Raw genomic sequence first — 52,721 nt, 5'->3', positions numbered from 1 at the left:
GCCGCGCAGTCGGCCTTGCATCCCGTTTACGGCGGGACCGGGTTCAGCTGGTACGAGGGCAGAGGCGGAGAATCCGAGACCTTTGAGTATTCCGAGCAACCCAGCGAACAATGGCAGCAAAGCCCTTTGTTTGCGATCTTGAACAATGAGATAGACGAGATCCGCGAACGCCTGGTCGATCAAAATGAGCCCAGCCGTTTTCCCTTGTTAAACGACCTGCGTCAGATTGGTGCGACCGACTATTACGCCACCGGTGTTAATTTTGACGTTCCCACCCATAACGCTCCGAAAGACGCCAAAAAGGCGGTGGACGGGGTGCTGTTGTCTTGGACATCGAACGCCCCCAAGGGGTTCGAGGACAAAGATCTGGAATTGATCCACACAGCCTTGCCCCATCTGGGGTTGGCGCTGAAATCTGCTGCAAGTGCGCGTGTTTCCAAGGATTTGATGCGGGTCTATCTGGGTCGCGATGCGGGACGGCGGGTGCTGTCTGGTGAAATCCGGCGGGGATCACTGCAGCAGATCGATGCGGTGATGTGGAATTTTGACCTGGAAGGATTCACCAGCCTTTCCGAAGAGCTTCCGGGTGCTGAAATCATCGACATGCTGAATGACTATCTGGCTGTAGCCGTTGGTGTCGTTCACGACAATGACGGCAATATTCTGAAATTCATGGGCGATGGGCTGATGGCGATGTTCGACGTCGGCGAGATCGACGAAGACGCGCGCGCCGCGCTGAAGGCTGTACCGATGTTGCAGCAGCGGATGGAGGCCCTGAACGCCCGCCGTAAGGCAAACGGTTTGCCAGTGGCCAACTTTACTCTGGCCCTGCATGCGGGCGAGATTCTGTATGGCAATATCGGGTCCGAGACCCGGTTGGATTTCACTGTTATCGGGCCAGCAGTAAACCAGACCGCACGGATCGCCGGGATGCACCGGTCGCTGGGGCAGAGAATTCTGATCTCGGATGATGTGGCCCGCGCGGCTCAGCTTTGCGGTCAGGACCTGATCTCAGTTGGGCGTTACATGTTGCGCGGTGTGTCCGAGCCGAAAGAGTTGTTTACGGTCTACAATGCCGCCGAGGCCTAGTCGGGGCATTTAACTGGCTGGATTGATTAGCTCTCTGCCGGTGAAACGGCCCGCTGATACAGGTGCCAGGTGGTGTGGCCAAGGATCGGCAGAGTGAAGATTAAGCCTAGAAAAGCCGGAACCATCGACAACAGCATGGTGACCGAAATGATCGCCGCCCAACTAAGCATGACCACCGGGTTTTCCGTGACGACGCGAATGGACGTTATCATGGCAGAAACGAAATTGGTTTCCCGGTCCAGCAGCATGGGCATGGCGATGACGGTCACCGAGAACAGCACAGCAGACAGAAAGCCGCCTACGCAGGTGCCAACAGCCAGAAAAGTCCAGCCCTGCGGCGTGAAGAAGACTGTGTTCAAGAACCCGTCAAAATCCGAGAAGGATGCATTCTGCAGGATAATCGCCAGCCAAAGCCGCACCTGGTAAACCCACACCCAGAAAATGAACAGAGTGACGAAGGCCATCCAGCCCAGTTCACGCTTGCGTTGATTGGCCATGACGGTGAGGATTTCAGACCAGCCGAAGCTTTCCCCTTTTTGCAACCGACGGGACATTTCATAAAGCCCGGCTGCGGCAAACGGCGCGACCAGTGGAAAGCCTACAATGGCGGGAATGATCATCCAAATCTTGCCGAGCCAGACCAATCCCCAAACAAACAGGATTCCGAAAACGGCATAGAAGAGGCCGAAGAAACCGCTCATTAAGGGACGGGCTAAAAAGTCGGAAAACCCGGCCTTCAGCGACGCAGTGATATCACCGGCGGTTACTTTGTTGACTTTGGGCATAGCCTGCTGCTGCTGCGTCAGTTTGTCAGGTGGCGTGGAACCAGCGGTCTTGGATGTCATGACATGCCTCCTCCGCAAACAAGTTTGCGTCAGGGGCAGCGCAAGAGCAAGGGTGGAGTATGGCTGCTTGGTTATGCAGCCTTGTCAGAACAACTTCTAAAAGTCGATCTCGACCCCAGGCAGGTTCAATTCCTTCATCATGTCGCGCAGTTCCTGCCGGGCTGCGATGTTCGAGATGTTCAGCTGTTTGACCCCGATATCCTTGAGGTCCAACAGTGTCAGGCCACGCGGGAACAACTCGCGAAAGATTACCCGCTCGGAAAAGCCTGATGCGACGCGGAAGCCGATGCGCTGGGACAGCATTTCGATCGCGCGCTGCATCTTTTCCTTGTTGACCATACGCTGTGTACCGACGCGGTTGCGCACGACCACCCAGTCGATAGGCTTGAGCCCGGCCTGCGCCCGCAATTGCCGCGCGTTCCAGACCATTTCGGAATAGACCGAGGGTCCAAGGATTTTCTCGCCCTTTGAATCGATCCGTGCCAACAGGTCAAAGTCGATGAAGCTGTCGTTCAGCGGTGTGATCAGCGTGTCGGCCAGCGAATGCGCAACCTGACTGAGGCGGGTATGCGAGCCGGGGCAGTCGATCAGGATAAAATCGCTGTCGCTTTCCAGTTCAGAAACGGCGGCGGACAGGCGGTGGTCATAGATATTCTCACCGGGTTTCAGCTTGGAGGCGTCGATCTCGGGCAGGTCATGGTGGCGCGGGCTGGGCAAGGGGACCTCGGACCCGTTCATGAATTTGCCGCGATTTTCGAAATACCGCCCCAGGCTGCGCTGTCTCAGATCCAGGTCCAGGGTGCTGACTTTGTGACCCAGCCGTGCCAGTGCGGTGGCCACATGCATCGACACGGTCGATTTGCCTGCGCCGCCCTTCTCGTTTCCGACTACGATGATATGTGCCATGCCTGTATTCCCATGTCCCGCCGTGCTTCGCACACGTTGTTGCGGACCACTATATGTTGTGGAAACCGAGATGGGAAGAACCTCAATCGGTGATTTCAGGCTCTAAATTGGAAAACTATGACGTGGAATAGGGTTAAGCTGTGTGCTTGTCAAAAGCGGTGCCCTGTTTCAGTGTCAGACGCAAAGAATTGCGATAGGGGCGACCGGTGGATCATCTGTTTCTGAACGTTCTGAACGTGGTCCTACCCGTCCTGATCTGCGCCGGAATCGGATATTGTCTGGCCCTGATCAAAGCGCCGTTCGACAATAAGGTGATCGGGGGGATCGTGTCGCGGGTGGGGTATCCGACGCTGATCATCTCGCATCTGTCCGCTACCAGTATCGCTATTGGTACTTTTCTGGATGTAATGGCCGCCGCTGCACTGGCCATCGCCGGATTCGGAGTGCTGGGGTTCGTCGCCCTCAAGGCAATGCGCCTGCCGGTACGCGCATTTCTGACACCGCTGATGCACAGCAATGTGGGCAATATCGGTTTGCCGATCACGCTGCTGGCGTTGGGGGACGCAGGTATGGCCTATGCGATGGGGTGCGTTGTCGTCGTGCTGATCAGTATCTTCACCATCGGCATGTGGATTCCGGCCGGAGAATTCTCGCCCCGTAAAATTGCCACCTCGCCGATCATCTACGCTGTGACCCTTTCGCTGATTTTAATGGCGACCGGGTACAGCCTGCCGCAACCTATCGCCAAGTCCTTCGACATTCTCGGAGGCCTGTCGATTCCGCTGATGTTGCTGACGCTGGGCCATACACTGGCGACTTTGCGGATCAAACGTCTGGGTCTGGCGGTGGTGCTGACCCTGCTGCATCTGGTTATGGCGGTTGCGATCTCAAGCGCGCTGGTCTGGGCGTTTGGCTTTACCGGGGCTGAACGCGGCGCGTTTATCCTGTGTTGTCTGATGCCATCTTCGGTTGCGACCTACCTGTTCATTGATCAGCACATGCCGGAATACGGCCCGGATGTGGCCGGATTCATTTTGGTTTCGACACTGACCACGATTGTTGTTCTACCGGTTGCGCTGTCCTACTGGATCTGACGCGCACCCTATGCGAAGCGAAAAAAACTGCTAAACTGCTGATAAATTGGATTAAAGACCTACAATTTAAGGGGCGTTGATGACTGACAAGACCTCGGAACAAGTCACCCCGCAGGCTCGTGCCCGCGTGGTGCTGGCGATGACGGCGATCTGTATGATGGTCGTGGGGTTTAATACCACCGCCGTGACCACCATCCTGCCCAACCTGAAGGCCGAGTTCGACCTGACCCCGTCCGGGCTGCAATGGGTGATGGCAACTTATTCCGTAGCCAGCGCGACGCTTGTCACCATCGTCAGCCGTCTGGGCGACATTACCGGAAAGATGGGCGTATTTTTCTTTGGTATGATCGTCTTTGCGATCGGGTCGGCCTTGGCGCTGTTTGCTCAGGATGGGGTGATGCTGCTGATTGGTCGTGGTGCGCAGGGGGCAGGGGCAGCAGCGCTGTTCGGCACTTCGTTGTCTTTGTTGACCGCCGCTACGCCCGAAGAACAACGCGCCAGTGTCACCGGGGCCTGGGGCGCGATCGTTGGTCTGGCCATCGGTGTCGGGCCTATCGTCGGCGGGGCCTTTGGCCACTATGTCAGTTGGCGAGCGGTTTTTGCGGCCGACCTGGTGCTGCTGGCGGTGGCTTTCGCCATCGGACTGCTCGTCAGCAGACGGAAATACATACCCGACACCCGCCTTGCCGGGGCGAAATTTGACTATCCGGGTGCAGTTGCCATCCTGTTGTTCCTCGGGCCACTTTCCTTTGCGCTCAGCAATGGGGAAAGCGGTGGATGGGCCACGCCGCTTACGTTGGTGCCGTTGGCCATCGCGGCAATGGCGACCGTCGTACTGGTGATTGTCTCACGCCGCAGCTCAGATCCGCTGGTTGAACTGCGATACTTTCGCCATCCGCGTTACTTTATGGCAGCGGCGGGCATGTTTGTTACCGGTTTCACGCTGTTCTGCTTCTTTGTATATTTCAACACCTTCGTGCAGTCGCCGGACGCCTTCAGATACAGCTCTATCGGGGCAGGGTTAGCGATCATGCCGCTCAGCCTCAGCATGTTCGTCATCTCGGTGACCGCGCCCCGCTTTTTGGCGCCCTACAGTTTCCGGTGGCCCGTTACAATTGGCCTGGGGGCGATGGCCTGCGGGTTCCTGTTGCTGATGACAACCAACAATTCCACCCAATATGCCGAGATTTGGTGGAAGCTTTTGATTGTCGGCGTCGGTATGGGCATCTGTTTTTCCTTGCTGCCGCGCCTCGGCCTGCGTCTTCTACCCGAAGAACATGTTGGCCAGGGGTCAGGCGTGATCAACGCCTGCCTCTATTTCGGAGCCACCCTTGGAGCGGTGGTCGGTGGACTGGCCGAGTCCATCACAATTCGTCGCGGTCTGTCCGAGGTGATCGCTGCGCTGCCCGCTGGGTCAACCCAGCGCGAGGATCTGGCACATGCGCTGACCCACGGCACGCCCAGCCAGATCCAGCAATTGATCGCGGGGATGGACCCGTCGACCAGCTCTGTCTTAGCCAAAGCTTTGCGCGAATTGCAGGACAATGCCTTTGACAGCGCCATGTTGGTCGCCGCGGTTGCCGCGCTTGTCGGCATGGTACTGGCCTTGCTGCTACTGCGCGGGCCGGTGCCGCCGTTGCACAGTGCGGCAGAGCTGACGCGCGCACCCAGGTAAATGCATTAGCGGAAAAGGACGTCGACCGGTCTGGATCAAATGGGTTTAACCTCCAAGGTACACCCCATCTTTGGGTCGATAGAAAACCTTCTGATCGTGCAGCTTGCCAAGAAGATCATGGACGCGGCGCAGGGTGTTTTCGCGATCCACTTTCCCATCATCCGTTTCATCTGGTGTTGCCAGCGAACGGGAGGCAGCCAAGCCGCGCAAGGCTGTTTCGATCAGATCCATATCCTGCACCGAAAGTTCGAACATATCATTGTACTTGGGCATTTCAGGGTCTCCGTCGTATCAGGGCGGTTCTTGGTGCCAAGTGTAGCACCTTTTCAGCATTGTGCGGCGATCACTGCGTGTGACGCGTGAGATCGGCGAGGGTGCCTTCAGGGGCTTCCTTTCTAGCAGGCCATTTGTATCGTCTCACATGCCTGTCCCAAAAAGAAAAAGGCCGCCCCTCGGGACGGCCTTTCGCATTCGAAATGGGGTGGGATTAGAAGCCCAGACCTTCGTATTTCTTCTTGAACTTCGACACGCGGCCGCCGGCGTCCATCAGGCGCGACGAGCCACCGGTCCACGCGGGGTGCGAGGAGGGGTCGATTTCCAATGCCAGCTGGTCGCCTTCGCTGCCCCAGGTGGATTTCATCTGAACCACGGTGCCATCGGTCATTTTGACGTTGATGAAGTGGTAATCGGGATGGATGTCTTTTTTCATCTTTCCGCTCCTTACGCCTCGGCGCCAGCTTTGGGCTTGTAGTTTGTGACTTCTGCGATACGTGCGGATTTACCGCGACGGGTGCGCAGATAGTACAGTTTGGCGCGACGGACGCGGCCACGGCGGACAACGGTGATGCTGTCGATGTTGGTCGAATGCAGTGGGAACACACGCTCCACACCTTCGCCAAACGAGATTTTGCGGACGGTGAACGATCCGGCGATGCCGTCGCCACCTTTGCGCGCGATGCAGACGCCTTCGTAGTTCTGCACACGGGTGCGCGACCCTTCGGTCACTTTAAAGCCGACACGGATGGTGTCACCGGCTTTGAAATCGGGGATGTCTTTCCCCAGGGCGGCAATCTGTTCCGCCTCAAGCTGTGCGATCAAGTCCATCGCAGTTACTCCTATCTGCTCGTGGTTGGTCCACGAAGTTAAGCACGGCCTGAGAGCTCTTGGTCTTCACCGGGTCCTGCGTACAGCCCGCCAGAGGTCAGATCGAATGTTCCTTTGGTCTAGCCTGCCCTGACACGCCGTGGCTGAAGAAAGCTGAGCGATGCGCCATGATGCAAACCAAAACACCGGAGTCGCGTTTCGCGGCACCGGATTGCGCTGCTTTACGGGGTTTGCGGTCAGGGATCAAGATAAAAACACCATATTTTCAACGCAAGGGTGGTGGGTTTTCGCCGTAAGCAAACTGCACCGTTGCCTTATCAGGCCGATCAGGCATTCTGGGGGCAATTATAAGAGCAGTAATTTAAAAACAGGAACCGATCATGCGCATTGCATTGATGCTGGCCGTCATGGCTTTTGCGACCCTGTCCTGCGGTCGCAGCACACCTCCGCCTCAAAAGGTCGAGGCCAAAGCTTTTCTGAGTACAACTTCCCCTTCAGTCATCTACCCGGCCTTTGGCGACGCCGACCCGCATGACTGGGATGGGCGGCATCCTGGCCACTATCCGGTGCATGGGCTGGATGTCTCACGCTGGCAGGGGCCGATCGATTGGCATCAGGCCAAGGCATCAGGCGTCAGTTTTGTGTTCATCAAAGCGACCGAGGGTGGAGATGTCGCCGACCCCTTGTTCGAAGACCATCGCCGTGGCGCGCAAGCTGCGGGCGTGCCGTGGGGGGCGTATCATTATTATTATTTCTGCCGCCCAGCGCATGAGCAGGCCCGGTGGTTCATCAAGAATGTGCCAAAGGGGGCCGACCTGCCGCATGTGCTGGATATGGAGTGGACGCCGCATTCCAGAACCTGCAGGTTGCGCCCCGATGGTGCCACCGTCCGGGCCGAGGCTAAGCGGTTTCTAGATATCTTGGAACGTCACTATGGACGCCGTCCGGTCGTCTATACAACGGTGGATTTTCATGGGGATACAGAAATAGGACGTCTGCGCGGGACCGAATTCTGGCTGCGATCCGTTGCCGGACACCCCCATCAAGTTTATCCGAGATCGTCCTGGCGGTTCTGGCAATATACCGGCACCGGGCTAGTGCCTGGCGTGCAGGGCAAGGTGGATATCAACACGTTCAACGGCCACCCCGAAAGCTGGGCGCGCTGGAAGGCGGGGGGCTAGTCCCGCTCCTTTCGGTAGATCTCCCACAGATCGGGTCGCCGTTCGCGGGTGATCTGTTCTGACATTTCGTGCCGCCAATCGGCAATGCGCCCGTGGTGGCCGGACATCAGAATGTCGGGGATTGGGCGGCCCTTCCATTCGGCGGGGCGCGTGTATTGCGGATGCTCCAGCAAACCAGACGAAAAGCTCTCTTCCTCGGCCGAGGCCTGATTGCCCAATACGCCGGGGATCAATCGCACCGTGGCGTCGATAAGTGCTTGTGCCGCGATCTCACCACCGGTCATAACGAAGTCGCCCAAGCTGACCTCTTGGACGCCATAATGTTCCAGCACCCGCTCATCGACGCCCTCGAAGCGACCACACAGCAGGGTCATGCCTTCGCAGCGCGCGAGGTTTCGCATCATACGTTGATCCATCCGGCGTCCACGCGGGCTGAGATAGATCAGCGGCCAATTGCCCTGAACACCCGCCATCGTGTGTTCGATCGCCTCTCCAAGAACGTCGGCACGCAGCACCATGCCTGCACCACCACCCGCAGGTGTGTCGTCAACGTTGCGATGTTTGCCGATGCCGAACGGGCGCAGATCAACGGTTTCCAGCTGCCACAAACCTTCCTGTAATGCCTTTCCGGTCAGGCTTTCGCCCAGCACCCCAGGAAAGGCTGAAGGAAACAGAGTGATGATCTTGGCCTTCCACACCCCATGCAGATCAGGCGTAGGAGTCAACAGCTCGCGCGGTTTCAAGGTTGGGCGGATCGCCTTGCGACCGTGGGATTTACTGGGTTTGTCTGTCATGTCGTGCCGGTCAGAGCGCCTTTTGCGCGTTCAATTATCGCCGTCTTTTGCGCGATCAAGGCGGCTTCGTCCAGACGCGAGCGATTCAAATCCAGCAATTCCGCCAGAACGTCCTCGGGTAGGCGATTGTTCACCCGGGAAGGCGGCACCAGACGTTTGGTCTTGTCGCGCGACAGGTTCAGAAATTCGGCGAACGGGGTGCCGGGACCAAAGCGTTGCAGTTGCAATTCCTCAAGCCAACCTGTCTTCACCGTGACTGAAGGCAACCGATCGCGGATTTGATCTGCCGTGTCTTGCAAAGATGGCAGATGATTCATGCTCGCCCGGAAGGCTTCGAAGTCATGGACCTGACGCATGCGTTCCAGATCATGCGCCCAGAGGCTGCGCAGCCAGCCGCCGCGCTGGCGTAAGGACAGGTAGATTGTGATCTCGGCCTCTTGCTGGTCAAAGCGGTGCCGGACCGCGTCCACCATACAAGCGGCAAGTTCCGGTGCGGCTGCATAGCCCTGTTCGATGTTGCGGCTAGGGCGTAATCCGGCAAAGTTTTCTTCGCTGACGATCAATCCGCGTCTGGTGCCGAAATCCAGTGTTTCGAGAAAGGCGCGCATCCGGGTTCCGAATTCGGACAACGTACCCACGGTGCCATATATGGAATGTGTGGTTGCCGCGCGGGACAGGCCCGAGTTTCGGGTGCGATAGGGCAAGATCAGCGAGAAATGCGGCCAGATCAATTCGCGGTTGTCATACAGGAAAGATTGGGCCGCGGTGGTGCCGGTTTTGTGCAGCCCTAGATGCAACAAAACCCTCCGCATCAGATCAGCCCTTCGGGCGGATCAGCGACAATGCGGCCCTTGTCCAGATCAACCGTCGGAACAGCCTCGCGCGTAAAGGGCAGCAAGACCGTAGATTTCAGACCCGGACCGTGCAGTTCCAGCAAGTCGGCCGCGCCGTGGTTCTGCACCGATTTCACCCGGCCCAGCAGAGTGCCGCCTGTATCATAAACCTCAAGCCCGATCAGATCGGTATGATAAAATTCGTCGTCGGGCAACGAGGGCAGCTGATCGCGACGGGCATACAGACGCAGGCCATTGATCGCGTCCGCTTGTTCTTTGGTTTCAATCCCGCCCAATCGGGCGGCGAACCCGTTCTTGATGGGGCGGGTCAAAACCAAGGGGTAACGCTCGCCGCCGTTTTCGTCCGTCAGCGGGGAATAGGTCTCGATATCCTCGGGGACCGCGCAAAAGCTTTTCAGGCGCACTTCGCCGCGCACCCCGTACGAGCCCGCAATGCTGCCGACACAGATCAGATCACTCATTTGGCTTGTCCACCGTCACACATAATCCGTCCTGCCAATCGCCGCGTGCCTCACAGGCCTCGCGCTGGTTCGAGCGTTCAAAGAACACGCCCACAATAAATGCGATCATCAGCAGGATGGGAAGTCGAATAAGCCCGAACATTCTTAGCGCACCTCAATCGGCAGCGTGTCGTGGCGGCTTTCCCAGCCAACACGTTCCAATTCAGGGGTGTCGGAAAACTCTTCCGGCTGCCCGACGCAGAAATAGCCGATCAGCCGCCAGTCGTCCGACACGTTCAAGTCACGGGCCAGCCGGTCAGGGTCCAGGATCGACACCCAGCCCAGCCCCAGCCCTTCGGCCCGCAAGGTGAGCCAGAACAGGGTAACGGCCGACACAACAGAATAGCGCCGCATCTCGGGCATGGTTCCGGCACCCAGACCTTGCCCCTTATCGGTGGCATCATCGCAGAACACGGCCAATTGTACCGGGGCTTCTTGCATGCCGGACAGTTTCAACTGGCTGTAAAGTTGCGCTTTTTCGCCGGAGTAACCGTCCAACGCCTGCGCGTTGGCGGTTTGGAAATTCTCAAGCGCCGCGGCACGCGCGGCTTCGCTTTCGACGCGGATCACACGCCAGGGTTCGCTAAGCCCCACCGAAGGGGCCAGTCGAAACGCGTCGAGGCAGCGCGTCAGCACTGCCTCGTCTATCGCATCGGTGCGGAACCGGCGCACATCGCGCCGGAGCCGCATCAACAGATCGAACTGCGTGCGGAAATCGTCAGTGAAAGTCTGATCCTGCACGCGCTCGCCTGCTTATTCTTCTGCTGCTGCTTCTTCAGCCGGTGCAGCAGCTGCTTCCGCAGCTTCAGCAGCCTTTGCAGCTTTCTCTTCCGCGCGTTCCTGAGCTTTCTTGCCCGGGGTCCCCTTGTTGGGGTTGTTACGCTCGGCTTTGTCACGGGTGCCAGCGGCTTCCAGCATGCGCGCGATACGATCGGTGGGCTGTGCGCCCTGATCCAGCCAGTACTGGATGCGCTCCATGTTCATTTTCACGCGCTCTTCGCTGTCTTTCGGCAGCAGTGGGTTGTAGGTGCCCAGTTTCTCGATGAAACGACCGTCGCGAGGCATACGGCTGTCAGCAGCCACGATGCGGTAGAAAGGACGTTTTTTCGAGCCGCCGCGGGCGAGACGAATTTTCATTGCCATGGTGGTATCTCCTTTGGATGGCGTTTACCGGGATCGTTTCCGGTTAATTCTGGTGTTTCTTGTGGTGTCGGATGACTTCCTGAATGATGAAATTCAGGAAAGCCTTGGCGAAGTCGGGGTCTAGATCGGCCTCTTTCGCCAGGTCTTCTAATCGTGCGATCTGCGCAGCCTCGCGCGAGGGATCGGACGGGGGAAGGTCGTGTGCGGCCTTGAGCTTGCCAACAGCCTGCGTGTGCATGAACCGCTCGCCCAGCGTATAGACAAGGATCGCGTCCAGCCGGTCGATGCTTTCGCGATGCTCTTTCAACAGCGCGGCAGCCTGTGTCACGGGGTTGGTCATTGGCCGTTCCTCTTTGCGGGCAAAGCGATGTGGGTCATGCGTAGGCCTCCATGCCGCCATTCACCAGATCGGCGGGGGCAGGGTGGCGCCAGATTTCGGTCGCGCCGAATTTCGGGTGTTCGTAGTGGTAGTCGAGCTTAGCGCCCAGCCGTTTGGCCACGGCCTTGCTGGCGTGGTTTTCCGGGTCGATCAGTGAAATCGCCGTGTCCCAGCCCAATATGTCATAGGCATGGGCGCGCGCGGCCAGAGCGGCCTCGGTCGCATAGCCCTTCCCGGTCGCATGATTCATCAGGGTCCACCCGACCTCGGGCTCGGGCCAACCTTCGGGAAACCAAAGGCCGATCCGCCCGACATAGTTGCCAGTGTCTTTTTCGTCGACGCTCCAATATCCATAACCACGCAGAGCCCAGTGACCAAAATGCATGGCAATGATCCGCCACACTTCATCCCGACGCAGAGGTCCGCCGACATACTTCGCAGCATCGCTGGCAAAGAACGCGGTGTCCGCGTCCAGATCAGTTTCAGATGGTGCGCGCAGGATCAGACGTTCGGTTTCCAGAGTCGGTATGGCCAGAGCAAGTTTCATGCCGGTACCTCGCCATAGCGCCAGACATGCTGGTCTGCATCAAATGCACGTTCGGCAACTGCGTCGCGCGATGCACCCAGACGCTGTGCCAACGCATTCGAACGGGCATTTGAAGCCGATACATAGCTTACGAATTGCCCCGATCCCAACAGGTCAATACCGAAATCGCGAACAGCTGAGCACGCCTCGGTGGCGTAACCCTGCAGTCTGTGATCCGCGCGGAACAGGTAACCAAGCTCGGGCTCCTGATCGTCCCATTCGAGACCCAGAATGACAAAGCCAATGACCTGAGCATCCTCTTTCAGTGTGACGGTGAACAGACCATGTCCGTGCAACAGCCAGCCGGAGGTATAGTAGGAGAACTCGGTCCAGGCGTCCTGATTGGTGTCGCCAAAGCTCTCTTTGCAGATCGACGTCCACACTGGCAGGTCGTCCAAAGTGGGTGCACGCAGAACCAGCCGCCGGGTCTTAAGGACCGGCAGGGCCGCGCGATACTGCGCTGCTGCCATCGCCGCCTTGCCGGACGGGGGCTGGGTGCAGCGTGCTGGGGTCACTTTTTCTTTCCGAACCCGCTGAGACCCGGAGGCAGACCCATGCCGCCACCCATACCGGGCATGCCGGGCATTTTGCCACCCATTGCCTTGGCCGCCTGTTCCAGCGCCTTGGGGTCCATACCTGCGGCCATTTCCTCGGGCGACGGGCCACCTTTGCCGAACATGCCCTTCATGGCTTGTTTCAGCATCTTGCCTTTACCCATCTTGCCCATCTTTTTCATCATGTCCGACATCTGCCGGTGCATCTTGAGCAGTTTGTTCAGGTCGCTGACCTCCATGCCGGAACCGGCGGCAATCCGCTTCTTGCGGCTGGCCTGCAACAGTTGCGGGTTGGCACGTTCGCGTTTGGTCATCGACTGGATCAGGGCGATCTGCTGGCGCAGGATTTTGTCGTCCAGACCGGCCTGATCCATCTGCTTGGCCATCTTGTTCATGCCCGGCATCATGCCCATCATGCCCTGCATGCCACCCATCTGGATCATCTGCTCCAGCTGCATTTTCAGGTCGTTCATGTTGAACTGACCTTTGACCATGCGCTTCATCATGCGCTCGGTCTGTTCCATCTCCATTGTTTCCTGGGCCTTTTCGACCAGAGCAACGATGTCGCCCATACCCAGAATACGACCAGCGATCCGGTCCGGCTCAAAGGTTTCGAGGGCGTCCATCTTCTCGCCCAGGCCGACAAAGCGGATCGGTTTGCCGGTGACTGCTCGCATGGACAGTGCTGCGCCGCCACGTCCGTCACCGTCCATCCGGGTCAGGACCACGCCCGAAATGCCAACCTTGGCATCGAATTCTTCGGCGACCTCAACGGCGACCTGACCGGTCAGCCCGTCGACCACCAGCAGGGTTTCGCGTGGATCAACCGCATTGCGCACCTGCTCGACCTCGTCCATCAGGACTTCGTCGATATGCAGACGGCCCGCGGTGTCGAGCATATAGACGTCATAGCCACCCAGCGTCGCCTGTTGCTTGGCGCGCTTGGCAATGTCGACCGGTTTTTGGCCAGGGACGATCGGCAGGGTATCGACGCCGACCTGTGTGCCCAGAACGGCCAACTGATCCATCGCCGCCGGGCGATAGACGTCCAGCGAGGCCATAAGGACCTTCTTGCCCTCTTTCTCTTTCAGGCGTTTGGCGAGTTTACCGGTGGTGGTCGTCTTACCCGAACCCTGCAGACCAACCATCAGGATCGGGGCAGGCGGGTTGTCGATCTTCAGCGCACCGGGGTCTTCCTCGCCGCGCAGTACATCGACCAGCGCGTCATGCACGATCTTGACGACCTGCTGACCTGGGGTGATCGACTTGGTGACCGCCTGACCGGTGGCCTGGCTTTGAACCTTCTTGACGAATTCACGGGCAACCGGCAGCGAGACGTCAGCCTCAAGCAGTGCAACCCGAACCTCACGTAGGGCGGTCTTGACGTCTTCCTCGGACAGAGCGCCCTGCTTGGTCAGCCGGTCAAAGACGCCGGAAAGGCGTTCGGATAGATTTTCAAACATGCCTTCGGCCTCCTTAGCCGGTTATCTCGTGGCGCCTCTTAGATAAGAAACACCGGTTAAATGCACAATTGCCCCCTCCCACTGAATTAGACGTGGGGGTAATGCCAAATGGCATTGCCCCCACGGGCGAAACTCGCTGGTGGGGGGCGATCCCTGAACGACTCAAGGGACCGGAAGATCAGATGCTTCCGGATGTTGGCCGCGATTTAGGCCGATTGGCTGGCAGAGTCAACCTTGCGTGCCGGAAGCCATTCATTGACGGCATCCACCAGCCGATGCGCACCGCGCCCACTGGAATAGGCCTCAACAATGGGGTGCCGACCCGCGCTCATGCCTTTGTCCAGTATGAGTACGGGGCGATACAGCGTAGATGAGCCCTTGTTGCTGCGCGAAATCGTTGTTTCAATCTCGGCATGGGACAGGTTCGACAGCATGTGCTCGACGGCATCATAGCCAAAAACCGAATGCCTGCGGATCACGATGCTGTCTTTGTCCCGGTCCAGAATGACCTGAACGCGCCGTACAAAGGCGCAGAAGGCCCCAAATCCTAACCCTCCGCCGCCGAGGGCGAATATCAGGCCGAACAGGATGGCCTCGCCCCCCTCGGTCATCAAGAAGAGACCAAGGCCGACAAAGATTAGAATAAATAAGACGAGTGTGATGCCTATGAACCATGGGGTATCGGACAGGATCAGTTGGTTCGGTGTATTGCGCGTGACTTTCATGGCGGCACGCTAGCACTGTGTCGCGGGTCTGTCGTGCCTTGAATCTTGTTCCATGTTGCGCGAAGAGCGCGTTACATAGGAGGTTCCCATGGACGCATCATCTGCCTTTCAAGATACATTGCCGCTCAGCTCTGACGCGCTGCTGACGCAGTTGGGCGATTGGGGGCTGGCCTATCGGTTGCACAGCCATATCCCGCTGCGCACGGTCGAGGATGCGAAAGGGGTTGAGGATCAGTTTCTGGTGCCCGGAGAAAATACGCTGCGGCTCAAGAACCTGTACCTGCGTGACAAGAAAAAGCGGAACTATCTGGTGACGCTGGAACAGAGCCGCGAGATTGACCTTAAAGCCCTGGGTGCGGAGTTGGGTGTCGGGAACCTGTCCTTCGGTTCGGCGGATCGTCTGATGCAGAACCTCGGTATCCGGCCCGGCGCGGTCAGCCCACTGGCGATGATCAATGGGGTTCAGAACGAAGTGCGGTTCTTTATGGATAGTGCGGCGCAGAATTCAGACGTGATCAACATGCACCCGCTGGTGAACGACCGTACCGTAGTAATGACGCGCGCCGATCTGATGGCGTTCTTTGACCGGATCGGCTGTGAAGTGACCTGGTTGCCCTGATCAACCCTCCAGCGCCTCTTTCAAAGCCGCCTCGACATGCGCTGCGGACGGGTTGATGAACAGGTGTCCGTCGGACTTGAAAACCGGATCGTCCAGATGATCAGGAAAGGCCAGGGGTAACTCGGTGCAGGCCAGGAGGATAGCGGTGCCGGGGGTGGCATGTTTGTTGCAAAAGGTCAGTAGTCGTGTGCGGGCCGTGTCCGACGCGCCGCCGTAGAATTCGCTGTCGATCATGGCCTGCATCTCGGCAATCTCGGGTTCCGGCAGGCGGTCGTTGGCCGTGATGCCCTCTTTGGCCAGCCGATCGGCATAGTCAGTCGCCTGCATGGTCACCGCCGTCCCCAGAACCAGAGCGCTTGATGCTCCGGCAGAGGCAGTGGCTTCGGCGGTTGCGTCAAAAATGCTCAGAATCGGCATCGCCAAGCCTTGCCGGATCGCGTGCAGCCTTGCGTGTGGCGTGTTCGAGGCGATGATACCGAAATCGCAGCCTGCGCGTTCCAACGTCAAAAGGGCCTCACGGAAGACGGCGTCGAATTCGGCCCAGCTGGCCTCATCCCCTGCCACACCGCGCAGGGCGCGGGTTTTGGCCTGTGTGACGGATTCAATGGTCATGGGCGGGATGGGTAGTGGCGAGCCGTGACCGAGGTCAGCAAAATACCGGCCCGCGCCCTGGGCAATCGCCCGGTAATAATCCACGGTCGAGGCCCAGCCCACTCCGCCCAGAATTCCGATCTTTTTCATAACTAACGCCCAGTCTGCCAATTCCCGTTCGGGAGGAAGACTGGACGTTTCAGCGTATAAAAACCAGAGGTGATCAGGCCGCCAGTTCAGTTACCGCCTTGTGGGCGTTGTTCAGCGCGGCCTCGGCGTCCAGCGCCATTTTGTCGGCGGCGACCACGTCGACATTGGTGATGCCAATAAAGCCCAGAACGTGACGCACATAGTTGGTGGCAAAATCGATCTCGGACCCAACGGCAGTGCCGCCCGAGGCGATGGCCAGAACCACTCGTTTGTCTGTCAGCAGTCCCACTGGGCCGTGCTCAGTATACGAGAATGTCAGGCCGACGCGGGCAACCAGATCAATCCAGGCTTTGAATGCGGCAGGTACCGAAAAGTTATAGATCGGCAGACCGATGACGATGGTGTCGGCCTGTTGCAACTCACCTACCAGTGAATCCGATAGCGCCAGATGTTCGCGCTGCGCGTCGTTGCGCTGATCGCCGGGGGTGAAGTTGGCGCTGATCCAGTCCTCGGTCAGCAGGGGCAGGGGGGAGGCCAGATCGCGGCGGATAATGCGTGCAGCACCCAGATGGTTGACGATACGGTTGGACAGATCGCGGGTAGCTGAACCTTCACGGCGGGCCGAGGCGTCGATATGCAGGATGGTCTTGGTCATTTCACTTGGTCCTTCTGATAGGATTTTCGTCTGCGGCCAATATGGATATTGCGAGAATGAACAAAACTCGGATATATCAACACTGACTGTTGGATTTTGCACATCTGAGGTAATGCCGTGGACAATTGGGACGAAGTAAGAACCGCTTATCAGGTTGCCCGTATGGGGACCGTCAGCGGCGCGGCCGAGGTTTTGGGCGTGCATCATGCCACCGTGATCCGCCATATCGACGCGATCGAGGCACGGCTGGGTGTCAAACTGTTCCAGCGCCATGCGCGTGGTTACACGCCGACCGAAGCCGGGGATGATCTGTTGCGTGTGGCACAAGCGACCGAGGATCAGTTCAACCAACTGGTCGGGCGAATGAAGGGGCGGGGGGACGATGTCTCGGGGGAGTTGGTTGTAACGTCTCTGTCCTCACTGGCGCCTTTGGTGGTTCCGGTACTTAGTGAATTCCAACGCCTGCACCCGGGCTTGATCGTGCGCTATCTGACTGGGGATCGCCTGTTTCGTCTGGAATATGGCGAAGCGCATGTGGCGATCCGGGCGGGTTCGGCCCCTGATCAACCGGACAATGTGGTGCAGCCGTTTATCGATCAGGAAGTCGGGCTTTATGCCAGTACAGCATATGTGGAGCGTCACGGTCAGCCCAAGAGTGTCGAGGACCTTAGAAACCATTTCTTCGTTGGTGCCGACGATGAAAACAGCCGCGCTCCGTTTTCGCGCTGGTTGCGCAAGACCGTACCGGCCGAAAACATCATATTTCGCTGTACCAATAATTTCTGCAACCGCGAGGCGGTTATGTCCGGGGCTGGGATCGGCTTCATGGCTCGTTGGGAGGCGGGCCGTGACCCCAGTCTGATCGAGGTGATAGAGCCGCTGCCCGAATGGTTCGGGAACCTGTGGCTTGTGACCCATGTGGACCTGCACCGCACCACCAAGGTTCAGAGTTTCCTGACCTATCTGAAAGAGCAATCCAAAGGTTGGTCGGCGTGAGCCCTCAGGCCCAGGGCCATCTGGCCATGCTGGTTTTTTCGGCTCTGGTGGCGGGCAGTTTTTCGCTGGGGTCACTGATCGCCAACCAGATCGCGCCCGAAGCGATCACGGCAGCTCGATTTCTGATCGCATCGGTTGTGATCGGCGTTGCGGCGCTTCTGACGACCGGCTTGTCCCGAAGCGCGGCGCAGGCACCCTGGCGTTATCTGGTCTTGGGCGGATTGTTCGCCAGCTATTTCGTGCTGATGTTCCATGGATTGAAGACCGCGCCCCCGGTCAGCGCAGCGGCAGTGTTCACGCTGACGCCGGTGATGTCAGCGGTTGCAGGGTGGGTGTTGCTGCGGCAGGTCACCACGCCAAGAATGGCTTTTGCCCTGTCAGTTGGGGCAGTGGGCGCGCTTTGGGTCATATTCCGGGCCGACTGGCGGGCCTTTATGGCGTTTGAGATCGGTGGCGGTGAGATCATCTATTTCTGGGGCTGTTTGGCGCATGCGATCTACACGCCCATGGTGCGCAAGCTGAACCGAGGCGAGCCGGCGGTGGTGTTCACCTTTGGTACTCTGGTCGCGGGCTGCGTGTTGCTGACGTTGTATGGTTGGGCCGAGATCCGTGCGACCAACTGGGCCAACCTGCCGCTGATTGTTTGGGTCGGGCTGCTCTATGTCTCGATCTTTGCAACGGCGGCCAGCTTTGTTCTGGTGCAATTCGCAACCCTGCGGCTGCCTTCGGCCAAAGTGATGGCTTACACCTATCTGACGCCCAGCTGGGTGATCCTGTGGGAGGTTGCATTGGGTCAGAAGCCCCCAGGCTTACTGGTGTTTGTGGGTGCAATTCTCACCGTCGTGGCGCTTGTACTCTTGTTAAAGGCCGAGGGCCAGCCGCGCGCATCATCCAAGCCCGTGCCCGAATGACGCTTGTATTCCCGTCAGATTGTGCGAGCGTTGGTTGCAGGCAAACAGGGGCAATAACCAATGAGACCAGCACTTTATCTGATCACGGTGGTGGGGCTGTCGGCCTGTACGCCAACGTCCTCGGGCAATGCGGTTTCAGAAACGGATTTGCAGGGCAGTTGTGAAGCGCTCGTTTCCGCCGAAACGGGGGTCGGCCCCAAGGACGTGAACGCCATTTCCACCCGGTCCGAGCCGACAGGATCGGTGACAACCTTGTCGGTCGCAGGGGCGCAGGCACCATGGTTGTGCATGTCTGATCCGTTCGGTGTCATCACGGGTGTGCAATACAGCCAAGAAGGTTAGTGGCCGTCAGGGTTCAGCACGCCCGTTGAGGCAGATCAATGTCGATACATGCGAATAACCTTATGCTTGGGACCAAGGAGGAATTCGTCATGTATACTCACATTATGTTCCCGGTTGACTTGCATCTTCCCCCCGAGGTTCGCAAAGCCGCCGATGTCGCTGCTGAAGTTGCCAAGTGGCAGGATGCGAAGATAACCGTAGTCAGTGTGACCGGAACTCAACCCGGTGACCCGGTTCAGACGGACGCAGCAGTCAACGAAGAATTGCAGGGTTTCGCCGATGAACTGGCCAAGAGCGGCGGGACAGAAGTCGCATACCGCAATATTCACTCGGTCGATGTTGCAGCTGAAGTTGATGGTGACCTGATGCGCGCCGCCGAGGAAATTGGTGCTGACCTGATTGTTGTAGGAACTCACGCCCCGCGGATCACGGATTATATCTTTTCAAGCCATGCAGGATACCTGGCCAATCACGCCAAGGTTTCGGTTTTCGTCGTGCGCTAAATCTAGGGATCGTCAGCCGCAGGCAGTTCAATTTCCAGAAACCGTTCGAACGCGTCCAGATTGACGGGCTCGAACTGTCCAAAGCCTTGCATCCAGACCGACGCTGTGCGCAGGGCGTCAGGTTCCAGCTTGCACCATTTCACCCGTCCGCGTTTTTCCTGGCTGATCAATCCAGCCTTGGTCAGGATCACCAGATGTTTCGAGATTGCGGCCAGCGACATCTCGAACGGTTCTGCCACATCGGTCACGGCCATATCATCCTCAAGCAGCATCGCCAGAATGGCGCGGCGCGTGGGGTCGGCGAGAGCTGCGAATACGGTGTCGAGATCATTGGACATGCCTTCGCTCAACCACAGCCTTCGAGTTTGGTCAACCATTTGGTTGAATATGCGGATTCAGGGGTTTTGGTTGAAGCCGCTGCGCTTGCGCAGGTTTTGCCTCGGCTGAGGTTGGGTGAAAAACTATTAAAATCAATTATTTAAACTGCGGCAATTCGGTTGCTCAACGCCGTTGACTCTGTGCGCCTTGCCCCTTAGCACCCTACCCAAGACTGTGCGAGGGAAACGCCCGTGACCGATGATGACCAAAAGCAGCGTATGGCGCAGCTGGAGGCGAAGATCGAGGCGGCGAAAAAGGCGAAGCAGCCAAAGCCTCGTGCAGATGCTGACGTGTCCGGGGGCGAGCTTGCCTGGAGGATGGTCATCGAAATGGTATCCGGTCTGGGGATCGGATTTGGCATCGGATACGGGCTGGACAGCCTGCTCGGGACGATCCCGATCTTTCTGGTGCTGTTCACATTGCTGGGCCTCGTCGCCGGAGTGAAAGTTATGCTCCGCAGCGCCAAAGAGGTTCAAGAGAAACAGATGGCGGCCAACGATCAGGCCGACCGAGACGAAAGGGACTGAACGTGGCGACTGAGACCACCGCAGCAGAAGGCAGCAGCCTGGTTTTCCACCCGATGGATCAGTTCATCGTCAAACCGCTTTTCGGTGACGGTGCAATTGCATGGTACACGCCCACCAACGTGACCCTGTGGATGTTCCTGGCGATTGCCGCGATCTTTGCTCTGCTGGTTCTCAGCACTTCGAAACGCGCGATTGTTCCGACCCGGATGCAGTCGGTGGCCGAGCTGGCCTATGGCTTTATCTACAAGATGTTGGAAGACATCTGCGGCAAGGAAGGCGTTAAATACTTCCCCTATGTCATGACCCTGTTCATGTTCATCGTCTGCGCAAACTTCCTGGGCATGATCCCGACGTCCTTTACCACCACATCGCATTTTGCCGTGACCATCCCGCTGGCGTTGGCCGTGTTCCTGACCGTGACTGTTCTGGGTTTCGTCAAGAACGGTGCCGCGTTTCTGGGTCTGTTCTGGGTCTCCAGCGCACCGCTGGCCCTGCGTCCGGTTCTGGCGATCATCGAGCTGATTTCGTACTTCGTACGCCCTGTCAGCCACTCTATTCGTCTTGCCGGCAACGTCATGGCGGGCCACGCGGTTATCAAGGTGTTCGCAGGCTTTGCCGCGATCGCCGTGATCTCGCCCGTGTCTGTTCTGGCGATCACCGCAATGTATGGCCTCGAGGTCCTTGTGTCCTTTATCCAGGCCTACGTTTTCACCATTCTGACCTGTGTCTATCTGAAAGATGCGCTGCATCCGTCGCACTAAGGTCTGATACCCCAACATCGAAACTTCCAATTCGTAAGGAGAAACATCATGGAAGGCGATCTCGCACACATCGGCGCAGGCCTGGCAGCAATCGGTTCCGGCGCAGCCGCAATCGGGGTGGGCAACGTTGCAGGCAACTTCCTGGCCGGCGCCCTGCGCAACCCTTCGGCGGCTGCTTCGCAGACCGCAACCCTGTTCATCGGTATCGCATTCGCAGAAGCCCTGGGGATCTTCGCATTCCTGGTCTCGCTGCTGCTGATGTTCGCCGTATAATCTGCGGAACCTGATCCTTACGCGCAGGTGGGCCCAAGCCATAGCGGCCCGCCTGTTGTAAAGACAACGTTCCGACGGAGGACAACATGGCGACTGAACCTATTGCCGAAGAAGTAGTTGGCAAATGCGTGGACTCTCATGGCTCGGCCATTGGGATGCCGCAGCTCTGCTTTGATTGGTTCCCCAACCAGATTTTCTGGCTGGTCATCACGCTGGTCGTCATCTTTCTGGTTCTGTCCCGCGTGGCCCTGCCGCGCATCGCGGCAATCCTGGCTGAACGCCAGGGGACCATTACAAATGACCTGGCTGCGGCCGAAGACCTGAAGGCCAAAGCGGTCGAGGCCGAAGAAGCCTATAACAAAGCGCTGGCCGATGCCCGTTCTGAGGCGCAGCGTATCGCTGCCGAAGCACGCGCCGAAATTCAGGCTGGCCTGGATGACGCGATCGCCAAGGCGGACGCGGAAATCGCTGCAAAAGCGGCTGAATCGGAAAAGGCGATCGCCGATATCCGTGCCGGTGCGCTGGAAAGCATTCAAGTGGTTGCCAAGGACACGGCGGCTGAACTGGTAACTGCACTGGGCGGCGAGGCGGATGCCAAAGCCATCGACAGTGCAATCGACACGCAGATGAAAGGATAAGCGACATGCGGAACACTCTTGCCCTTATCCTGACCTTTGGCGCTGCCAGCCCCGCGCTGGCCGCAAGCGGCCCGTTCTTCTCGCTTGGCAACACCGACTTTGTGGTCCTGTTGGGCTTTATCGTCTTCATCGCGGTCCTGTTCTATTTCAAGGTGCCGGGTATGATCGGTGGCGCGCTGGACAACCGCGCCGAAGGCATCAAGTCCGAGTTGGATGAAGCCCGTGCCCTGCACGAAGAAGCCCGCACCCTGCTGGCCTCGTACGAGCGCAAGCAACGCGAAGTTCAAACGCAGGCAGACGCGATTGTGGCGGCTGCAAAAGACGACGCCGCGCTGGCGGCCGAACAGGCCAAGGCCGATCTGGAAAAATCCATTGCGCGCCGTCTGGCCGCTGCACAGGATCAGATCGCATCGGCTGAGGCTTCGGCAGTTAAAGAGGTGCGTGATCAGGCGATTACCGTTGCTGTTTCGGCGGCAAATGCGGTTCTCGCCAAGCAGATGACGGCGACGCAGGCGAACAAGCTGATCGACGCTGCAATTGCCGATGTGGGCGAAAAGCTGCACTAAGATCTTCACATGATGAAATTGAAAAACCCGGCCTCAGAGCCGGGTTTTTTCTTTCTTACGATGCGAAGATCAAGCCGCTGAGCGTTGACTTGGCAGCCGGTTCAGAATGTCCGCATATTTGGCTGAGGCGACAAACAGTTCCGGTAGTTCGCTCAGTACAGCGTCGATGGGATCGTAAACCACCGACGCTTGATCTAGAATCTCATCGGGTATGGATTTCTTTGCGCGTTCTATTCTTTCGGGCAGGGAAAAGTTCAACTCCAGAAAATCGGCAACTTCGCTCTGTCTGCGCCAGATGGCATCATAGTTCAGGCACAGGACAGGTACGTTTTCGAACGTGGCCCATTGCCTCATCTGCTCTGCTTGGTTTAGAACGTCATATTTGAATAGATCCTCAAAAGTTCCTTTGGCGTGAAGATGTGCGAAATGCTGACGGATCCAGTCGCGACCATAGCGACCAAGCACGGAATAGACCGAAAGCGCCGAGTCTTTTGTCGGGCCATGGCAGAACAAGACCTTGACGTTGTCACGACCTCTCAGCACGCCGGGAAAATCATGTGTTTTGACAAGGTTTCCCTGATGCAATTCGGCCTGTGCCAGCTCCATTTCAAAGGTCGCTTTGGGCTTGGGCCACACACGCCGCTGCTTTTGCGCCTTCCACAAAGCATCAAACATGAGCGTGCTACCGGATCGACCGTTGCTGGCAACGATCAAGCAGGGGTTCGTTTTCGGGCGTTGCCCGGGTTTGAAAAGGATCATGTCAGACACCAGGGTTTCAGCGACGGTTAAGGTTCGCGACTTGCCTGTTTAATTGGTTTAGCTGCAGGTCAATATCCAGCAGATAACCACCAGAAATTGCGTAATAAATTATGAACTTTTTGTGTTCGGATTTGAGCTGCGACAGTTGGACGGTGCACTGATACCTCGCGCGCCTCTTCAGGTTTGACCGGTCTCATGCTGCAGCCGTTGCTGTGCGATGGCTTCGTTTCGCAGGGCTTTCTGGTGATCTTCCATACAGCTCTGGACATAGTTCAGATGCTGCTGGACTGCATCGCGGGCTGCATCGGGGTCGCGTACCTGCAGGGCCGTGTTGATCGCGCGGTGCTGGTCCAGAATGGCACCACGCGTTGTGCGCTGCTGAAACATCATCTGACGATTGTAGAACACGCCCTGTTGCAGCAGGTCGTACATCGACCGCATCATATGCAGCATAACTACGTTGTGGCTGGCCTCGATGATGGCCATGTGGAATTGCGCATCCAATTGTGCCTCGTCCTGAGGGGCGTTGCGCGCATGCGCAGCCTGCATCTTGTCGAAAATCGCCTGAACCACTTTCAAATCGCTGTCTGATCCCAGCCGTGCGGCACGCTCGGCCGCCAACCCTTCTAGATCGCGGCGGAAAGACAGATAGTCGAACACCGCTTCTTCGTGGCTGCTGAACAGCCGAACCAGCGCCGGGGAAAAGGCAGAGCCCAGAACCTCGGCCACATAGATACCGGACCCGGCCTTGGCGGTCAGCAACCCCTGATCCTGCAATTCCGAGATCGCTTCGCGCAACGAGGGGCGCGATACGCCCAGCCGCTCTGCCAACTCGCGTTCCGCCGGAAGCCGCTCGCCTGGGCGCAGGATGCCACGTAGGATCAGCAATTCGATCTGTTTCACCACTGCGATGGACAGCTTTTCAGTCTGGACTTTTTGAAAGGGCATGTCGGCTTTTCCGGAATTGGTCAATTCATATGACCACGTAATATTGACCGGTTCAAGAACAGGTGAATGTTGGTTCGGAGTATTAGGTCAGAATGATTGACATTAAATAAATCACGCTTAGTCTGCCCTGCAAGGTAGGGGAGGAGACCAATGTCGACCAAAGACCTGTTTGCCACGCGAACAAAGCGGATGAAGGCGTCCGAGATACGCGAATTGCTCAAGCTATTGGACCAGCCGGGCATTATTTCCTTCGCGGGAGGAATTCCGGATCCAGCGTTGTTTCCGGCAGAAGGTTTTGCCGCTGCGTTCCAGAACGCACTGGGCACTGAACTAAAAGATCAGGCGCTGCAATATTCCGTCAGCGAGGGCTATGTCCCGCTGCGGGAATGGCTAGTCGATCACATGCGCCAGATCGGGATCGACTGCAAGCTTGATAACATCCTGATCACGTCGGGTTCGCAGCAGGCACTAGACTACTTGGGCAAGTTGTACCTGTCGCAGGGTGATACAGCACTGGTCGGATGGCCCACCTATCTGGGGGCATTGGCCGCGTTCAATGCCTATGAACCGCGCTTTGACCGGCTTGACATCAACGGCAACCGCAGGGCGGCTGAATACGCTGCCGCAGCGGGTGAGGGGGCTGTAAAATTTGCGTATCTGTCGCCTGACTTTGCCAACCCGACCGGAGAAACTGTAGACCTGCGCGGCCGCGAAACCCTGCTCGATCTGGCGGACGAATTGAACTGCGCTTTGATCGAAGACGGCGCCTATCAGGCCCTGCGCTATGACGGAGAGGTCATTCCCCCGGTTTTGGCGCTGGAGCTGGCGCGCAAGGGGTCGATCGAAAACTGCAGGACGATTTATTGTGGCAGCTTCTCGAAAACTTTGTCTCCGGGTCTGCGGGTGGGATGGGTCGTGGCGGCCAAGCCGGTGATCTCGCAGCTGGTGTTGATGAAACAGGCGGCTGACTTGCATTCCGCGACGATCAACCAAATGGCTATCAACGAAGTGGCGCGTGCCTGCTTTGATACGCATATCCCCATGTTGCGCCGCGTTTACGGTGCACGACGCGATGCGATGCTCAGCGCATTGCGCGAACATATGCCCGATGGGGTGGACTGGACCAAGCCCGAGGGCGGCATGTTCATTTGGGTGACCCTGCCCAAGGGCCTCAGCGGGGCTGACCTGCTGGCCAAAGCGCTTGAGACGGTGAAGGTGGCTTTTGTTCCGGGCCAGGCATTTTTCCCGGACGAAACCGGGGCCAATACTATCCGTTTGAGCTTTTCGAATTCGGATGAGGCAAGAATCCGCGAGGGTATCCGCCGGTTGGGCGACGTCCTGCGAACCTAAATGCAGGAAAGGTTCTGTTAACCATATTGCGGCAATGCTGGTCGCATGATCCGGTATCTGTTCCTCCTATCGGTGCTGGCCGCCTGTTCGGCCGGCACCGCCTATTTCCGGGGTATCCCTGCAACCCGCATCGCCGTGAACGGCAGTGTCTTTGACGTACGCGTGCGCGGGGACCTGGCCGAGGCCGTGCGGATCAACACCCAATACGCCCCGCGTCTGGGGCCGATCAAAGATCGGGCGGGGCTGGCCATGGCGCAGGTTTCGGGCTGTCCAATCCTGGATGTACTGGGCGACGCCGCGGTGACCGTTGGTGTGCTGGGCTGTGACCGCGAAGCGGGGGAACGTCTGTTGCTGACCGCCATCTCGACACCGAATTACGAATGCGTCGATTATGGTGTTTATGAGGATATCGGGAAGGAGTACGGCTTTCAGGTGTTCGAGTGTACGCCGTACTGAGATACGCGTATTCCTGCGCATTTCGGCAAGATATTGTGGATAAGTCGGGGTGATATCCCATATCCTGCGCAACTTCGTTGACTCAGCCCCCATCCGTTGCGCAGACTTCCTCCACATAGGAATCACAGGACTCATTGCCTTTGCGCTTTAGCAAACTCAAACTTACCGGCTTCAAAAGCTTTGTTGATCCGACCGATCTGATCATAGCGGATGGGTTGACCGGTGTGGTGGGCCCGAATGGCTGCGGCAAGTCCAACCTTCTGGAAGCTCTGCGTTGGGTGATGGGGGAAAACCGCCCCAAATCCATGCGTGGCGGCGCGATGGAGGATGTGATTTTTGCAGGCGCCGCGACGCGCCCAGCCCGTAACTTTGCCGAAGTTGTCCTGACCATGGACAACTCGGAACGGCTGGCACCGTCAGGGTTCAACGACGCGGATCAGCTTGAGATCGTGCGTCGCATCACCCGCGACGTGGGCAGCGCCTATAAGACCAATGGCAAGGACGTGCGGGCGAGAGATGTTCAGATGCTGTTCGCCGATGCTTCGACAGGTGCGCATTCACCTGCGCTTGTTGGGCAGAACCGCATTGCCGAACTTATCAACGCCAAACCCCGCGCCCGCCGCCGCATTCTGGAAGAGGCCGCAGGTATTTCGGGTCTTTATCAACGTCGGCACGAAGCCGAATTGAAGTTGAAGGGCACTGAATCCAATCTGACCCGCGTAGACGATGTGCTTGAACAACTGGGCGGTCAGCTTGCGCAACTGGCGCGCCAGGCCCGTCAGGCCGCGCGCTATCGCGAGATTGGCGAGCAACTGCGCCAAGCCGAAGGCATGTTGCTCTATCGTCGCTGGAAAGAGGCAGACATGGCCCGCCAGCAGGCCGAAGAAAAGCTGCGCGAACGGATCACCGAGGCGTCGCGGGCCGAGGCCGAAGCCCGCGCGGCCGCCACCAAACGTGCCGAAATCGAAGAGACCCTGCCACCTCTGCGCGAAGAAGAAGCCATCGCCGCCGCCGTCCTGCAACGCCAGCAGGTACAACGTGATGCCCTGTCGGATCAGGAAACCCGCGCCCGCCAGACCATTGAGACGCTGACCAACCGTATTCAGCAATTGGGCAACGATATAGAACGCGAAACCGGCCTGAATCGCGATGCCGGCCAGATGATCGAACGTCTGGAATGGGAAGCGCGCGAATTGGCCAAGGCCGCCGAAGGGCACGAGGATAAGGTGGCCGAGGCTGCCGAAATCGCGCGTGAAGCGGCGTCAGTGTTGCAGGACCGCGAAGATCATCTGTCGCAGGAAACCGAGGATATGGCGCGCTTGGTCGCCCGCCACCAATCGGCGCAGCGTCTGGTTGAAGACAGCCGCAAGACGTTGAATCGATCCGAAGCCGAAGAGGAAAAGGCCCGCAGCGCCGTGGATGAGGCGCGCGAAGCTTTGACCAACGCAAGCGACGCGTTTGAGACTGCGCAAGAGGGCGAGGAAGAAGCCCGCGAGGCGGCTGAGGCCGCCGAGGAAGCGCTGGCCGCAGCGGATGAGCTGCGCAATGATACGCAAGCGCGTGAGGCTGAGGCCCGCGCACAACGGTCTGAGGCCGAGGGCGAACTGGGCGCGATCCGTGCCGAAACCTCAGCGCTGGCAAAGCTGGTGGAACGCGACACAGCCGAAGGCGGTCAGGTTCTTGACCTGCTGCGCGTCGAACCCGGTTACGAAAAGGCACTCGGAGCTGCACTGGCCGATGATCTGCGTGCCCCACTGGTCGAAGGGGACGGTCCATCGGGTTGGGTGCAGGTAGCGGGCTATGATTCTGATCAGCCATTGCCGGATGGGGTTGAACCGCTGGCGCTGCATGTGTCTGGCCCGGATCGCCTGAGCCGTCGGATCGCGCAGATTGGTCTGGTTGATGCGGATCAGGGTGCGCGTTTGCAGGCTTCGCTGAAGCCGGGGCAGCGTCTGGTGTCCCGGTCCGGCGATTTGTGGCGGTGGGACGGGTTCCGCGCCTGGGCTGAGGATGCACCAAGCGCCGCTGCCCTGCGGCTGGAGCAGCTCAATAAGCTGGAGGCGCTGAAACAGGAGCTGACCCGCACTGAAGCACAGGCCGAAGGTGCCCGCGCCGCGCATGAGGCGTTGTCGCAGCAACTGGCTGATGTCACCGAAGCGGACCGCCGCGCCCGCGATGCCCGCCGCGCCGCCGATCAGCGTATGGCCGAAACCGCTCGCGCGCTCAGCCGCGCCGAAGCTGACCGCAATCTGGCGCAAGGCAAGCTTGAGACCCTGTCGCTGGCCGTGGATCGCCACAAAGAGGACGCCATGTCCGCCCGCGCGCAGCTGCGCGAGGCCGAGGGGGCGTTGACCGGTCTGGGCGATCTCGACACCGCCCGCGCGCAGGTCGAAGATATCAAACAGACGGTCGAGGCTGCGCGGATCACTATGCTGACCCATCGCTCGTCCCATGATGAATTGCGCCGCGAAGGCGAGGCCCGCACGCGACGTTCGCAAGAGGTCACAAAAGACCTCAGCGGTTGGAAGCATCGTCTGGAAACGGCGGAAAAACGGATATCAGAACTGGCCGAACGCAAGGAAAGTTCGGAAGAAGAGCTGTCCGAAGCGATGGCAACGCCCAGCGAGATCGCCGAAGCCCGCGAGGAGCTGAACGAGCTGATTGAAACAGCCGAAGCCCGTCGCGCCGAGGCGGCCGATAAGTTGGCCGAAGCCGAAACCCAGCAGCGCGAAGTGGTGCTGGCCGAGCGCGATGCGGAACGTCAGGCTTCGGAAGCACGCGAATCCCGCGCGGCGGCAGAAGCACGTTGTGATGCCGCCAAGGAAAGCGTGACTGCAACGGCAGAACGGATTGCTGAAGATCAGCAGCTGACCCCGAACCAGTTGCTGAATCAGTTGGACGTGAACCCCGATCAGATGCCTGCCGCCGACGCGCTTGAGGCCGAAGTGAACCGTCAAAAGCGCCAGCGCGATGCGATGGGTGCGGTGAACCTGCGCGCTGAAGAAGATGCCAAGGAAGTTCAGGAAGAGTTTGACACACTGAACAGCGAAAAGGCGGATTTGGAAGAGGCAATCAAAGCCCTGCGCTCTGGTATCTCCAGCCTCAACCGCGAAGGCCGCGAACGTCTGTTGACCGCGTTTGAACAGGTGAACTCAAACTTTGCCATGCTGTTCAAGCACCTCTTCGGCGGTGGCGAGGCCAATTTGGTTATGGTCGAAAGCGACGATCCGCTGGATGCCGGGCTTGAGATCATGTGCCAGCCGCCGGGCAAGAAATTGTCGACGCTCAGCCTGTTGTCGGGTGGCGAACAGACCCTGACGGCGACGGCCTTGATTTTTGGCGTCTTCCTCGCCAATCCGGCCCCGATCTGCGTGCTGGATGAGGTCGACGCGCCGCTTGACGATGCTAACGTCACCCGGTTCTGCGACCTGCTGGATGAGATGTGCCGCCAGACCGATACACGTTTCCTGATCATCACCCACCACGCGGTGACGATGGCGCGGATGGATCGTTTGTTCGGCGTGACCATGCAGGAACAGGGCGTCAGCCAACTGGTCTCGGTCGATCTAAAAAAGGCCGAGCAGATGGTCGCTTGACCCATCACTGCAACGTTATGCCCTTTTCATCACCACTCGGGGTAGGGTGTTGGTATGACCCGTCTTTTGATCCTTATCCTGCTGATCGCAAGCCCGGTATGGGCGGCGGAATGGCCAACCAAACCGGGAGATATTCCCCTGACGCCAACAGAACTGGAGGCGCTGGCCGGGCGCACACTGACCTTTTATGATGATGGGCAGTCCAGTTTCTCAGTCGGCGGAGCCTACTCGTACACCTATGCCAGCGGCGAATCCGCCTTTGGCACCTATTCGATCGCCGAGGATGGCAGCGTCTGCATCCAGTACAGAAACGGGTTCGACCGCTGCGATTTGTATGTGCGCAGCGGCGAACGACTGATCCTGATTGATCAAAAGGGCGATCGTTATCCGGTGCGACCGGAGTAATTGATTGCCAAATGTGAACTCTGGTTGTCATTTGATAGAAGAAATTCCAAAAAAGTTGGAAATTTGGGGAAAAAAACTACACAATGAGTTGATATACCAGCCACATCTGAAATTTTTGAATAGGCGAACAGATGTGTCGGTTTCTGGCTTGGGTCGGCGAGCAGCGGTATCTTGATGAATTGGTTCTGGATCAAGAGCAATCTCTTGTCATTCAGAGCCGCAACGCGCTGATCGGGAAGACGCCCGTAAATGCTGATGGATTTGGGCTTGCGTGGTATTCTGATCGTGAGACGCCATGTTTTTATAAAGATACACACCCAGCCTGGTCGGACGCAAACCTTAAGCAATTGACCCATCATACCAGATCGCGCCTTTTCCTGGCCCACGTTCGGGCCTCGACCGGGACAGCCACGTCTCGGAACAACTGTCATCCTTTTGGGGTCGGTGCATGGAGCTTTATGCACAATGGCCAAGCCGGAGGGCATGATCTGATCCGGCAGGAACTGGACGCGATGATCCCGGCACATCTGTATGGGTATAGATTTGGCGCAACAGAAAGCGAAGCGATCTTTCTGATCGCGCAAGGCGAGGGGCTAGACGCTGACCCGGTAGCAGCAATGTCCCGAGCGGTCGCGCGAGTGGAGGCGGCATCAAGACGATGCGGTGTGTTACCTTATCTTAGGTTCGCGGCCTGCTGGTCAGATGGAGAACGTATATTTGCAGCGCGTTATGCTTCGGATCGGTACGCGCCGAGCCTGCATTACCGTCGCTGCAAAGATGGTATTATCATCTCATCAGAGCCATTGGATGGTGACAGCGACGGCTGGGTCGAAATTCAGCCGAACACTGCAATCGAAACGGAAGGATCAGAGATCATTTCACACGCGTTCGAACCTGGCCGAGCACTTTTTGCGGCAAAAAGCGCGTAATCCAACAACGTTTCACAAACGTCCAAGCAATTCGGCCGTCGGCCAGGCATCCGCCGGTAATCCGAGCCGCGCTTGTTCAGCCTGAACAGCAGCCCGTGTACCCGCGCCCAGAATTCCGTCGATTTTGCCTACATCATATCCGCGCGCCTGTAGCTTGCTTTGCAGCTGTTTCATTTGTGCGCCTGAAAGCCCCTGTGAAGCATTACCGGCATCATAGATTTGACCACCTTCCAGCCGTGTGCCGAAATAGGCGGCGGTTAGAACGTAGACAAAGCTCTGATTCCATTCGAAATAGACGTCGAAATTCGGATAGGCTAAAAAGGCCGGGCCGTTGTGGCCCTGCGGCAATATCAGCGATGCGGGCAAGTTAGCCAAAGATCCGTTGCGGGCCTGCACACCCATGGCCTGCCAGTCGGACACTGGGCGCGGTTTGCCCGGGCCGGACAGCGACCAGTCCATTTGCCCGGGCACCGTTACCTCTTGCAGCCACGGCTGCCCCGGCTGCCAGCCCAGGTGCGACAGCATCTTGGCGCCCGACATCAACGCGTCCGGCGCGGACGTTTTCAACGAGACCGTGCCATCTCCGTCCCCGTCGACACCGTTTTCTAGAATGTCGCGAGGCAGCATTTGCACCATTCCAATCTCACCAGCCCAGGCACCGGTGGTGCGATTTGGGTCGAAATTGCCCTGTTGGTACAGCTCGATGGCCGCAAAGATCTGTGGTCGGAACAATTCGGGGCGGCGGCAATCATGGGCCAGTGTCACCAGCGCGTTGCGGGTGTTGAAGTCGCCCTGAAACGCGCCATAGTCGGTCTCGAACGCCCAAAAGGCCAAAAGAACCCCGCGTGAGACGCCGTATTCCTGCTCAATCCGATCAAACACCGCATCATATTTGCGTGACATGGCCTGACCCCGGTCGATCCGGTTTTGCGAGATCAAATGGCGTGAGAAGTCGATGAACGGTTTCTGAAACACACCCTGCGCGCGGTCGGCTTTCAGGACGGCGCCGTCCTGCTGCACGCCGTTGAAAAACGCATTGACGGTGGATTTGTCGAACCCTTGCTGTATGGCCTCAGCCTTCAGCCCTTTGACGAAGGAATTGAATCCGCCACCGCATTGGGCAAGGGCGGGCGAGGCGAGCAGAACGGCGGCAACAAGGCCAGAGAGAATGCGCATGGGCAGGTCCGTCAGAGAATAAAGCTGACCCCAACCCACACCGATAGAAGGCCAAGCGCAAGCCCCCAAACGGTCCACAGCATGTTACATGCGCGGAAAACCTCTGACGCGCCGATTTCGCGCGGAGCATCGCCGTTCACCCAGGCTAGATCGCGGACTTTACCGTCATAACTGCGCGGGCCCGCAAGGGCCACGTTCAGGGCGCGCGCCATGGCGGCCTCGGGCCATCCTGCATTGGGAGAGATATGGCGGCGCGCATCCGCCACCATGTCAGGCCAGCGTGCCCATTGGCCGGACAGTGCCACGATCATCAGGCAGGTCAGGCGCGCGGGGATCAGGTTCAGCATGTCGTCCAGTCGGGCGGCGGCCCAGCCAAAGTCGCGGTACTTTTCGGTGCGGTAGCCGATCATACTGTCGGAGGTGTTGATAGCCTTGTAAATCAGCAACCCCGGCAACCCGGCGAGCAGGAACCAGAAAGCAGGTGCGATGACCCCGTCGCTGAGGTTCTCAGCCGCGCTTTCGATCGCAGAGCGGGCAACCTGCGCCTCGGTCATGTCGCGAGTGTCGCGGGACACGATCATCGCGACCTTGGCGCGGCCCTCGGCCAAGGAGACGCGCAGCCCTTCGCCCACATCGCGCACATGCGACACCAGCGATTTCTGCGCCAGCAGGATGGCGCAGAGTATGATCTCAGCGACTGGTCCTAGCAGTGCCAGTAAACGCCCAAGGATCAATGCGCCAACGACCAGCAATATCACTATTGCGACACCTTTCATTCGCCGCTGCGCACCGTGGTTCAGGTGCTTGTCCAACCACCCGATGATGTTGCCCATCAAGACTGCAGGGTGGCGAACGCGCGACCAGAGCCAGTTCGGCTCACCCAATGCCGCGTCCAGACACATGGCGCAGACCAGCATGAAAGTGATGCTCACAGTGCGGCCTCTAACCTGCTCCATCCATCCGCTGGGGGCAGGCCAACCCGCAAGTAGGTCTGGGAATAGGGGAAGACGCGGCTCCAGATATGGGCGCGGGCCAGACGGTCCTGCCATTGGGTTGCGTTGTCGACGGTGTAGAGGCGAAACAGCGAAGTGCCCCCGACCAGGGTGGCTCCTTTGTTGATCAGTAATCGATCCAGCCGGTCAGACTCGGCGGTCAGGTGCTGACGGGTGGAACTGGCCCAGTCAACGTCCCGCAAAGCCTGCTCTCCGATCCGCAGGGCAGGGCCAGACACGGACCAAGGCCCCGTCAGGTCGTTCAGCCGGGCGATCAGGTCAGGATGACCGATGGCAAACCCCAGCCGCAGCCCGGCAAGCCCCCAGAACTTGCCAAAGCTTTTCAGCACGATCACACCGGGGCGCGCGGCCAGATGGATCAGTGAAACACCGGGGCTGACATCGCAAAAGCTCTCGTCGATCACGGTCAGCGGGGCGTTTGCATCCGCCTTGGACCAAATCCGGCCATCGGGATTGTTGGGATGCACGATGACACGGGCGTCGGCTGGGCCGTTGGATTGAACGGTCCAGCCTTGCGCGGCGAAGGCGGCGGCATGTTCGTTGTAAGTGGGCGTTGTGATCTGAACCCGACCACGGGCGGCCAGCGCCGGAATGCGGGAGATCACCGCCGATGCGCCGGGCGCGGGCAGGATTGCGGCCCCATTGGGCACTGTCCAGAACTGGCGGGCGGCCTCAGTCAGGCGCTCGAAGGCACCATGATCCGGCAACTCAGCCCAGTCTGAAGGGATCAGTCCAGACACCTGATAGGGGTGAGGATTTATCCCGGTGGACAGGTCCACCCAATCGGTACGCGAGCCGCCATAAGATGCGATGGCCCCGTCCAGCCCTCCGCCATGGTCGCGTGCGGCGCGCGGGTTCAAATTCTCGGTAGGGCTTGCCATGGGGTTTCTCGCTGGAATCGCCTGTTTCGGCCCGTTTCAAGCGGATTTTTGCCGTTTACACAAGCGAATCCGCAAGTTCCAGCCCTTGCAGCAACGTCGTTAACGCTTTGTTAAGGAATAAGCGTGATCACAATTCACGGGGGGTCGGCACCATTCACTCTTTTTTGGGCCGAGGTTGTCGCAAATGAATGTTTTGATTGTTGAGAGTAACCCCGACCTTGGTCGGGTCTGGAAAAGGCATCTTGAACGGCACGGCACCGAAGTGACGCTGGTGGCCGGGCAGGAGGCAGCGATTCTGGCGCTGTATGGTCAGGAGTTCGATATCATCGTGCTGGATCTGGTGCTTGAAACCGGCAGCGCGCTGGCCGTGGCCGATTTTGCCAGCTATCGCCGCCCCGAGGCGCGGGTGATCTTTGTCACAAACACCACCTTTTTCTCGGACGGTTCGATCTTTGCCCACAGCCCGAATGCCTGCGCCTATGTGCAAAGCGCAACGCCGCCAGAGGATCTGGCGGCGATGGTCGAACATTACGCGGCGGGTCGCTGACCGCGCCCGTGGGGCTGCAGATAATCCAAGGATGGGTTCACTGGGATGATCCGGCTCGGATTGATTGTTTCGTGGCTGTAGTGATAGTGGCGCACGATATGGTTCATATTTACCGTCTGTGCGACACCGGGCCATTGATATAGCTCGCGTGTGTAGGCCCACAGGTTCGGATAGTCGATCAGCCGCCGCTTGTTGCATTTGAAATGCAGATGATAGACCGGATCAAACCGGATCAGGGTGGTGAACAGCCGCCAATCTGCTTCAGTCACCTGATCGCCCATCAGGTACCGGTTTCGGGCAAGGCGATCTTCAAGCCAGTCCAGTGTGTCGAACAGGGGATGCACGGCGGCGTCATAGGCCTGTTGCGTGGTGGCAAAACCGGATTTGTAGACCCCATTGTTGATGTCGGAATAGATGCGGACGTTGACCTCTTCGATCTCGTCCCGCATCGCCTCGGGCCAGTAGTTATCGGTGTTGCCGGTAATGCCGTCAAAGGCCGTATTGAACATACGGATGATTTCCGAACTTTCGTTCGAAACGATGGTCTGTTTTTGCTTGTCCCACAGGATCGGCACAGTGACACGTCCCGAATAAGCTGGATCAGCCTTGGTATAGATTTGATGGGCGTAATCGAATCCATAAAGGGTGTCGCCGGTTGCACCGTGGTCGTCAGTTTCAAAGGTCCATCCCTTGTCCAGCATGTCTGGATGCACCACCGAGACGGAAACCAGATCGCTCAGCCCTTTTAGTTCGCGAAAGATCAGTGTGCGGTGTGCCCAGGGGCAGGCGTGGCTGACATAGAGGTGATAGCGATCCGGTTCCGCCTTGAAACCGTCCTTGCCGGACGGCCCTGCGCTGCCATCTGCGGTCAGCCAATTGCGAAACTGCGCGGCGCTGCGTTTGAAGGCGCCGCCAGTAGATTCGGTGTCATACCATGTGTCGTGCCATTTGCCGTCGACCAACAGGCCCATTGCGTATCCTCCGCTTGTGCGTTTCGACAAACATAGGGTGTTGAACACAGCCTTGACACGTGAAGGGTCGCGCACTGGCTCTGCGTCTGCGCACAGGGCATGCGATGATTTCCCAGCAACAGATCGTCAGCGCATGGCGCTATGTGACGGCCTTCACTGGATTTTTACAGTTGAGCCGTCACAATGGAATCCATTGCCGGGGGAATAATTGTTATGAGTACCTATGTTTCAAAGGAAATAAGCGCAGAATTGGACGCGGCGCGAATCGCGGGGTTGAAGAAAACCAGCCGCCTTCGTGTCGAAGTTGACGACAATACGTTCAAAATACTCAGATTGTGGAAGGATGGCTTTACGGTTGAGGCCGCTACGACACCGCAATTGCGTGGATTGGTCGATATCTACGACGGTGCGCGCCATTTGTATCAATGCCTGATCATCGCCGATGATGAAGAGGCCGGTGAGATGCGGTATGATTTTAAGCGTAGTACGGCCGCGGCCGACAAGGCCCCGCTGGATTTCTACCGCGCACCCGACGCGCCGATTGCTTTGCTAGGGCACAAAGACTAGGGACGGATTTTTCGAACAGGATGTAATCGGTTTGGTTGCTTGCGGCACCAATGCGGCGCGGGCGTGCGCAGGTCTAATCTGTGCCAGCTAATCCACGCCGCGGCAGCCAGTACGACAAGCAGGATCAATAGCTCAATATAGCGCGACGCTATTGAAGGTCGCCAAACGCGCGTTTCAGGCGCGCGCAGGCTTCCTCGACGCGGCTGCGCTGGGTGGCCAGATTGAACCGTTCGAAAGTCTCTCCGCCAGCGCCGAATCCGGGGCCGGAGGAGGTGGCAATCCGGGCGTCCCCGCGCAGACGTCGAACAAACTCGCCGTGATCCATCCCGGTGCCCGAAAAATCGACCCAGGCCAGATAGGTGGCCTGCAGGGGCATTGACCACAGACCCGGTATTTCGGCGATGGCGGCGTCAAATAGTTTGCGGTTGCCGTCCAGATGCGCCACCTGCGTATCCGCCCAGGCCGCGCCTTCCGGTGAATAGGCCGCAGTGATCATGGCCACGCCTAAGGCACTGGGCGCATAGTCCAACGTTTTCAGCCGATGCCGCATAGTGGTGCGCAGCTTGTCATCGGGGATGATCATGTTGCCGGTCCGCTGCCCTGCGATGTTGAACGTCTTTGACGCCGCAGTCAGCGTCACGGTCCAGGGGCGGGCCTCGGGCGCGGCCTTGTCCATCGGCACGAAGGTATGACCGGGATAGACCAGATCCTGGTGAATTTCATCCGACACAAGGATCAACCCGTTGCGTTCGGCAAAGGCGGCGACGGCCCGCAGCTCCTCGGGGCTCCAGACCCGACCCGACGGGTTTTGCGGTGAGCACCACATCAACAGTTTTTCAGACCCGTCCAGCCGTGACTGTGCATCCTCAAGATCAATGCCATAGCTGTCGCCTTGCCGCGCCAGCGGGCATTCCACCACGCGCCGCCCAGCGGTGTTAATCTTATGAGCAAACTCGTGATAGACCGGGGTAAAGATGACAACACCATCCTCCGGCTGGGTCCAGACATCCAGGCACAGGGCAATTGCATTGCCCAACCCTTGCGAGGTCAGCACCCAATCGGTGTCAATCGCCCAATCGTGACGGTTCTGCATCCACCACTGTACAGCGGCCAGATATTGCGGGTGTTCCCAGGTATAGCCAAAGGCCCCGTGATCGGCGGCATCCCGGACAGCCTCGATTACGCAAGGCGCGGTGGCATAATCGGAATCGGCGGTCCACATGGCCAGCCCATCCTGTGGCGAGACACCGTACAGCTTTTCCATCTTGTCCCATTTTGAGCTGTTGGTGCCCCGGCGGTCGATCAGGTCGTTGAAAGTCATGTCTGCTCCATCTGTCCGCAGGAAAGCTAGCTACAATTCCCGCAGGTGCAAGGGGGGCGTTGCGGCGGGGGGCGGGATGGCCTAAATCAACCCCATGAAGCGTAATATTTTGATCCATCCCGACCCCCGTCTGAAAAAGGTCTGCACCCCGGTGACCGACCTGTCGGACGAACTGCGCAAACTGGCCGACGACATGCTTGAGACGATGTATGATGCGCCCGGCATCGGGCTGGCCGCACCGCAGATCGGCGTGCTGGACAGGCTGATCGTGATGGACTGCATCAAGGAAGAAGGCGAGACGCCACGCCCTCTGATCATGTTCAACCCTGAGGTCATCGCTTCGTCAGACGAGACTAACGTCTATGAAGAAGGGTGCCTGTCGATCCCTGAGCAGTTCGCCGAGGTGACGCGCCCGAAAGTGGTGGACGTGACGTGGATGGATCGCGACGGGAACTTGCAGAAAGAGACGTTCGATGGGCTCTGGGCAACCTGTGTGCAGCACGAGATCGATCATCTGAACGGAAAGCTGTTCATTGATTATCTCAAACCGCTGAAACGTCAGATGATCACTCGTAAGATGCAGAAACTCAAACGCGAACAGGCCCGCGCATGACCGTCCACACCTGCCTGCCCTGGCCGGACAAACGTCTGCGGACCAAGGCCGAGGATGTGTCTGAAGTAACCGACGAAATTCGTGCTATCTGGGATGACATGATCGACACGATGGAGGCCATGCCTGGCGTCGGCCTTGCCGCCCCGCAGATCGGTGTGATGCTGCGCTTGGCGGTCGTTGACGGATCGACCGAGCGGGGCCGTGCAGTACGTCTGGCAAATCCCGAAATTCTGCACAGCTCTATCGAATTGCGAGAACACGAAGAGGCCAGTCCGAATCTGCCCGGCGTCTCGGCCAAGGTGAAACGCCCGCGTGCGGTGACGGTCCGGTTTCTGAACGAACAGGGTATGATCGACCGCCGCGACTTTGTCGGGATCGAGGCCACCAGCGTGCAGCATCAAATCGATCATCTGAACGGTCGGATGTATTTTGATCGTCTCAGCAAGGTCAAACGAGACATGCTGCTGCGCAAAGCCAAGAAACAGGGGTAGCAATGCGCGTCATTTTCATGGGCACGCCCGATTTTTCGGTCCCAGTTCTGGATGCGCTGGTTGAGGCCGGGCATGAGATCGCCGCAGTCTATTGCCAACCTCCGCGTCCGGCCGGGCGGGGCAAGAAAGACCGCCCGACGCCCGTACATGCCCGGGCCGAGGCGTTGGGCCTGACTGTCCGCCATCCGGTTTCACTAAAATCGCCGGAGGAACAGGATGCCTTTGCCGCACTGAACGCTGATGTGGCCGTAGTGGTGGCCTACGGGCTGTTGTTGCCTCAACCCATTTTGGACGCCCCGGCGCAAGGCTGCCTGAACATTCACGCCAGCCTGTTGCCACGCTGGCGCGGGGCGGCTCCGATCCATCGGGCGATCATGTCAGGCGATGCGGAAACCGGCATCTGTATCATGCAGATGGAGGCCGGTTTGGACACCGGCCCCGTCCTGTTGCGGCAGGCCACTGATATCGGGCCGCAGGAAACCACGGCGCAACTGCATGATCGTCTAGCACCGATGGGGGCTGATCTGATCGTAAAGGCTCTGGCCCGTCTGCCCGAACTGACGCCCGAGCCTCAACCCGAGGATGGCGTGACTTATGCCTCGAAGATCGACAAGGCTGAGGCGCGGGTCGACTGGACCCGCCCGGCGGTCGAGGTGGATCGCCAGATACGTGGCCTGTCACCCTTTCCTGGTGCGTGGACTCTGATCGGAGGGGATCGGGTCAAGCTGCTGGCCTCGAAATTGGCCGAGGGACAGGGCGCGCCCGGAGAGGTTCTGAACGACGCGCTGCGCGTGGCCTGCGGTGATGGGGCGATTGACCTGTTGCGCTTGCAGCGAGCAGGAAAAGGGGCACAGGATACGGAAACCTTTTTGCGGGGCTGGTCGGTCGTGGCCGGAACCCGCCTGAACGCGGAGTAAGACAGATGTTCATGGTCTTGATGGGCACCGTCGTGATTGCCGGTATCGTGGGCTATCTGGCCGAGAAGACCGGGTTTACCCATAACGGATACCTGCCCTCGATCATAATTTGCGTGGGCGGGGCGTTTCTGTTCTATTTTGTCCGCATCATGTTCGGTATCAGTTTTGGCTCGCCCGGTCTGAACGCAGTTCTGTCGTCCATTGGTGCGCTGATTATCGTGCCAACGCATTGGAGGAAGTAACGTGCCCGTCATTGCCCTGATCGTCATCGGTGCTGCTGCCGGATTTCTGGCCACCCGGTTGATGCGGATTGAGGCAAACATACCAACGACCATGCTGATCGGAATCATGGGTGCGCTGGTGGGTGGGTTCCTATTGCGCTTTTTTATTACAGTGGCAGGTTGGCTGTCGGGCTTTGTGGGCGCGGTACTGGGCGCATTGTTGGTGATCTGGATCTGGCAGACCTATCTACGCCGCTAACCTCTTGACGTTTGGGCAGGATGCCAGCCAGATCGCCGGAATATCCAACCTGAAAGGTGCCTCATGCCACATAACCTGAATTCCGGTGACGTCGCTCTGATGGGAGTGCCGCTGGATTTGCATTCGTCTTTTCTGCAAGGACCTGCCTTTGCACCGGGTCGTATCCGCGAAGCGCTGCATTCCGGGGCCGCTAATCTGACAGCCGAGGATGGAACCGATCTGGGCGCGACGGACCGCTTCAAGGATACCGGCGACCTGGAGGTGTTCGAGATGATCGGGCAGGAACCCATCGACCGGATCGAAAAGGGCGCTGCCGCCCGCATCGCAACCGGTGCGCGGCTGTTGTCACTGGGCGGGGACCACTCGGTCGCTTATCCGCTGATCAAGGCGCATTCTGAGTGGTATGAGGGGCTGAACATCCTGCATATCGACTCGCATCCTGACTTGTATGACAGCCAGCAGATTGGCCCTTTGGGCCACGGTTGCCCGTTCGCGCGGGTGATGGAAACCTGTCAGATCAATCGTCTTGTGCAGGTGGGCATCCGCACCATGAACAAACACCAGCAGGAACAGGCCGACAAGTTCGGGGTCGAGGTCATCGACATGCGCAACTGGCGCCCTGATCTGGATATCCGTTTTGACGGGCCGGTCTATTTGTCGCTGGATCTGGACGCGCTGGACCCGGCTTTTGCGCCCGGTGTGTCGCATCATGAACCCGGCGGGTTGAGTACGCGTGAGGTGATCAATCTGATCCACCGGTTCGAAGGTCAGCTTGTTGGCGCGGATATCGTCGAGTTGAACCCCCATCGCGATCCCTACGGAATGACCGCAATGGTGGCGGCGAAATTCGTCAAGGAAATTGGCGCGCGGTTGTTGTCGCGTTAATGGCGGGGCGGGCGGCTTTTGTAAGCGGGCAGTCTCCAGCCGAACAGCAATGACCCCGCCCGCAAGGCCCAGCAGATCAGCGCGCAGGTCGCCAGCGTCACAAGCTCGTCGACCCCAAGACGGTGTGCGATCACGGCGGTCACAGCACCCGCGAAAGCGCATGAGACGTAAAGCTCGCCCTGTTTCAAAACCAGCGGTACCTCGTTGCAAACCACATCGCGCATCAGCCCGCCCAAGCATCCGGTGCAGACACCCATCAGAACCACAATGGTGCCGGACTGCCCCAACGACAGCGCCGCACCTGTTCCAGCCGCGACCGCAATAGAAAGGGCAAAACTGTCCAGCCAGATCAGCCAGTTATAACGGCTTTCAACGAGGTGTGCGGTGAAAAACACCAGCACCGCTGCAGCTACGGCGATCAGGATATAGTCGGGTTGCCCAATCCAGAATACCGGATGCCGGTTCAAAAGAACGTCGCGCACAGTACCACCGCCTACTGCCGTCAGGCAGGCGATGAAGGCAAAGCCCACCAAATCCAGCTGCGCTCGGCTGGCCACCAAGGCACCGGTCAGGGCAAAGACAAGAACCGAGGCATAGTCCAGCAGGGCCAGACCGTTCACGATTTGGCCTTTTGGGGCTTGAACGGTGCCATGCCGGCGCGGGCCAGCTCATCGGCTTTTTCATTTTCGGGATGGCCCGCGTGACCCTTGACCCATTCCCAGTTCACATCATGCCGGGTCTGGGCCTCATCCAACCGCTGCCACAGATCGACATTCTTGACCGGTTTTTTGTTCGAGGTCTTCCAGCCGTTCCGCTTCCATCCGAAAATCCACCCCGTCACGCCATTCTTTACATAGGCACTGTCGGTTATGACGGTGATTTTCGAGGCGCGTTCCAGCGCCTCTAGCGCATTGATCGCGGCTAGCAGTTCCATGCGGTTGTTGGTGGTCTCGGCCTCTCCGCCCTTCAACTCGCGCTCTTTCAGGACTTTGTCGCCATCCATTGCGCGCAGTAACACGCCCCAGCCGCCGGGTCCGGGATTGCCGGAACAGGCACCGTCGGTATAGGCAAACAGTTCAGGCATGGGCCAGCACCAGAATGAACCCGTCATAAGACCCGGCCAGACCCGTTCCCATACCGGTGGTGATCCGGTCGATGGTGAACCCGGTTTGTTCCAGCGCAGCCTCGATCTCGGTCTGTGAGAAATAGGTGTAGTAGCGATCCAGATCGTCGCGGTGTTCGCCCGTGCCCAGCTTCAGGCCGAGAAAAAAGATGCCCTCGGGCTTCAGTGCCCGGTGAATGGCCGCCAGGTGGCGCGAGAAATCTGCGCGGGGGGCGTGCAGCAGGGAAAAGCTGGCATAGATGCCGTCATAGGCGTCCACCTCGGTCACATCGTCAAACGTGCCCAGATGCGCGTCTACACCATTTTCCCGCGCGTGTTCGACGAAGGCAGGGGTTGCGTCCAGTGCGCGGACGGTCAGACCCTCGCGCATGAAAAAGGCGCTGTCTGATCCCGGGCCCGAACCCAGATCCAGAATGTGGCCACTGCCAACGGCCTCGGTAAAGGCCAGGCGGGCCTCGATCTGTTCCGGGGGCAGGGGGATTTGCAGGTACTCCGCCACCCGTGTCGTATAGGCGTTGATCGTTTTATCGTCGGTCACAGGTATACTCCTACGGCGAGGCAGACCAACACGACGGCGGTCAACATGACTCGCAACCGCAGCCACCAGGTTGGGGTCAACCGCCAATAGGCAAAGATGGCATCTAATACCAATAACCCGGCAAAACCGTACATCAGATTGGTGCCGGTGCTGACAGGACCGCCCCCGGTTTTAAAGAACGCGCATAGCGCGGGTAGAACCGACAGGGCATAACATGTCGCCGCCTTGCCGCCCGAGGTTTTGGTGGCGAATCCCCACAAAACGCCGGACATAAAGCTCAGGATCACCGAGCCATAGAAAAGCTGTACATAGGGCCCGACGAAACGCGAGCCAAACATCTGCGTACCCCAACTATGCAGATCATCGTTCAGATAAGTCAGCGCGCCCCAGATAAACGGGATCAGCCCCGCCAGTCCAAGAATAAGCGGGGCCGTTGGTATGCCCCTCATGCAGGTTCTCTGAGCACGCGGGGAACTTTGAACTCGACGTTTTCCGTGGCGGTTTCGACCAGCTCGACGGTCACGTCATAGTGGGCGCGGAAGGCGTCGATCACTTCATCGACCAGCACTTCGGGAGCCGACGCCCCGGCGGTGATCGCAACCGACGAGATACCTTCGAGCGCGCGCCAGTCGATCTCGGTCGCGCGTTGCACCAGCTGCGCGTAATTGCAGCCTGCGCGCGAGGCGACCTCAACCAGGCGGCGCGAATTCGAGGAATTCGGCGCGCCGACAACCAGCAAGGCATCCGACTTCGGGGCTACGGCCTTGACGGCCTCTTGCCGATTGGTGGTGGCGTAGCAGATGTCTTCCTTGTGCGGTCCAACGATGGCCGGGAACCGTTGTTCTAGCGCGGCGATGATGTCCTTGGTGTCATCCACCGACAGGGTGGTCTGGGTGACAAAAGCCAGTTTATCCGGATCGCGCACCTGTACGGTGGCCACATCCTCGACGGTTTCTACCAGCAGAACCTCACCCTCGGGCAGCTGACCCATGGTGCCGACGGTTTCGGGATGGCCTTTGTGACCGATCATGATCATTTGCAACCCGGACTCGGCGTGGCGCTGGGCCTCGACATGGACCTTGGACACCAGCGGGCAGGTTGCGTCGACATAGATCATCTCGCGCTGTGCCGCGGTCGCGGGGACGGATTTTGGCACACCGTGGGCTGAGAAGATTACCGGACGGTCGTCGGGGCATTCGTCCAGTTCTTCGACGAACACGGCACCCTGCGCGCGCAATCCGTCGACGACGAATTTGTTATGCACGATCTCGTGGCGCACATAGACCGGCGCGCCCCATTTCTGCAGCGCCATCTCGACGATCTTGATGGCGCGGTCGACACCGGCGCAGAATCCGCGCGGGGCAGCAAGGTAAAGAGTCAGGGGTGGCTTAGTCATGTCACGGTCTCCTTAGGCCACAGGTAAGTCTTTTCCCGGCCTTGGTCCAGACAGGAGCTTGTCATTTCCCTGACATGAATCGGTGCTAGCCAATAGATGTTTCAGCACCTGTTCATTGTTAAAAATGGCGCGGTCAGGATTGAGACACTGACCGCGCCGATTACTTTCCCCGGTTTGATAGGTGGCCGGGGCTTATTGCCCGCCTGCGGCCGCAACGCTGCGCGGCTCCATCGGCATTTCCCGCGGAGGCCGCCCGATCACATCGCGCAAGTCTTCCAGTTCGATGAAATTGTCGGCCTGGCGACGCAGCTCGTCCGAAATCATCGGCGGCTGGCTGCGGATGGTCGAAACAACCGAAACACGCACGCCTTGGCGCTGAAGGCTGGCAATCAGCGGGCGGAAATCCCCATCGCCCGAAAACAGCACGATATGATCAACGCGCGGTGCAAGTTCCATGGCATCAACGGTCAGTTCGATGTCCATGTTCCCTTTGACTTTCCGACGCCCCATGCTGTCGGTGTATTCTTTTGCCGGTTTGGTCACCATCGTGAAGCCGTTGTAATGCAGCCAGTCAACCAAGGGACGGATCGGCGAATACTCGTCATTTTCCAATAGCGCTGTGTAGTAGAAAGCACGAAGCATCTTGCCGCGGCGCATGAACTCCTGGCGCAGCAATTTATAGTCGATGTCAAACCCCAGTGCTTTTGCGGCCGCATAAAGATTCGAGCCGTCGATGAACAGCGCTAGCCGTTCGTCTTTATAAAACATAAATAGATCCTTCCGGTACTAACCAGAACGCCGGATGATTAGGTGAGTGAGCTAGAAAATAGGCGGCGCGCTGATATGCCTATAATTAGGGCTTTTATCATGTATCGCAACCATGCAATTCACCGAATATAGCGAGTAGTAGGAGCAAATCTTTGTCAGAATCAGTAATTGCACTGGGTGCGAATCTCAATTTGAGATCATCTGGGCCCAAGCTGACACTCCAAAGGGCTATTGACGCGATTTTGCGTCAGGGGGTGGTGATTCGCGCCGTCAGCCGCTTTTTCGAGACCCCTTGTTTCCCTGCCGGAGCTGGGCCGGATTACGTCAATGCCGCTGCATTGATCGAGACTGAAAAGACCCCGGCCGAGGTTCTGCAATTACTGCATGAGGTCGAACACGAATTTGGCCGCGAGCGGGTGCAACGGTGGGGCATGCGGACATTGGATCTGGATCTGGTCTCTTATGACGATCTTATACTGCCGGATCGTGCTGAATACGACCATTGGCTTAACCTGCCGCCCGAGGCGCAGAAACAGCAGGCGCCCGAGCAATTGATCTTGCCACATCCGCGCCTGCAGGACCGGGCATTCGTGTTGGTTCCGATGGCGGATGTAGCCCCTGATTGGCGGCACCCGGTGCTTGGTCGCACCGTCACCGAGATGGTCGCAAGTCTGCCTACCGAGGATGTCGAGGCTGTAACCCCTCTGTGAATGGTGCAATTGACACCATTTCCTGCTTGTCAAGGCGGGGATTCGCCCTTAGATAAACGTCTTCCTGACATGGATTCAGTAACGGAGAGCGCCCCATGGCCCGCGTGACGGTTGAAGATTGCGTAGACAAGGTTCCAAACCGGTTTGAACTGGTGATGCTTGCCGCCCATCGTGCGCGCGAGATTTCCGCCGGTGCATCGATCACCGTCGACCGTGACAACGACAAGAACCCTGTTGTGTCGCTGCGCGAGATCGCGGACGAAACCCAAGGTGCCGACGAGCTGCGCGAGCGTCTGATCGAAGCCAACCAGACCCAGATCGAGGTGGATGAGCCAGAAGAAGATCAGATGGCTCTGCTGATGGGTGCGGAATCGGACAAACCGGTCGAGGATGACATGTCGGAAGAGAAGCTGCTGCGCGCTCTGATGGAGGCTCAAGGCCAGGGGTAACCCCCAAACACGAAGGTGCGGACCGGATGATTTCTGCTGAAGACCTGATTGCGCTGGTCCGCAACTATAATCCTAAAACCAATGCCGACCGCATCGCCCGGGCTTATGAGTTCGGGATGCAGATGCATGACGGTCAGTTCCGCCATTCCGGCGAACCCTATTTCACCCATCCCGTTGCCGTTGCCGCCATCCTGACCGAACAGCGTCTGGACGATGCGACAATTATCACAGCGCTGCTGCACGACACGATCGAGGATACCAAGGCCAGCTATGGCAAAGTGTCCGAGCTGTTCGGGGATGAGGTCGCCAAGCTGGTCGATGGCGTCACCAAGCTGACCAATCTGCAGCTGTCCAGCCGTGAGACCAAACAGGCGGAAAACTTCCGCAAGCTGTTCATGGCCATGTCCAAGGACCTGCGGGTTATTCTGGTCAAGCTTGCCGACCGTTTGCACAACATGCGCACCATCAAAGCGATGCGTCCGGAAAAGCAGGTGGTCAAGGCGCGCGAGACGATGGATATCTACGCGCCACTTGCGGGACGGATGGGTATGCAGTGGATGCGCGAGGAACTGGAAGACCTCGCCTTCCGAGTGCTGAACCCTGAAGGCCGCCAATCTATCATCCGCCGCTTTATTACTCTGCAACGGGAAACTGGTGATGTGATCCACCGCATCACCGGCGATATGCGGCACGAGCTTGAAAAGGCCGGGATCGAGGCAGAAGTGTTTGGCCGTGCCAAAAAACCTTACTCGATCTGGCGCAAGATGCAGGAAAAGGATCAGGGATTTTCACGCCTGTCCGACATCTATGGCTTCCGCATCATCACCCAGACCGAAGAAGACTGTTACCGTACCCTTGGCGCTATCCACCAGCGCTGGCGCGCGGTGCCGGGAAGGTTCAAGGACTACATCAGCCAGCCGAAATCGAACGGATATCGCTCGATTCACACGACGGTGTCAGGGCGTGATGGTAAACGGGTCGAGGTTCAGATTCGCACCCGTCAGATGCATGACGTGGCCGAAACCGGTGTTGCGGCGCACTGGTCGTATCGCGATGGTGTGCGTTCGGAAAACCCGTTTGCAGTCGATCCCGCCAAGTGGATTGCCAATCTGACCGAACAGTTCGACAGCGAGGATGATCACGAAGATTTCCTCGAAGCCGTCAAGCTTGAGATGTATTCGGACCAGGTGTTCTGCTTCACGCCCAAGGGTGATGTGGTGAAACTGCCGCGCGGCGCGACGCCGATTGATTTTGCTTATGCCATCCACACAAGGATCGGCCATGCGTGCGTCGGGGCCAAGGTGGACGGTATCCGTGTGCCGCTGTGGACCCGGATCAAGAACGGGCAATCGGTGGACGTGATTACTGCGGATGGGCAAACCCCACAGGTCACATGGCTTGAAATCGCAGTTACCGGCAAGGCCCGCACGGCCATCCGTCGCGCCCTGCGCGAGGTGGATCGTGAACGGTTCATCAAACTGGGCAAAGAACTCGCACGTTCAGGGTTTGATCATGTCGGGCGCAAGGCCACCGACAAGGCGCTGGACACCGCAGCCAAGCACCTGCGTCTGAAAGACCGGCACGAGCTGCTGGCCCGCCTCGGCAGTGCTGAGCTTACGGCACATGATGTGGTCAGCGCCGTTTACCCGGAGCTGACCCAAGACGATGGCGACGCCATTTCCCCTCGTCGTGCTGTGATTGGTCTGGAGCCTGGGCAGAAATTCGACCGCGCGCCCTGTTGCCAGCCGTTGCCGGGCGAACGCATCGTCGGCATCACTTTTCGCGGAAAGGGCGTGGTGGTTCATGCCATCGATTGCGACCGCTTGTCCGACTATGAAAGCGAACCGGATCGATGGGTCGACTTGCACTGGCATTCGGGCACACACCCGGCAGTTTATGGGGTGACGCTGGACCTGACCATCGGCAATGACGCTGGGGTGTTGGGGCGTATCTGTACGTTGATCGGTGAGAAAAAGGCCAATATCTCGAACCTGGAATTCGTTGACCGCAAACCGGATTTTTATCGTCTTTTGATCTCTGTCGAACTGCGTGACCTTGAACAGTTGCATTCGCTGATGTTGATGCTTGAGGCTGAAAGCGACGTTGCCGCGGTCGAGCGGCATCGGAATCGGGAAAAAACCGCAGTTGCGGCAGGCTGAGAAGGGGTGATCAGGAGTGGTTTTCAAGCGCCGAGACCGACGCTCGCCCATTCAGATCGCTTCGGAATTCATCTATCCGCGCGGCGGCTGGACCCGTGCCTTTCATTACGTCAAACACCGCATCCGGCGGCTGCCCGATTCACCTGAGCGTATCGCGCGTGGTGTCGGAGTGGGCGTGTTCACGGCGTTCACGCCGTTTTATGGGTTCCACTTCTTTATCGCGGCCCTGCTTAGCCGGATTTTCAATGGCAATTTGCTGGCATCGCTCAGCGGTACCTTCTTTGGCAACCCTCTGACTTATGTGCCCATCGGGGTCGTCTGCCTGCAAACAGGCCATTTCCTTTTGGGTGACGACTTTGAAGAGGAAGAAACCCACGGCCTGATGGATAGCTTCTTCAAGGCGTTGAGTGACCTGAAGAACAACTTCATGGCGATGTTCACGGGCCGCGATGCCGATTGGCGCGGGCTAAGTGTGTTTTATGATGAGGTGTTCTTTCCTTATCTGATCGGCGGCATCTTTCCTGGGCTGATTGCCGGGTATATCTGCTATTATCTCAGCCTGCCGGTGGTACGCACCTATCAGCAGCGCCGCCGCGCCCGGATCAAGGCGAAATTCGATGAAATCAAACGTTTGGCCGAAACCAAGGCTGCCGTTCCGGTGGCAAACCCTCTAGGCTCGGGCCGGAATTCGGGAAAGGAATCAAGCGATGTCTGACAAACACCTGCGTCTGGGCGTGAATATCGACCACGTGGCCACCGTGCGTAATGCACGTGGCGGGGCTTATCCTGACCCTTTGCGCGCGGCCAAGCTGGCTGAGGAGGCCGGTGCCGACGGCATCACTGCTCACCTACGCGAAGATCGCCGCCATATCTCGGACGCTGATATCGATGGGTTGATGGAGGTTCTGTCGGTGCCGTTGAATTTTGAAATGGCCGCCACGCCCGAAATGCAGCAGATCGCCCTGCGCCACAAACCGCACGCGGTTTGCATCGTTCCCGAAAAACGCGAAGAGCGGACCACCGAAGGCGGGCTTGAGGTTGCGCGCGAGGAAAACAAGCTGGCCCATTACATCGCCCCTTTGCGCAAGGCGGGGTGTCGCGTGTCGATCTTTATTGCAGCCGACCAGCGCCAGATCGAAGCTGCCCACCGCATCGGCGCAGAAGTGATCGAACTGCACACCGGCGCCTATTGCGATGCCCACGCCGAGGGCCGCATGGACGAGGCCACGCGCGAAATGGAATCACTGCGCGAGATGTCCGCCTATGCCCACTCGCTGGGACTGGAGGTTCACGCGGGCCACGGCCTGACCTACGACACGGTGCAACCCATCGCTGCGTTCCCCGAGGTGCGCGAGTTGAACATCGGTCACTTTCTGATCGGTGAATCGATCTTTCGCGGGCTGACCCCTGCGATTGCCGAAATGCGCCGGTTGATGGATGAAGCGCGGGGGTGATCGCTTCATATCACCATTGTCGGAAGATGGGGTAATGCAATGAAAGCAATTTCATATCGTAACTTTGGTCCAGCAGAGGACGTGCTTGAACTGATTGATATGCCCGATCCGGTGGCTGGGCCGGGTGAAGTTGTGGTTCAGATCAAAGCCACCGGAATCAATCCGTCGGATGTTAAGTTGCGTGGTGGTGCGCGGCCCGGGGCGGTCATGCAGCACCCGCTTGTCATTCCACATTCGGATGGTGCCGGAGTGATTGTGTCCGTTGGCTCAGGTGTCGATCCGTTCCGGGTTGGTGAAAGGGTCTGGATCTGGAATGGCCAGTGGCAACGCGCGTTCGGAACCGCTGCTGAGTATATCGCTTTACCGTCAGAACAGGCCGTTACTCTTCCTGACACTACCAGCTTCGCCGAAGGTGCGTGTTTTGGGATTCCGGCAATGACCGCATGGTACGCCTTGTATGCTGACGGGCCGATCGCTGACAAAACTATCCTGGTGACCGGCGGGGCGGGTACTGTGGGGCGTTACGCCTGCCAAATGGCCGCTCTTGGCGGGGCTCGGGTTATCACCACGGTCAGTTCGCAGGAAAAAGCAGCGCACTCTGGTGCAAAGGAATTTGTGAATTACCGCACCCAAAACGTGGCTGAGACTGTATTGGATATGACAGACGGCGCGGGCGTTGATCGTATTGTCGAAGTGGACTTTGCGGCAAATCAGGATGCGTCTCTGGCACTAATCCGGCCGGGTGGTACCATCGCAAGTTACTCTTCCGTGTCGCAAATGCGACCAGAGCTCGATTTCTACGGTTTCATGTTCAAGAACATCCGCTTGCATATGTTGATTGTTTATCAACTGGATGCTGTTGCACGGCGCAGGGGCGAAGCTCAACTGAGTGAATGGTTGAAGCAGGGGGCATTGAACCATGCAGTAGTACCAGGCGGGCATTTAGCTAACGCAGCGGCAGCCCATCAGATGGTTGAAGCCGGTGACAAACTGGGCACCGTGGTTCTGGAGGTCTGATGTGATCCTTGGCATCGGCACAGACCTCGCAAATATCGAACGCATTCAGGGTACGCTCGACCGGTTTGGCGACCGGTTCCGCAATCGTGTTTTCACCGATACTGAACAGACCAAGGCCGAGCGCCGCGCCGATACGGCCGGGACCTATGCCAAACGCTGGGCCGCGAAAGAGGCATGTTCCAAGGCGCTGGGCACCGGCCTGCGCATGGGTATCGCGTGGAAGGATATGGCGGTAACTAACCTGCGTACAGGCCAACCTGTCATGCATGTCACCGGTTGGGCCGCCGAACGTCTGAAAGAGATGACGCCCGAGGGCCATGAAGCCATCATCCATGTCACTCTGACAGACGACCACCCTTGGGCACAGGCCTTCGTGGTGATCGAGGCCCGACCACTTCAAGATACCGCCACGCAGCCTTGACTTGCCCCCGTCGGCCCCGCATGTAGCACCCCAACAACCAAAGGACCGGAGAGCAGTATGGCCGAGGACGTCAAAACCGGAAATCCCGTGTGGGAGACGATCAAAACCATCGTCTATGCCCTATTGATCGCGGGCGTTTTCCGTACCCTGTTCTTTCAGCCGTTCTGGATTCCTTCCGGCTCGATGAAACAGACGTTGCTGATCGGGGACTTCCTGTTCGTCAATAAAATGGCCTATGGCTATTCTTATGCTTCTTGCCCAAGCTTGATTATTCCCAGCGTCGGCTTGAACGTCGATGCGGAAGATATTTGCGGTTGGATGAAAGGTGACAACACGCGCATTTGGGGGGGTGAGCCCGAGCGCGGCGACGTCATCGTTTTCCGTCATCCCGTCACCGGGCGCGACTATATCAAGCGGCTGATCGGCCTGCCGGGGGATCGCGTTCAGGTCCGTGAGGGGCAGATCATCTTGAACGGTACACCAGTGCCGCAACAACCCGACGGCGTCTTTACCGAAATCGCCGAACCTCAAGGCCCGCAAGGGCTGCGCCCGCGCTGCGAGAACGGGCCTGTCGGCATTGGCGGTGTCTGCGAAAAGAGCCGTCTGATCGAAACCTTGCCCAACGGGGTCTCTTACGACGTGCTGAACATCACCGATCAGGGTTCGGACAATACCGGCATTTATACTGTGCCCGAAGGCCACTATTTCTTCATGGGTGACAACCGCGACAATTCCAGCGACAGCCGCTTGCCACAATCCGCCGGGGGCGTGGGGTATGTTCCTTATGAAAACCTGATTGGTCGTGCTGATCGGATCATGTTCTCGTCCGCGGGTCGGTCGATGCTGTTCTTCTGGACCTGGCGTGGTGACCGCTTCTTCAAGGCGATCAATTGAAGCTTTCCGCCGAGATAAAAGCGTTTGAGCAGCGATTGGGGTATGAGTTCGCAGACCCCGAACTGCTGGTGCGCGCGTTGACTCATGGATCGGTCTCTTCGGCGACCCGGCCTGATAACCAGCGGCTGGAGTTCCTGGGCGACCGCGTTCTGGGCCTGGTCATGGCGACGGCTCTGCTTGAGGCCGACAAGAAGGCATCCGAAGGCCAACTTGCCCCCCGCTTCAATGCGCTGGTCCGCAAGGAGGCGTGCGCTGACGTGGCTCGTCAGATCGATCTGGGCGCGGTGTTGAAACTGGGCCGGTCTGAAATGATGTCTGGCGGCCGTCGTAAACAGGCCCTGCTGGGCGACGCGATGGAGGCGGTCATTGCCGCGATCTATCGCGATGCCGGGTTCGAAGCGGCGCGGGATGTAATTCTGGCGCTTTGGGGCGATCGTATCCACACGGTCGAAGCTGATGCGCGGGACGCCAAAACCTCGTTGCAGGAATGGGCGCAGGCGCGGGGCCAAAAGCCGCCGTCTTATGTCGAGATCAAGCGCAGCGGCCCGGATCACGCCCCCGTCTTCACGATTGCCGCTCGACTGCAAGACGGCACCGAGGCTCAGGCAACCGCAGGATCAAAACGTCAGGCAGAACAGGCCGCAGCCAAATCGCTGTTGGAAAACCTACCTAAGTAGATTGTGGT

At 58.5% G+C, this 52,721-nt stretch carries 68 protein-coding genes (1 of these 68 cut by a window edge); 36 read left to right on the top strand and 32 right to left on the bottom strand.

Translation table 11 applies throughout. From position 1 onward, the window contains the following. Window positions 1-1,089: the 3' portion of an adenylate/guanylate cyclase domain-containing protein gene (locus ACR0M2_RS09285; protein ID WP_480704743.1), read on the top strand. Its footprint begins 150 nt before the window's first position; the window shows 1,089 of its 1,239 coding nt (coding positions 151-1,239); the start codon falls outside the window, past its left edge; the stop codon is at window positions 1,087-1,089. Between the two features lie 26 nt (window positions 1,090-1,115). Here ACR0M2_RS09285 and ACR0M2_RS09280 read toward each other — a convergent pair whose 3' ends face one another. Together ACR0M2_RS09280 and ACR0M2_RS09275 are read right to left on the bottom strand one after the other, a co-directional pair. Beyond that, on the bottom strand, window positions 1,116-1,934 hold the full coding sequence (locus ACR0M2_RS09280; protein ID WP_480704741.1) for a DUF2189 domain-containing protein: 819 nt from the start codon (window positions 1,932-1,934) through the stop codon (window positions 1,116-1,118). A 96-nt stretch (window positions 1,935-2,030) separates the two neighbouring features. Next, on the bottom strand, window positions 2,031-2,840 hold the full coding sequence (locus ACR0M2_RS09275) for a division plane positioning ATPase MipZ (RefSeq protein ID WP_170350312.1): 810 nt from the start codon (window positions 2,838-2,840) through the stop codon (window positions 2,031-2,033). Between the two features lie 206 nt (window positions 2,841-3,046). On the opposite strand from ACR0M2_RS09275, the gene ACR0M2_RS09270 reads away from it, so the two are divergent. Beyond that, window positions 3,047-3,934 carry an AEC family transporter gene (locus ACR0M2_RS09270; protein ID WP_480704739.1) on the top strand — a complete coding sequence of 296 codons (888 nt, stop codon included), beginning with the start codon at window positions 3,047-3,049 and terminating at the stop codon, window positions 3,932-3,934. A gap of 79 nt (window positions 3,935-4,013) precedes the next feature. Beyond that, entirely contained in the window at window positions 4,014-5,609 is a 1,596-nt protein-coding gene (locus ACR0M2_RS09265; protein ID WP_480663188.1) for an MFS transporter, read from the top strand. Between the two features lie 45 nt (window positions 5,610-5,654). Here the strand turns inward: ACR0M2_RS09265 and ACR0M2_RS09260 are convergent, their stop codons facing one another. The 3 genes from ACR0M2_RS09260 to rplS all read right to left on the bottom strand — a co-directional run bounded on the left by ACR0M2_RS09260 (window position 5,655) and on the right by rplS (window position 6,713). After that, window positions 5,655-5,882 carry a hypothetical protein gene (locus ACR0M2_RS09260; RefSeq protein ID WP_170517944.1) on the bottom strand — a complete coding sequence of 76 codons (228 nt, stop codon included), beginning with the start codon at window positions 5,880-5,882 and terminating at the stop codon, window positions 5,655-5,657. A 214-nt stretch (window positions 5,883-6,096) separates the two neighbouring features. Continuing rightward, the gene (rpmE, locus tag ACR0M2_RS09255) at window positions 6,097-6,318 is read right to left on the bottom strand and encodes a 50S ribosomal protein L31 (protein ID WP_170350316.1); all 222 of its coding nucleotides are present in this window, start codon (window positions 6,316-6,318) and stop codon (window positions 6,097-6,099) included. An 11-nt stretch (window positions 6,319-6,329) separates the two neighbouring features. Beyond that, window positions 6,330-6,713: a 50S ribosomal protein L19 gene (gene rplS, locus ACR0M2_RS09250; protein WP_170350317.1), complete on the bottom strand. Its 384-nt coding sequence runs from the start codon at window positions 6,711-6,713 to the stop codon at window positions 6,330-6,332. 380 nt (window positions 6,714-7,093) lie between these two features. Here rplS and ACR0M2_RS09245 point away from each other — a divergent pair, with 380 nt between their 5' ends. Continuing rightward, window positions 7,094-7,894: a glycoside hydrolase family 25 protein gene (locus ACR0M2_RS09245; protein ID WP_480704738.1), complete on the top strand. Its 801-nt coding sequence runs from the start codon at window positions 7,094-7,096 to the stop codon at window positions 7,892-7,894. On the opposite strand, the gene trmD is transcribed toward ACR0M2_RS09245, so the two are convergent. The 11 genes from trmD to ACR0M2_RS09190 all read right to left on the bottom strand — a co-directional run bounded on the left by trmD (window position 7,891) and on the right by ACR0M2_RS09190 (window position 14,892). After that, window positions 7,891-8,688, bottom strand: coding sequence for a tRNA (guanosine(37)-N1)-methyltransferase TrmD (trmD, locus tag ACR0M2_RS09240; RefSeq protein ID WP_480704736.1), 798 nt, complete (start codon window positions 8,686-8,688; stop codon window positions 7,891-7,893). The genes ACR0M2_RS09245 and trmD overlap by 4 nt on opposite strands. Beyond that, window positions 8,685-9,500, bottom strand: a complete 816-nt coding sequence (locus tag ACR0M2_RS09235) for a hypothetical protein (RefSeq protein ID WP_480637617.1) — start codon at window positions 9,498-9,500, stop codon at window positions 8,685-8,687. The genes trmD and ACR0M2_RS09235 overlap by 4 nt, the downstream gene beginning before the upstream one ends. Further along, window positions 9,500-10,003, bottom strand: coding sequence for a ribosome maturation factor RimM (gene rimM / locus ACR0M2_RS09230; RefSeq protein WP_170350321.1), 504 nt, complete (start codon window positions 10,001-10,003; stop codon window positions 9,500-9,502). The genes ACR0M2_RS09235 and rimM overlap by 1 nt, the downstream gene beginning before the upstream one ends. Beyond that, on the bottom strand, window positions 9,996-10,145 hold the full coding sequence (locus tag ACR0M2_RS09225; RefSeq protein ID WP_165590802.1) for a hypothetical protein: 150 nt from the start codon (window positions 10,143-10,145) through the stop codon (window positions 9,996-9,998). Before ACR0M2_RS09225 ends, rimM begins: the two co-directional genes overlap by 8 nt. A 2-nt stretch (window positions 10,146-10,147) precedes the next feature. Further along, window positions 10,148-10,783 (bottom strand): 5,6-dimethylbenzimidazole synthase, encoded by a 636-nt coding sequence (bluB, locus tag ACR0M2_RS09220; protein WP_480637615.1) that lies wholly within the window; start codon window positions 10,781-10,783, stop codon window positions 10,148-10,150. Between the two features lie 12 nt (window positions 10,784-10,795). After that, entirely contained in the window at window positions 10,796-11,185 is a 390-nt protein-coding gene (gene rpsP, locus ACR0M2_RS09215; RefSeq protein ID WP_170350323.1) for a 30S ribosomal protein S16, read from the bottom strand. Between the two features lie 43 nt (window positions 11,186-11,228). Further along, window positions 11,229-11,525, bottom strand: coding sequence for a chorismate mutase (locus ACR0M2_RS09210; RefSeq protein ID WP_480704734.1), 297 nt, complete (start codon window positions 11,523-11,525; stop codon window positions 11,229-11,231). Window positions 11,526-11,559: 34 nt separating this feature from the next. After that, entirely contained in the window at window positions 11,560-12,111 is a 552-nt protein-coding gene (locus tag ACR0M2_RS09205; protein WP_170359966.1) for a GNAT family N-acetyltransferase, read from the bottom strand. Beyond that, entirely contained in the window at window positions 12,108-12,665 is a 558-nt protein-coding gene (locus ACR0M2_RS09200; protein WP_480704732.1) for a GNAT family N-acetyltransferase, read from the bottom strand. The genes ACR0M2_RS09205 and ACR0M2_RS09200 overlap by 4 nt, the downstream gene beginning before the upstream one ends. Further along, window positions 12,662-14,167 carry a signal recognition particle protein gene (gene ffh / locus ACR0M2_RS09195; RefSeq protein WP_170350327.1) on the bottom strand — a complete coding sequence of 502 codons (1,506 nt, stop codon included), beginning with the start codon at window positions 14,165-14,167 and terminating at the stop codon, window positions 12,662-12,664. The genes ACR0M2_RS09200 and ffh overlap by 4 nt, the downstream gene beginning before the upstream one ends. Before the next feature lie 206 nt (window positions 14,168-14,373). Next, the gene (locus tag ACR0M2_RS09190; RefSeq protein ID WP_170350328.1) at window positions 14,374-14,892 is read right to left on the bottom strand and encodes a hypothetical protein; all 519 of its coding nucleotides are present in this window, start codon (window positions 14,890-14,892) and stop codon (window positions 14,374-14,376) included. Window positions 14,893-14,980: 88 nt separating this feature from the next. Here ACR0M2_RS09190 and ACR0M2_RS09185 point away from each other — a divergent pair, with 88 nt between their 5' ends. After that, window positions 14,981-15,511, top strand: coding sequence for a prolyl-tRNA synthetase associated domain-containing protein (locus ACR0M2_RS09185; RefSeq protein WP_170350329.1), 531 nt, complete (start codon window positions 14,981-14,983; stop codon window positions 15,509-15,511). Here ACR0M2_RS09185 and ACR0M2_RS09180 read toward each other — a convergent pair whose 3' ends face one another. Both ACR0M2_RS09180 and ACR0M2_RS09175 read right to left on the bottom strand, forming a co-directional pair. Then, entirely contained in the window at window positions 15,512-16,252 is a 741-nt protein-coding gene (locus tag ACR0M2_RS09180; RefSeq protein WP_480704730.1) for an aspartate/glutamate racemase family protein, read from the bottom strand. It lies immediately after the preceding gene. 73 nt (window positions 16,253-16,325) lie between these two features. Then, window positions 16,326-16,907: an FMN-dependent NADH-azoreductase gene (locus ACR0M2_RS09175; RefSeq protein WP_480704728.1), complete on the bottom strand. Its 582-nt coding sequence runs from the start codon at window positions 16,905-16,907 to the stop codon at window positions 16,326-16,328. 117 nt (window positions 16,908-17,024) lie between these two features. Between ACR0M2_RS09175 and ACR0M2_RS09170 the strand changes: the two genes are divergently transcribed. The 4 genes from ACR0M2_RS09170 (at window position 17,025) to ACR0M2_RS09155 (ending at window position 19,659) form a co-directional block, all read left to right on the top strand. Beyond that, on the top strand, window positions 17,025-17,903 hold the full coding sequence (locus ACR0M2_RS09170; RefSeq protein ID WP_170359977.1) for a LysR family transcriptional regulator: 879 nt from the start codon (window positions 17,025-17,027) through the stop codon (window positions 17,901-17,903). Then, window positions 17,900-18,814, top strand: coding sequence for a DMT family transporter (locus ACR0M2_RS09165; protein WP_368040142.1), 915 nt, complete (start codon window positions 17,900-17,902; stop codon window positions 18,812-18,814). Before ACR0M2_RS09170 ends, ACR0M2_RS09165 begins: the two co-directional genes overlap by 4 nt. Window positions 18,815-18,874: 60 nt before the next feature. After that, on the top strand, window positions 18,875-19,156 hold the full coding sequence (locus tag ACR0M2_RS09160) for a hypothetical protein (RefSeq protein WP_480689450.1): 282 nt from the start codon (window positions 18,875-18,877) through the stop codon (window positions 19,154-19,156). An 89-nt stretch (window positions 19,157-19,245) separates the two neighbouring features. Further along, window positions 19,246-19,659 carry a universal stress protein gene (locus ACR0M2_RS09155; RefSeq protein ID WP_170359981.1) on the top strand — a complete coding sequence of 138 codons (414 nt, stop codon included), beginning with the start codon at window positions 19,246-19,248 and terminating at the stop codon, window positions 19,657-19,659. 2 nt (window positions 19,660-19,661) lie between these two features. Here ACR0M2_RS09155 and ACR0M2_RS09150 read toward each other — a convergent pair whose 3' ends face one another. Then, window positions 19,662-19,997 carry an ArsR/SmtB family transcription factor gene (locus tag ACR0M2_RS09150; protein ID WP_170350335.1) on the bottom strand — a complete coding sequence of 112 codons (336 nt, stop codon included), beginning with the start codon at window positions 19,995-19,997 and terminating at the stop codon, window positions 19,662-19,664. Between the two features lie 231 nt (window positions 19,998-20,228). Between ACR0M2_RS09150 and ACR0M2_RS09145 the strand changes: the two genes are divergently transcribed. The 5 genes from ACR0M2_RS09145 (at window position 20,229) to ACR0M2_RS09125 (ending at window position 22,802) form a co-directional block, all read left to right on the top strand. Then, window positions 20,229-20,564, top strand: coding sequence for an AtpZ/AtpI family protein (locus tag ACR0M2_RS09145; RefSeq protein ID WP_170398618.1), 336 nt, complete (start codon window positions 20,229-20,231; stop codon window positions 20,562-20,564). Between the two features lie 2 nt (window positions 20,565-20,566). Then, a complete protein-coding gene (locus ACR0M2_RS09140) occupies window positions 20,567-21,325 on the top strand; it encodes a F0F1 ATP synthase subunit A (RefSeq protein ID WP_170350337.1) in 759 nt (252 codons plus the stop codon). A gap of 48 nt (window positions 21,326-21,373) precedes the next feature. Next, window positions 21,374-21,598 (top strand): F0F1 ATP synthase subunit C, encoded by a 225-nt coding sequence (locus ACR0M2_RS09135; protein WP_005981269.1) that lies wholly within the window; start codon window positions 21,374-21,376, stop codon window positions 21,596-21,598. An 86-nt stretch (window positions 21,599-21,684) separates the two neighbouring features. Beyond that, entirely contained in the window at window positions 21,685-22,236 is a 552-nt protein-coding gene (locus tag ACR0M2_RS09130) for a F0F1 ATP synthase subunit B' (RefSeq protein WP_366551954.1), read from the top strand. Between the two features lie 5 nt (window positions 22,237-22,241). Beyond that, window positions 22,242-22,802 carry a F0F1 ATP synthase subunit B gene (locus tag ACR0M2_RS09125; protein ID WP_170350339.1) on the top strand — a complete coding sequence of 187 codons (561 nt, stop codon included), beginning with the start codon at window positions 22,242-22,244 and terminating at the stop codon, window positions 22,800-22,802. 69 nt (window positions 22,803-22,871) lie between these two features. Here the strand turns inward: ACR0M2_RS09125 and ACR0M2_RS09120 are convergent, their stop codons facing one another. Beyond that, window positions 22,872-23,561, bottom strand: coding sequence for a hypothetical protein (locus tag ACR0M2_RS09120; RefSeq protein WP_480704726.1), 690 nt, complete (start codon window positions 23,559-23,561; stop codon window positions 22,872-22,874). A gap of 177 nt (window positions 23,562-23,738) precedes the next feature. Then, window positions 23,739-24,509 carry a FadR/GntR family transcriptional regulator gene (locus ACR0M2_RS09115; RefSeq protein ID WP_170377475.1) on the bottom strand — a complete coding sequence of 257 codons (771 nt, stop codon included), beginning with the start codon at window positions 24,507-24,509 and terminating at the stop codon, window positions 23,739-23,741. Window positions 24,510-24,659: 150 nt separating this feature from the next. Here ACR0M2_RS09115 and ACR0M2_RS09110 point away from each other — a divergent pair, with 150 nt between their 5' ends. From ACR0M2_RS09110 to ACR0M2_RS09090, 5 genes are all read left to right on the top strand, one after another. Then, on the top strand, window positions 24,660-25,859 hold the full coding sequence (locus ACR0M2_RS09110) for an aminotransferase-like domain-containing protein (RefSeq protein WP_480704724.1): 1,200 nt from the start codon (window positions 24,660-24,662) through the stop codon (window positions 25,857-25,859). A gap of 45 nt (window positions 25,860-25,904) precedes the next feature. Then, the gene (locus ACR0M2_RS09105) at window positions 25,905-26,315 is read left to right on the top strand and encodes a hypothetical protein (RefSeq protein WP_170550851.1); all 411 of its coding nucleotides are present in this window, start codon (window positions 25,905-25,907) and stop codon (window positions 26,313-26,315) included. Window positions 26,316-26,455: 140 nt separating this feature from the next. Beyond that, complete coding sequence (locus tag ACR0M2_RS09100; RefSeq protein ID WP_480704722.1) at window positions 26,456-29,911, top strand: chromosome segregation SMC family protein; 3,456 nt, start codon at window positions 26,456-26,458, stop codon at window positions 29,909-29,911. Between the two features lie 54 nt (window positions 29,912-29,965). Beyond that, window positions 29,966-30,316 carry a hypothetical protein gene (locus ACR0M2_RS09095; protein ID WP_170350345.1) on the top strand — a complete coding sequence of 117 codons (351 nt, stop codon included), beginning with the start codon at window positions 29,966-29,968 and terminating at the stop codon, window positions 30,314-30,316. A gap of 131 nt (window positions 30,317-30,447) precedes the next feature. Further along, window positions 30,448-31,245 (top strand): class II glutamine amidotransferase, encoded by a 798-nt coding sequence (locus ACR0M2_RS09090; protein WP_170350346.1) that lies wholly within the window; start codon window positions 30,448-30,450, stop codon window positions 31,243-31,245. A gap of 12 nt (window positions 31,246-31,257) precedes the next feature. Here the strand turns inward: ACR0M2_RS09090 and ACR0M2_RS09085 are convergent, their stop codons facing one another. The 3 genes from ACR0M2_RS09085 to ACR0M2_RS09075 are packed head-to-tail and all read right to left on the bottom strand — an operon-like array spanning window position 31,258 to window position 34,315. Next, window positions 31,258-32,421, bottom strand: coding sequence for a lytic murein transglycosylase (locus ACR0M2_RS09085; RefSeq protein WP_480704720.1), 1,164 nt, complete (start codon window positions 32,419-32,421; stop codon window positions 31,258-31,260). Window positions 32,422-32,432: 11 nt separating this feature from the next. Then, entirely contained in the window at window positions 32,433-33,353 is a 921-nt protein-coding gene (gene cbiB / locus ACR0M2_RS09080; RefSeq protein ID WP_480704718.1) for an adenosylcobinamide-phosphate synthase CbiB, read from the bottom strand. Beyond that, window positions 33,350-34,315, bottom strand: coding sequence for a threonine-phosphate decarboxylase (locus tag ACR0M2_RS09075; RefSeq protein WP_480704716.1), 966 nt, complete (start codon window positions 34,313-34,315; stop codon window positions 33,350-33,352). The genes cbiB and ACR0M2_RS09075 overlap by 4 nt, the downstream gene beginning before the upstream one ends. Before the next feature lie 184 nt (window positions 34,316-34,499). Here ACR0M2_RS09075 and ACR0M2_RS09070 point away from each other — a divergent pair, with 184 nt between their 5' ends. Further along, window positions 34,500-34,862, top strand: a complete 363-nt coding sequence (locus ACR0M2_RS09070) for a response regulator transcription factor (RefSeq protein WP_170350350.1) — start codon at window positions 34,500-34,502, stop codon at window positions 34,860-34,862. On the opposite strand, the gene ACR0M2_RS09065 is transcribed toward ACR0M2_RS09070, so the two are convergent. After that, window positions 34,844-35,833 (bottom strand): glutathione S-transferase family protein, encoded by a 990-nt coding sequence (locus ACR0M2_RS09065; RefSeq protein WP_170411359.1) that lies wholly within the window; start codon window positions 35,831-35,833, stop codon window positions 34,844-34,846. The genes ACR0M2_RS09070 and ACR0M2_RS09065 overlap by 19 nt on opposite strands. 213 nt (window positions 35,834-36,046) lie before the next feature. Here ACR0M2_RS09065 and ACR0M2_RS09060 point away from each other — a divergent pair, with 213 nt between their 5' ends. Then, entirely contained in the window at window positions 36,047-36,400 is a 354-nt protein-coding gene (locus ACR0M2_RS09060; RefSeq protein WP_170350352.1) for a hypothetical protein, read from the top strand. Between the two features lie 148 nt (window positions 36,401-36,548). Here ACR0M2_RS09060 and ACR0M2_RS09055 read toward each other — a convergent pair whose 3' ends face one another. Continuing rightward, window positions 36,549-37,721, bottom strand: coding sequence for a MalY/PatB family protein (locus ACR0M2_RS09055; RefSeq protein WP_480704714.1), 1,173 nt, complete (start codon window positions 37,719-37,721; stop codon window positions 36,549-36,551). 94 nt (window positions 37,722-37,815) lie between these two features. Between ACR0M2_RS09055 and def (ACR0M2_RS09050) the strand changes: the two genes are divergently transcribed. The 6 genes from def (ACR0M2_RS09050) (at window position 37,816) to speB (ending at window position 41,107) form a co-directional block, all read left to right on the top strand. Next, window positions 37,816-38,334 (top strand): peptide deformylase, encoded by a 519-nt coding sequence (gene def / locus ACR0M2_RS09050; RefSeq protein WP_480704712.1) that lies wholly within the window; start codon window positions 37,816-37,818, stop codon window positions 38,332-38,334. Then, window positions 38,331-38,825, top strand: coding sequence for a peptide deformylase (gene def, locus ACR0M2_RS09045; protein WP_170360011.1), 495 nt, complete (start codon window positions 38,331-38,333; stop codon window positions 38,823-38,825). The genes def (ACR0M2_RS09050) and def (ACR0M2_RS09045) overlap by 4 nt, the downstream gene beginning before the upstream one ends. 2 nt (window positions 38,826-38,827) lie before the next feature. Beyond that, a complete protein-coding gene (gene fmt, locus ACR0M2_RS09040) occupies window positions 38,828-39,742 on the top strand; it encodes a methionyl-tRNA formyltransferase (protein ID WP_480704710.1) in 915 nt (304 codons plus the stop codon). A gap of 5 nt (window positions 39,743-39,747) precedes the next feature. Further along, the gene (locus ACR0M2_RS09035; protein ID WP_170350357.1) at window positions 39,748-39,984 is read left to right on the top strand and encodes a hypothetical protein; all 237 of its coding nucleotides are present in this window, start codon (window positions 39,748-39,750) and stop codon (window positions 39,982-39,984) included. Window position 39,985: 1 nt separating this feature from the next. Next, a complete protein-coding gene (locus ACR0M2_RS09030) occupies window positions 39,986-40,222 on the top strand; it encodes a GlsB/YeaQ/YmgE family stress response membrane protein (protein ID WP_170398659.1) in 237 nt (78 codons plus the stop codon). Window positions 40,223-40,285: 63 nt separating this feature from the next. Continuing rightward, window positions 40,286-41,107 (top strand): agmatinase, encoded by an 822-nt coding sequence (gene speB, locus ACR0M2_RS09025; protein WP_480704708.1) that lies wholly within the window; start codon window positions 40,286-40,288, stop codon window positions 41,105-41,107. On the opposite strand, the gene ACR0M2_RS09020 is transcribed toward speB, so the two are convergent. The 6 genes from ACR0M2_RS09020 to ACR0M2_RS08995 all read right to left on the bottom strand — a co-directional run bounded on the left by ACR0M2_RS09020 (window position 41,104) and on the right by ACR0M2_RS08995 (window position 44,932). Beyond that, on the bottom strand, window positions 41,104-41,727 hold the full coding sequence (locus ACR0M2_RS09020) for a trimeric intracellular cation channel family protein (RefSeq protein ID WP_170350360.1): 624 nt from the start codon (window positions 41,725-41,727) through the stop codon (window positions 41,104-41,106). The two genes, speB and ACR0M2_RS09020, sit on opposite strands and share 4 nt — an antisense overlap. Then, window positions 41,724-42,191: a ribonuclease HI gene (rnhA, locus tag ACR0M2_RS09015; protein WP_480704706.1), complete on the bottom strand. Its 468-nt coding sequence runs from the start codon at window positions 42,189-42,191 to the stop codon at window positions 41,724-41,726. Before rnhA ends, ACR0M2_RS09020 begins: the two co-directional genes overlap by 4 nt. Beyond that, entirely contained in the window at window positions 42,184-42,768 is a 585-nt protein-coding gene (locus tag ACR0M2_RS09010; protein WP_170360022.1) for a class I SAM-dependent DNA methyltransferase, read from the bottom strand. Before ACR0M2_RS09010 ends, rnhA begins: the two co-directional genes overlap by 8 nt. Next, window positions 42,765-43,217: a DUF3429 domain-containing protein gene (locus ACR0M2_RS09005; protein ID WP_480704705.1), complete on the bottom strand. Its 453-nt coding sequence runs from the start codon at window positions 43,215-43,217 to the stop codon at window positions 42,765-42,767. Before ACR0M2_RS09005 ends, ACR0M2_RS09010 begins: the two co-directional genes overlap by 4 nt. Beyond that, window positions 43,214-44,164 carry a 4-hydroxy-3-methylbut-2-enyl diphosphate reductase gene (ispH, locus tag ACR0M2_RS09000; RefSeq protein WP_480704703.1) on the bottom strand — a complete coding sequence of 317 codons (951 nt, stop codon included), beginning with the start codon at window positions 44,162-44,164 and terminating at the stop codon, window positions 43,214-43,216. The genes ACR0M2_RS09005 and ispH overlap by 4 nt, the downstream gene beginning before the upstream one ends. Window positions 44,165-44,356: 192 nt before the next feature. Continuing rightward, window positions 44,357-44,932, bottom strand: a complete 576-nt coding sequence (locus tag ACR0M2_RS08995) for a LabA-like NYN domain-containing protein (protein WP_058283597.1) — start codon at window positions 44,930-44,932, stop codon at window positions 44,357-44,359. Window positions 44,933-45,084: 152 nt separating this feature from the next. Between ACR0M2_RS08995 and folK the strand changes: the two genes are divergently transcribed. From folK to rnc, 9 genes are all read left to right on the top strand, one after another. Beyond that, entirely contained in the window at window positions 45,085-45,642 is a 558-nt protein-coding gene (gene folK, locus ACR0M2_RS08990) for a 2-amino-4-hydroxy-6-hydroxymethyldihydropteridine diphosphokinase (protein ID WP_217356017.1), read from the top strand. 95 nt (window positions 45,643-45,737) lie between these two features. After that, a complete protein-coding gene (gene rpoZ / locus ACR0M2_RS08985) occupies window positions 45,738-46,091 on the top strand; it encodes a DNA-directed RNA polymerase subunit omega (RefSeq protein ID WP_170350365.1) in 354 nt (117 codons plus the stop codon). A 26-nt stretch (window positions 46,092-46,117) separates the two neighbouring features. Then, a complete protein-coding gene (locus tag ACR0M2_RS08980) occupies window positions 46,118-48,250 on the top strand; it encodes a RelA/SpoT family protein (RefSeq protein WP_170360026.1) in 2,133 nt (710 codons plus the stop codon). A gap of 16 nt (window positions 48,251-48,266) precedes the next feature. Beyond that, on the top strand, window positions 48,267-48,965 hold the full coding sequence (locus tag ACR0M2_RS08975) for a DUF2062 domain-containing protein (RefSeq protein ID WP_170360028.1): 699 nt from the start codon (window positions 48,267-48,269) through the stop codon (window positions 48,963-48,965). After that, a complete protein-coding gene (locus ACR0M2_RS08970) occupies window positions 48,958-49,704 on the top strand; it encodes a pyridoxine 5'-phosphate synthase (protein ID WP_170350368.1) in 747 nt (248 codons plus the stop codon). The genes ACR0M2_RS08975 and ACR0M2_RS08970 overlap by 8 nt, the downstream gene beginning before the upstream one ends. A gap of 39 nt (window positions 49,705-49,743) precedes the next feature. Beyond that, the gene (locus ACR0M2_RS08965; protein ID WP_480704702.1) at window positions 49,744-50,721 is read left to right on the top strand and encodes an NADPH:quinone reductase; all 978 of its coding nucleotides are present in this window, start codon (window positions 49,744-49,746) and stop codon (window positions 50,719-50,721) included. Window position 50,722: 1 nt separating this feature from the next. Then, the gene (gene acpS / locus ACR0M2_RS08960) at window positions 50,723-51,142 is read left to right on the top strand and encodes a holo-ACP synthase (protein ID WP_480704700.1); all 420 of its coding nucleotides are present in this window, start codon (window positions 50,723-50,725) and stop codon (window positions 51,140-51,142) included. 57 nt (window positions 51,143-51,199) lie between these two features. Beyond that, the gene (gene lepB, locus ACR0M2_RS08955; protein ID WP_480704699.1) at window positions 51,200-52,036 is read left to right on the top strand and encodes a signal peptidase I; all 837 of its coding nucleotides are present in this window, start codon (window positions 51,200-51,202) and stop codon (window positions 52,034-52,036) included. Then, complete coding sequence (rnc, locus tag ACR0M2_RS08950; RefSeq protein ID WP_170350372.1) at window positions 52,033-52,713, top strand: ribonuclease III; 681 nt, start codon at window positions 52,033-52,035, stop codon at window positions 52,711-52,713. The genes lepB and rnc overlap by 4 nt, the downstream gene beginning before the upstream one ends. The last annotated feature ends 8 nt before the right edge of the window (window positions 52,714-52,721 follow it).

It is taken from the genome of Ruegeria sp. BE10 (genome assembly GCF_056538905.1).
The sequence above is the reverse complement of the archived record's forward strand: the minus strand, read 5'-3'. Positions and strand labels throughout refer to the sequence as shown.

Excerpts from the sequence above, each read along its gene's own strand:
- ACR0M2_RS09280 (WP_480704741.1), bottom strand. The coding sequence starts at position 1,934 with ATGACATCCAAGACCGCTGGTTCCACGCCACCTGACAAACTGACGCAG.
- ACR0M2_RS09275 (WP_170350312.1), bottom strand. The coding sequence starts at position 2,840 with ATGGCACATATCATCGTAGTCGGAAACGAGAAGGGCGGCGCAGGCAAA.
- ACR0M2_RS09265 (WP_480663188.1), top strand. The coding sequence starts at position 4,014 with ATGACTGACAAGACCTCGGAACAAGTCACCCCGCAGGCTCGTGCCCGC.
- ACR0M2_RS09260 (WP_170517944.1), bottom strand. The coding sequence starts at position 5,882 with ATGCCCAAGTACAATGATATGTTCGAACTTTCGGTGCAGGATATGGAT.
- rpmE (WP_170350316.1), bottom strand. The coding sequence starts at position 6,318 with ATGAAAAAAGACATCCATCCCGATTACCACTTCATCAACGTCAAAATG.
- rplS (WP_170350317.1), bottom strand. The coding sequence starts at position 6,713 with ATGGACTTGATCGCACAGCTTGAGGCGGAACAGATTGCCGCCCTGGGG.
- ACR0M2_RS09245 (WP_480704738.1), top strand. The coding sequence starts at position 7,094 with ATGCGCATTGCATTGATGCTGGCCGTCATGGCTTTTGCGACCCTGTCC.
- trmD (WP_480704736.1), bottom strand. The coding sequence starts at position 8,688 with ATGACAGACAAACCCAGTAAATCCCACGGTCGCAAGGCGATCCGCCCA.
- ACR0M2_RS09235 (WP_480637617.1), bottom strand. The coding sequence starts at position 9,500 with ATGCGGAGGGTTTTGTTGCATCTAGGGCTGCACAAAACCGGCACCACC.
- rimM (WP_170350321.1), bottom strand. The coding sequence starts at position 10,003 with ATGAGTGATCTGATCTGTGTCGGCAGCATTGCGGGCTCGTACGGGGTG.
- ACR0M2_RS09225 (WP_165590802.1), bottom strand. The coding sequence starts at position 10,145 with ATGTTCGGGCTTATTCGACTTCCCATCCTGCTGATGATCGCATTTATT.
- rpsP (WP_170350323.1), bottom strand. The coding sequence starts at position 11,185 with ATGGCAATGAAAATTCGTCTCGCCCGCGGCGGCTCGAAAAAACGTCCT.
- ACR0M2_RS09210 (WP_480704734.1), bottom strand. The coding sequence starts at position 11,525 with ATGACCAACCCCGTGACACAGGCTGCCGCGCTGTTGAAAGAGCATCGC.
- ACR0M2_RS09205 (WP_170359966.1), bottom strand. The coding sequence starts at position 12,111 with ATGAAACTTGCTCTGGCCATACCGACTCTGGAAACCGAACGTCTGATC.
- ffh (WP_170350327.1), bottom strand. The coding sequence starts at position 14,167 with ATGTTTGAAAATCTATCCGAACGCCTTTCCGGCGTCTTTGACCGGCTG.
- ACR0M2_RS09190 (WP_170350328.1), bottom strand. The coding sequence starts at position 14,892 with ATGAAAGTCACGCGCAATACACCGAACCAACTGATCCTGTCCGATACC.
- ACR0M2_RS09185 (WP_170350329.1), top strand. The coding sequence starts at position 14,981 with ATGGACGCATCATCTGCCTTTCAAGATACATTGCCGCTCAGCTCTGAC.
- ACR0M2_RS09180 (WP_480704730.1), bottom strand. The coding sequence starts at position 16,252 with ATGAAAAAGATCGGAATTCTGGGCGGAGTGGGCTGGGCCTCGACCGTG.
- ACR0M2_RS09175 (WP_480704728.1), bottom strand. The coding sequence starts at position 16,907 with ATGACCAAGACCATCCTGCATATCGACGCCTCGGCCCGCCGTGAAGGT.
- ACR0M2_RS09160 (WP_480689450.1), top strand. The coding sequence starts at position 18,875 with ATGAGACCAGCACTTTATCTGATCACGGTGGTGGGGCTGTCGGCCTGT.
- ACR0M2_RS09155 (WP_170359981.1), top strand. The coding sequence starts at position 19,246 with ATGTATACTCACATTATGTTCCCGGTTGACTTGCATCTTCCCCCCGAG.
- ACR0M2_RS09150 (WP_170350335.1), bottom strand. The coding sequence starts at position 19,997 with ATGTCCAATGATCTCGACACCGTATTCGCAGCTCTCGCCGACCCCACG.
- ACR0M2_RS09135 (WP_005981269.1), top strand. The coding sequence starts at position 21,374 with ATGGAAGGCGATCTCGCACACATCGGCGCAGGCCTGGCAGCAATCGGT.
- ACR0M2_RS09130 (WP_366551954.1), top strand. The coding sequence starts at position 21,685 with ATGGCGACTGAACCTATTGCCGAAGAAGTAGTTGGCAAATGCGTGGAC.
- ACR0M2_RS09125 (WP_170350339.1), top strand. The coding sequence starts at position 22,242 with ATGCGGAACACTCTTGCCCTTATCCTGACCTTTGGCGCTGCCAGCCCC.
- ACR0M2_RS09120 (WP_480704726.1), bottom strand. The coding sequence starts at position 23,561 with ATGATCCTTTTCAAACCCGGGCAACGCCCGAAAACGAACCCCTGCTTG.
- ACR0M2_RS09115 (WP_170377475.1), bottom strand. The coding sequence starts at position 24,509 with ATGCCCTTTCAAAAAGTCCAGACTGAAAAGCTGTCCATCGCAGTGGTG.
- ACR0M2_RS09110 (WP_480704724.1), top strand. The coding sequence starts at position 24,660 with ATGTCGACCAAAGACCTGTTTGCCACGCGAACAAAGCGGATGAAGGCG.
- ACR0M2_RS09105 (WP_170550851.1), top strand. The coding sequence starts at position 25,905 with ATGATCCGGTATCTGTTCCTCCTATCGGTGCTGGCCGCCTGTTCGGCC.
- ACR0M2_RS09095 (WP_170350345.1), top strand. The coding sequence starts at position 29,966 with ATGACCCGTCTTTTGATCCTTATCCTGCTGATCGCAAGCCCGGTATGG.
- ACR0M2_RS09090 (WP_170350346.1), top strand. The coding sequence starts at position 30,448 with ATGTGTCGGTTTCTGGCTTGGGTCGGCGAGCAGCGGTATCTTGATGAA.
- ACR0M2_RS09085 (WP_480704720.1), bottom strand. The coding sequence starts at position 32,421 with ATGCGCATTCTCTCTGGCCTTGTTGCCGCCGTTCTGCTCGCCTCGCCC.
- ACR0M2_RS09075 (WP_480704716.1), bottom strand. The coding sequence starts at position 34,315 with ATGGCAAGCCCTACCGAGAATTTGAACCCGCGCGCCGCACGCGACCAT.
- ACR0M2_RS09070 (WP_170350350.1), top strand. The coding sequence starts at position 34,500 with ATGAATGTTTTGATTGTTGAGAGTAACCCCGACCTTGGTCGGGTCTGG.
- ACR0M2_RS09065 (WP_170411359.1), bottom strand. The coding sequence starts at position 35,833 with ATGGGCCTGTTGGTCGACGGCAAATGGCACGACACATGGTATGACACC.
- ACR0M2_RS09060 (WP_170350352.1), top strand. The coding sequence starts at position 36,047 with ATGAGTACCTATGTTTCAAAGGAAATAAGCGCAGAATTGGACGCGGCG.
- ACR0M2_RS09055 (WP_480704714.1), bottom strand. The coding sequence starts at position 37,721 with ATGACTTTCAACGACCTGATCGACCGCCGGGGCACCAACAGCTCAAAA.
- def (WP_480704712.1), top strand. The coding sequence starts at position 37,816 with ATGAAGCGTAATATTTTGATCCATCCCGACCCCCGTCTGAAAAAGGTC.
- def (WP_170360011.1), top strand. The coding sequence starts at position 38,331 with ATGACCGTCCACACCTGCCTGCCCTGGCCGGACAAACGTCTGCGGACC.
- fmt (WP_480704710.1), top strand. The coding sequence starts at position 38,828 with ATGCGCGTCATTTTCATGGGCACGCCCGATTTTTCGGTCCCAGTTCTG.
- ACR0M2_RS09035 (WP_170350357.1), top strand. The coding sequence starts at position 39,748 with ATGTTCATGGTCTTGATGGGCACCGTCGTGATTGCCGGTATCGTGGGC.
- speB (WP_480704708.1), top strand. The coding sequence starts at position 40,286 with ATGCCACATAACCTGAATTCCGGTGACGTCGCTCTGATGGGAGTGCCG.
- rnhA (WP_480704706.1), bottom strand. The coding sequence starts at position 42,191 with ATGCCTGAACTGTTTGCCTATACCGACGGTGCCTGTTCCGGCAATCCC.
- ACR0M2_RS09005 (WP_480704705.1), bottom strand. The coding sequence starts at position 43,217 with ATGAGGGGCATACCAACGGCCCCGCTTATTCTTGGACTGGCGGGGCTG.
- ispH (WP_480704703.1), bottom strand. The coding sequence starts at position 44,164 with ATGACTAAGCCACCCCTGACTCTTTACCTTGCTGCCCCGCGCGGATTC.
- ACR0M2_RS08995 (WP_058283597.1), bottom strand. The coding sequence starts at position 44,932 with ATGTTTTATAAAGACGAACGGCTAGCGCTGTTCATCGACGGCTCGAAT.
- rpoZ (WP_170350365.1), top strand. The coding sequence starts at position 45,738 with ATGGCCCGCGTGACGGTTGAAGATTGCGTAGACAAGGTTCCAAACCGG.
- ACR0M2_RS08980 (WP_170360026.1), top strand. The coding sequence starts at position 46,118 with ATGATTTCTGCTGAAGACCTGATTGCGCTGGTCCGCAACTATAATCCT.
- ACR0M2_RS08970 (WP_170350368.1), top strand. The coding sequence starts at position 48,958 with ATGTCTGACAAACACCTGCGTCTGGGCGTGAATATCGACCACGTGGCC.
- ACR0M2_RS08965 (WP_480704702.1), top strand. The coding sequence starts at position 49,744 with ATGAAAGCAATTTCATATCGTAACTTTGGTCCAGCAGAGGACGTGCTT.
- lepB (WP_480704699.1), top strand. The coding sequence starts at position 51,200 with ATGGCCGAGGACGTCAAAACCGGAAATCCCGTGTGGGAGACGATCAAA.